The sequence below is a fragment of the Nocardioides sp. Iso805N genome (assembly GCF_000364605.1).
Taxonomy (GTDB): Bacteria; Actinomycetota; Actinomycetes; order Propionibacteriales; family Nocardioidaceae; genus Nocardioides.
Genome location: NZ_KB822580.1, coordinates 175,164 through 232,834, shown reverse-complemented (window position 1 = coordinate 232,834; position 57,671 = coordinate 175,164). Strand labels below are relative to the sequence as shown.

Genomic DNA, 57,671 nt, shown 5'->3' with positions numbered 1-57,671 from the left:
GCTCACCAGCTGCTCCACGGCCGAGGCCAGCATGCGCAGGTCCTCGCCGACCGCCTGGACCAGCGCGGCGGCGGCCTCGGAGTCGACCCTGGCGCCACGTGCCCGCCCCTCCGCGATCACGAACTTCGGCAGGTCCCACGACTTGATCGTCTCGGACTTCACCTCGGTCACCGTGGCCAGCTTGCGCAGTTTGGCCAAGGTGCCGCTACCCCTGGGGCCGCCACCGTGCACCAGCACGAGAGCGACCTCCTCGGCAGGGTGGGTGGCATAGTCGACAAGGCCCGCGACGGATTCGTCCGGCAGCTGCTCGAAGGCTCGCACGACCACGCAGCGCACGCTGGAGAACAGGCTCGGTGCGCTGAGCTCGCCGAGAGTGGCGAGCGTCAGGTCGCCGGCGAGCGCTTCGGAGAACTCCGCCTGCGCGTCGTAGGCACGCACCGCGGCGCGGACCGCCTGCACGGTGCGCTCGCCGAGGAACTCCTCCTTGCCGGTCACCAGCGTGACCCGGCCGAGGACCTGAGCCGCCTGGGGGGCAGCGGTGGAAGCAGGAGGAGGCGTCATGGTGTCGCCAGCCTGCCACACTCCACCGATGCGGTCGGGTTCGGGCGCGAGCCTCGCCGCGACGGTCGGCGCCCTCCCCGGGCGGAGCCTCACGGCTGTCTCGTCCTTGTCGGTTCCGTGACGGCGAGACCCACGAATCGTTAGGGTCTACGCCGGATACCGGCCCCCAACTGTATCCGCTCCCCCTATCCCCCACGGAGGACTGAATGCATCTGACACACCGCCACCTTGCAGCCACCACGGCCGTATTGCTCGCCGGGTCGATGATGGTCGCCGGCTCCGCCACAGCCGACAGCGCCGCCCCCGTCAGCCGGCACGCCCCGGCGAACGTGGCCCACCGGGCCGTAGACGCGCCGGGTCAGGAGCGCAGCACCCTCAACGGCCACGGGCTCTACAAGGTGCGTCTGGCCAACACCGCCGACGGTCGCATCCTGGTGACCTGGAAGTGGAAGAAGTCCGCAAGCAAGCGCCTCAAGAACTGGAAGATCGTCACCTCCACCTCGCGCACGACGAAGACCGACGTTCGGGTCTACCACGCCAAGCGGAAGAAGCGCTCCATCGTCGTGTCCCATGCGGCCTCGGTGACGCCGGCATCGGGTGATTACACCTTCATCAAGGTCTACACGGTGCCCAAGCACGGCAAGAAGCACGGCAGCGCGACGCACTGGATCCAGGCGCCGGTGACCGCCAGGCCGGCGGGTCGTGGACGGGTGACGATCGGCTCGTACAACGTCCGCAACGCCGCTCTCGACAAGTCCGGCCCGCACAGCTGGGCGAACCGTGGTCCGAAGGTGATCGCCACCATCAAGTCGTCAGGCGCAGGCATCGTGAACGTGCAGGAGGCCAGCGGCGACAGCGCCAACAGCTCGGGCGCCTATCTCTCCCAGCTCGACGACATCGCCGCCGGTACCGGCTTGTCGCTCGTGCACGGCGACCACGTGTTCTTCAAGGACGCCCGCGGCAACGGCAGCGGGAGCCAGGGCACGCGCATCCTCTATAACGCGAGGCTCTACTCGATGTCCGACCCGGGGTTCGAAGGCCTGACCGGCAACAGGTTCATCGAGTGGGCCCTGTTCACCGATCGGACGACCGGTGAACGGTTCTGGGATGTCAGCATGCACCTGTACAACGGAACCAAGCCCAGCTTCGAGGCGATCCGTGTCCAGGAGGCCAAGCAGATCATCACCCGCGTCCGACAGCTGCGCTCGACCAATGGCGCAGAGGTCTTCCTGGCCGGTGACAGCAACTCCACGATCTACACGAAGCCCAAGGGTCTGGTGCATCGCACCTTTATCGGCGCCGGCTTCTACGATGCGTTCGCAACGACGTCGATCGCCAACCAGGCCTACCCGACGACGAACGACTTCAGCTTCCCGGTCAAGCCCAGCCCGCACCGTCGGGACCTGATCCTCAGCTACGGCGGTCCGCGCGGCTCGTACTGGTACAAGAACATGTTCTACAACAGTGCCGCCCAGCTGGCCTCCGACCACTTCATGCAGGTCGCCCAGCTGCCGCTGGGCTGACACCTCACCGCGCTGCATAGCCCAGTCCATGCGCGCCGACTGTGACGGCGACCGAGCCGTCGCGGTCGGTGCGCAGGACCCGGACGCCCGCCGCAGCGAGCGGATCCAGCGTCGACGCTGCCGGGTGGCCGTAGTCGTTGTCGGCCCCGACCGATGCGATCGCCAGCCGGGGATGCAGACCCAGCAGCCAGGCCTCGTCCTGGTAGCGCGAGCCGTGGTGCGGGATCTTCAGCACGTCGACGCCCAGACCTGGCACCGCTCGGGCGATCGCCTCCTGGCCCTCCGGCTCGACGTCGCCGGTGAGGAGGATCCGGATGCCGTGGGTGCGTGCCAGGAGCACGACGCTCGCACCGTTGGCGGTCGAGCCGTCGCCAGGGCCCTCGGTGGGCGAGTCAGGCAGCGGCCACAGCACCTGCAGCGTTACCTCGCCGACCCGGACGGTCGCGCCGTACGGTGCCGGCACCGGCACCGGCACCACGCCCGCCGCCCGCGCGGCCTGCTGGAGCGCCGCGACGCCCTCGGGCGGATCCTGCAGCCGGGTGGTCCACACCTGGTCGACGCGGCGGCCGTCGAAGACGGCCGCGACTCCGTCCACGTGGTCGGCGTGGAAGTGGGTGAGCACGAACAGCGGAACCTGACGCACGCCCAGACGGTCGAGGCAGGCGTCCATCGGGCGCGGATCGGGCCCGGCGTCGACCACGATCGCCGCGTGCTCGCCTACCCGGAGGGCGGTGCCGTCACCCTGGCCGACGTTGCAGACCGCATAGACCCAGTCTCGTGGGGGCCACCCCGGCGTCGGCCAGCGCACCGCGGTGGCCACCACCAGGCTCAGGCAGCAGGTGGCGCCGACGCCGCGATGTCGCAGCAGTCGGGGCGCGTACAGGCCGACCACGACGGTGAGCGCCGTCAGCACGCCGATCGCAACGACCCCCGTGCCCCAGTCGACGGCAGCGGTCGGCAACGCCGCCGTGTGTCGGGCAACGGCCACGATCCAGGCCACGCACCAGGAGGCCAGCCAGCCGCAGCAACGCCCAGACAAGGGCCAGACCAGGCCGCCCAGGCCGCCCAGCAGCCCGAGCACGGTCGCCGGACCGACGGCCGGCTCGGCCAGCAGGTTCGCCAGCACCGCCACCACGCTGACCTGACCGGAGATGACGGCGATCAGCGGCGTGCACGCCAGCTGCGCGGCGGCCGGTACGGCGATGGCCTCAGCCAGCCACAGCGGCAGCCACCGGGCCAGCGCGTCGCGCCAGGCGGGGCCGAGCAGCAGGATGCCGGCCGTCGCCAGCACCGAGAGCGCGAAGCCGGCCGACGTCGCCAGACCGGGGTCGAGGAGCATGAGCACGACGACCGCCGCGCCGAGGCCGCGCAACGCCCTCGACCGGCCGTTGTGCCCCATCGCCAGCAGACCCACCGATCCCATCGCCGCCGCACGCAAGACGCTCGGCTCGGTCCGTGCCAGCAGCACGAAACCTGCGATGCCGATCGCCGCGACCACCGGCAGCCAGCGACCACGCACGCCGGCCCAGCGGGCCACCAGCAGCAGGAAGCCGACGACGAGCGTCAGATTGGTCCCCGATACGGCCAGTAGGTGGGTGAGGCCGGTGGTGCGGAAGTCGTCGGCGAGTGCGTCGTCGACCCGGCTCTCGTCACCGTCGACCAGCGCCGGCACGATCGCGCGCTCGGCTGGCGGCCGATGCGACACCGAGTCCCGGATGGACGCTCGCAGCCGACCGGAGGCCCGCCACCATGGTCCCGGCTCCGCGACCCGGTGCGGCGCGTCGCGGGCGAGGAAGAGCGCCGCGACGTCGGACTCGTCGGCGGCCACCAGCCTGCCGGAGGTGGCGACCGTCGTACCGAGTGGGACGTGCGACCACGACGCGTCACCGAGCAGGATCACCGGAACGTTGACGGCGAAGGTGGTGCCGCGCCCCGTAGCCCGCCGGACCTTCAGCCGCAGCAACTGCTGGGTGGCATGCGCCTCCACGACCGTGCGTGGGTCGGAGGTCACCACCCCGACGATGTCGGCCATGGCACCGCGCTCGGCGAGCTGGGCGACGGGATCGTGCCGCACCTGGTCGACACGCAGACCGGCGACGGCGAGCACTGTCAGAAGCACCGCGAGCCCTGCGACCACGCTGGGCCGAAGGGACGGCCGCCGCAGCGCGAGGACCACCCCGGCGGTCACGATCACCAGGATCAGCGCGCCGGTCAGCTCGGCCGCGTGGCCGGAGACGGCGGCCAGCAACCCGCCTACCCAGGCGCAGGCGCCGAGCACCGGCAGGCGGAGGTCACGCACGGCCGGCACACTCAGAGCGTCACGTGCGGTGTCAGCTTGGCCAGCGTGGCAGGACCGATGCCGTCGACCTCGAGCAACTCCTGCACCGAGGTGAACCCGCCATTCTGCTCCCGCCACTCCAGGATCGACTGGGCGGTGACCGGGCCGACTCCGGGCAGGGTGTCGAGCTGCTCCGCCGTCGCCGTGTTGAGGTTGACGGGCGCGTCGGAGGTCGCTGTGCCCGCAGCAGCCGGGTCAGCAGCACCGTTCACGCCGCCCGAGGTGCCGGCCCCGGAGGCACCGGCGCCGACGACGATCTGCTGACCGTCCACGAGCACCGCAGCCAGGTTGAGGCCGCCCAGTGCACGGCGGCGAGAGACTCCCCCGGCGGCCTTCAGCGCATCGGTCACGCGGGAGCCGGCCGGGACGGCGACGATCCCGGGGCGGCCGACCTTCCCCTCCACGTCCACTGTCACCAACCCACCCGGGGACGCCGCCGGAGCGGCACCCGCGGCGGAGCTCGCCGCCGGTGCGGCAGCCGGCGCGGTCGCGGTGCCTGGGCTGGGTAGCGTGACCAGAGGCGCGGCTGACGCGGAGGCAGACGCGCCGGTCGGCGTGGGCGACGCCAGCACGGAGGCGCGGCCCCGTGCCAACCACCAGCACGTCACCAGCAGGGCGACGACGAGCACGAGGGCGACGACCGCGAGCTGCGCCGCTCCGAGCCGCACCCGACCCCGCAGGGTCTCCGGCAGCTGCGGGGTGAAGGCGATCGATCGCCGCGAGGCGTGTCGGCCCGGGATGGGCATCGATACGAGCACGGGCGCTGGAGTCTGCGCTGGAGTCTGCGCCGGAGGCACGGCCGGAGGCGGCTCGACGACCTCGTCCCGGACACTGGTGCGGGCCCCCCACCACCCGGGATCTGCGTCCTCCTCGTCATCCCACTCCTCGGCAGGAACGTCGGCCTGCAGCAGCGCGAGCCGGCGGGCCAGGGTCTGCTGATGGGCGTCGGGTCGTGTGCGCATGGCTCGACGCTAGGAACGATCGGGCGGCGGCGCGCGACCCACCCAGGCGCCTGGGGAGAGAGCGGCTCCGTCACCGCGCTGTGGACGGAAAGTGCCGGTCACGCCCCCGGGAGCGCGGCGAGGCGGCCGTCAGAGCGCCGGGGTCACCACGACCGCGAGCATCCCGGGTCCGACGTGGGCCCCGAGGCCCGCCCCCACCTGACCGCAGCGCACCGGGAGGGCCAGCTGAGCGGCGAGCCGCTCGGACAGCGCGGCAGCCAGATGCTCAGCCCGATCCTCCGCGGCCAGGTGCGCCACAGCCACCTCGACGGGTCCCTCGCCGGCTGCGTCGATGGCCAGCTCCGCCATCCGCGCAAGCGCCCGCTGGGCGGTGCGGACCTTCTCCTTGACCACGATGCGGCCGTCCGCGAATGTGAGCAGCGGCTTGACCGCCAGCGCCGAGCCGAGCACCGCCGCCGCCGTACCGATCCGACCACCGCGACGCATCGGCTCCAGCGAGTCGACGTAGATCAGCGACTGGGTCGCCTCGGCCCGCGCCTTGGCGACGAGCGCCGCCTCGGTCGCCGACGCCCCGCGCCGTACGGCGGCGACGGCCGCTGCGGCCGCGAACCCGACGCTCGGCCCGACCGCTCGGGTATCGAGCGCCACCACCGGGATCGCCGTCTCACGGGCCGCAAGCTGGGCCGACTCGAAGGTGCCGCTCATGTCGCCGGAGAGGTGGATCGAGAGGATCTCGGCGTATCCCTCGGCGGCGAGCTGGGCATAGACCTCGCGCAGGGTCGCGGGCGCCGGCCGGGAGGTGGTGACCCTCTTCTTCGCGGCGAAGGCGGCTATCACCGCCTCCGGCGAGGCCTGCTCGCCCCCCTCGGCGAAACACTCGCCGTCGATGATCACCTGGAGCGGGACCACCGTGACGCCTTCCGGCATCTCGCCCGACGGATACAGGGCGGTCGAGTCGGTGACGACCGCAACCTTCGGTGCCGGGGCCATGGCGAAACCCTATCCGGTCGGCATCGTGATGACAGTGGGGCGAGGATCGGGGTACCTGGGGTGAACCATGACGATCGAGATCAACGAACGCGAGCGGAACAGCGACCCCGCCGAGCTGCCCGGGATCATCCTGGTGCTCGCCCTGGTGGCGCTGCTGACCGCGATCTGCTGGCTCACTCTCTAGCGGGCACGGGCAGGGTGGCGAGCCACGCCTCGACCTCGGCTCGGGAGCGCAGCCGCACCAGCGGCAGGCCGCCCCGCCCGGCCGTGAGGAGCTGGGCGGGCAGGTCGTCGTACTTTCGCCGGGTGCGCCAGGCCCACCGGATGATCCCCTCGGTGAAGGAGCGCCACAGTGATGCCTCCACGTTGCCGTTCCAGAGCTCAGTACGCCGCCAGCGCCGTTGCACCGTCCGCCGCACGACGCGGCTCAACCACAGCCACAGCGGAAGGTCGAGCCAGACCACCAAGGTGGCGCGCTCGAGCAGGAGCGGACGTGCGGCGGCGTACTGCCACTCGGTGACCCACGCCTCCCGTGCGGGATGCGTCCGCACATCGTCGAGGAACTCAGGCCGCGGCGTCCACGCCGGTCCGTGGAAGAGCGCGTCGATCTCGACGTGCTCGATCCCCAGCCGGGCGCTGATCCGCCCGGCCAGGGTGGTCTTGCCGGCACCGGAGGTATCGACCACGAGCACTCGTCGCACGACAACTGACCTCTCGACCGGCGAAAGGTGACCTCTCAACGCCCTCAGGGGACGATGTTGACCAGCTTCGGCGCGCGCACGATGACCTTCTTGGGAGCCGCGCCGTCCAGCAGCGCGACGATCGCCGGGTCGGCCAGCGCAGCAGCCTCCAGATCGGCCTCCGTGATCGCCGGCGGGACCTCCAGACGCGCGCGGACCTTGCCGGCGACCTGGACGACAGCCGTGACGGTGTCATCGACCAGCAGCGCGTCCTCGACGACCGGCCAGCCGGCGCGGGCAACGGTCGGCTCGTGACCGAGCCGCTCCCACATCTCCTCGGCCGTGTACGGCGCGACCAGCGACAGCAGGATCGCGATCGCCTCCACGGCCTCGCGCACCGCTGGGTCAGCCGGGCCGCAGCCGGTGTCGATCGCCTTGCGGGTGGCGTTGACCAGCTCCATGGTGCGCGCGACCACGACGTTGAACCGATAGGTCTCCATGAGGTGCTCGACCTCGTGCAGCGTCTTGTGGGTCGCCCGCCGCAGGGCGACGTCGCCCTCGGCCACCGGGGCTCCAGGAGCCGACGTCACGTCGCCCGCCAACCGCCAGGCGCGCTGGAGGAAGCGCAGCGAGCCGGCCGGCGAGACGTCGGCCCAGTCGATGTTGTCCTCGGGCGGGCCGGCGAAGACCAGCGTCAGACGCACGGCGTCCACGCCATACTCGTCGAGCTGATCGCCCAGGTTGACGCCGTTGCCGAGCGACTTCGACATCTTCTTGCCCTGGTTGATCACCACGCCCTGACTCATCAGGCGGCTGAAGGGCTCCTCGAAGTCGAGGTAGCCGTGGTCGTGCAGCACCTTGGTGAAGAAGCGGCTGTAGAGCAGGTGCAGCACGGCGTGCTCGACGCCGCCGACGTACTGATCGATGGGGCCCCACTCGCGCATCAGCTCGACGTCGAACGGAGCCGTGTCCAGCTTCGGGGAGACGTAGCGCAGGTAGTACCACGACGAGTCGACGAAGGTGTCCATCGTGTCGGAGTCGCGCTTGGCCGGCCCGCCGCACTGCGGGCACTCGACGTTGACCCACTCGGCGATGGCGGCCAGCGGCGAGCTGCCCTTGGGCTTCAGCTCCTCGCCGCGTACGTCGTCGGGCAGCCGCACGGGCAGCTCCGACTCCGGCACCGCGACCTCGCCACAGGCCTCGCAGTGGATGATCGGGATCGGCGCACCCCAGAACCGCTGGCGGGAGAGCAGCCAGTCGCGCAGCCGGTAGTTCACGGTCCGCTGGCCGGTGCCGGCGGCCTCGAGCTTCGCGATCGCAGCGGCGACCTCGGCGGCCTTGTCGTAGGGCTGGTCGCCCTCATCGTCGGACTCCGTGTACACCGGGACGATCGGCAGCCCGAAGACCTCCGCGAACTCGCGGTCGCGGTCGTCGTGCGCCGGCACCGCCATGATCGCGCCGGTGCCGTAGTCGGCCAGCACGTAATCGGCGGCCCAGACCGGGATCTGCTCGCCGGTCAGCGGGTTGGTCGCGGTGATGCCCAGGTCGATACCGGTCTTGGGCCGGTCGGTGGCGAGGCGGTCGATGTCGGAGGCCTTGCGGACCTCCTCCAGGTAGCTCGCCAGCTCGCCGGCCCGGCCGGGGGCCACCACCTCCGAGGCGAGGGCGGCGTCGGCCGCGATCACCATGAACGTCGCGCCCGAGAGCGTGTCCGGTCGAGTGGTGAAGACGGTGACGGTGCGCTGCGAGCCGTCGGCCAACTGCAGCACGAAGTCGACGTGGGCACCCTCGGAGCGACCGATCCAGTTGCGCTGCGAGTGGACGACCCGCTCAGGCCAGCTGCCCTCGAGCCGGTCGATGCCGTCGAGCAGCCGCTGGGCGTAGTCGGTGATCTTGAAGTACCACTGGGTGAGCTCCTTCTTGGTGACGACCGCACCACACCGCTCACACGTACCGTCGGCCAGCACCTGCTCGTTGGCCAGCACGGTCTGGTCGTTGGGACACCAGTTGACCGGGGAGTTCTTGCGGTAGGCCAGGCCCCACTCCCGGAACTTGAGGAACAGCCACTGCGTCCACCGGTAGTACTCCGGGTCCGAGGTGTGCAGACGGGTCGACCAGTCGAAGCTGACGCCGTACCGCTTGAAGGACTCGGCCTGGACCTCGATGTTGGCGTAGGTGAACTGCGCCGGGTGCTCGTTGCGCTTGATCGCGGCGTTCTCGGCCGGCAGACCGAAGGAGTCCCAACCGATCGGGTTGAGGACGTCGTAGCCGCGCTGCCACCAGTACCGTGCGATCACGTCGTGCAGCGCCATCACCTCGGCGTGGCCCATGTGCAGATCGCCGGAGGGGTAGGGGAACATCGTCAGCGCGTAGCGCTTCTCGGCGCCCTCGCGCAGCCCGGCCTTGAACGGGTCCAGCCGCTCCCACACCGGTCGCCACTTCTCCTGCAGCTCCGTGGCGTCGTACGCCGCGGTCTCCTGCTGCTCCTGCGTCATCGTTCTCGTTCCTCTACCGCTCGACCTCGAGCGCCCCTGACATGAAAAAACCCCTCGCAGGGAGGGGTTGCCGCGCGATCAGATGAATCAGCGCGGCTGATGAAGAAGGAGGGCGCTCGTCTGCACGCGCTCAGGTTACTCCACTCAGGCGGACAGAAGCAGACTGGGCAGCAGGTCCCGGACGGATCGGTCGATCCGGTCCAACGACTCGGCGGGCTGGTCGTGCATGGCCAGCAGCGCCTGCTGGAAGAGCCCGTCGACGATCGCGTATGCCACCGCAGGCGTCACGGCGACGCCCTTCCCCGCCAGGCTCGCGTAGCGGGCGAGGACCCGCCACACCATGTCCTGGAGCCAGCCGTCGATCAGCGCGACCGTCGCGCGCAGCGGCTCCTCGAACATGCTGGCGGTGCGCAGGTCGTACCAGAGGCGGTGCATCGGAGCGTCGGCGGTGAGCGTCTCGCGCAACTTGGCGACGAAGCCGTCGACCAGCTCCTCGCTCGATCCCGCACTCTCCACCACGTCGTCGTAGCGCAGCACGCACGTGGACTTGTGGAACCGCACGCAGTAGACGATCAGCTCGTTCTTGTCGCGGAAGTAGTAGTGCACGACGCCGTGGCTGAACGGCGAGTTGGCCGCGATGTCGCGCAGGCTGGTGCGGGCGTAGCCGAGCTCTCCCAGGGTGACCAGCGCCGACTCCGCGAGCTGGTCTCGACGCTCCTGGTGCTTGTCGACCGTGCCGCGACGACGGGGCGGGGCGAGACTCGGGACAGCGCCCGTGGACTCCTCCATGAGATCGGCGCCCATCGCGCACCCCTTTCGCAGCCAGCAACCTCGCCACTGTAGCCGCTCCCGCCGTGGCGGGAGCGGCGTTTCGGCGGGCTCCCCGAATTTTGGTCATCTGTCCGGATTTATCTTGACAACCGTCAAGTTAACGGCCAGCGTGTGACTGGCGTCACACGACGATTCGACTCGATCCACTCACCAGGAGCAGCAGATGAGCGAACTCAGCGGTCGCAGGGCCGTGGTCACCGGCGGGGCCCAAGGTCTCGGGGAGGGCATGGCCCGCGCGCTTGCCGCGGCGGGCGCGTCGGTCGTCGTCGCGGACGTGAAGGACGATCTCGGCGCCAAGGTGGCGGCCGACCTCGGCGAGGGTCACGGCTTCGTGCACCTCGATGTCACCGATGACTCCGGCTGGGCCAGCGCGCTGACCGCGGCCGTCGGAGAGCTCGGCGGCCTGGACATCCTGGTCAACAACGCCGGCGTCGAGATCACCAGCCTGATCACCGAGCTCGACCCGGCCGATGTGCGCACCATGCTCGAGGTCAACGTCCTCGGCACCTCGCTCGGTCTCAAGCACGGCCTGCGCACGATGCGCCCCGGCGGCGCCGCGGGCCAGGGCGGCACGATCATCAACGTCTCATCGGTGGCGGCCACCATCGCGTTCCCGGGGATCGCCGTCTACTCCGCCACCAAGTCGGCGGTCGATCGGCTCACCCGGGTGGCGGCGATGGAGAGCGGCAAGCTCGGCTACGGCGTCCGGGTCAACTGCGTCTACCCCGGCCTGGTGCCCACCGAGATGGGCGCCGGCCTGGCCAGCGACGTCGCCGCGCTCGGGCTGTTCGAGTCGCCCCAGGCGGCCGTCGAGGGCGTGGTCGGTCTGACGCCGGCCGGCCGGCTCGGCACCGTCGAGGACATGGCCGACGCGGTCGTCTTCCTCGCCACGGACCGCGCGCGCTTCATCACCGGCGTCGGGCTGCCGGTCGACGGCGGGATGGGGATGTGAGCATGTCGATCCAGAGCAGCGCACCGAGCAAGCGCCCCGTCGTCGTCTACGGCGCCTCCGGCTACACCGGCCGGCTGGTGTGCGAGTACCTGCGCGAGTTCGGCATCCCCTTCATCGCCGCCGGCCGCTCCGAGCAGCGGCTCAAGGACGCGCTGGCCAGCAACGTGCCCGGCGTCGAGACCGCCGACTACGAGGTCGCCGTGGTGGAGCACACCGTCGAGGCGCTGACCGAGCTGTTCACCGGCGCGCAGGTGGTGCTCAACACCGTCGGCCCGTTCTCCCAGTACGGCCCCGAGGTCGTGCAGGCCTGCCTCGCGGCCGGCACCCACTACACCGACACCACCGGCGAGCAGGACTGGCTGATCACCTGCGAGGAGCAGTACGGCGCGCACTTCGCCGCAGCCGGCCTCCTGCTGGCACCGGGTATCGCCCAGATGTACACCACCGGCGAGATCGCGGCCCAGATCTGTCTCGAGCAACCCGGCCTGGACACGCTGGACATCGCCGTGTTCTGGGGCGGTTCCCCCACGATCGCCTCGACCCGGACCATCCTGGTCAACGCGGCCACGTCGGTCGCGCACTACCTGGAGCAGAACAGCTACGTGCCCTTCGATCCGACCCAGGGCCTGGTGCCGCTGGTCGTGCCGGGGCAGCACGAGCTGGCGCAGTCACTGCCCTGGGGCGGCACCTCGCACCCGGTCTGGTTCAAGCGCGATCCGCGGGTGGCCACCTGCAAGGCCCAGGGCGGGGTCTTCAACGCCGCCCTGATGAACGGTGTCCCCCAGATCGTCGCCGGCGCGCTGGAGGCGACCAAGGACATGGACGCCGAGCAGCGTGACGAAGCGCTGACCGCGACCGCGGCCCAGGTGATGAACCAGATGCCGCCGCGGGAGAACCCGCGGCTCAACAAGTCTCTGGACTCGGTGCACGCCTCGGGTCCGCTGGGACGCGCACACTGCGTCATCCACGGGAACCAGAACTACAAGCAGACGGGTCTGCTGCAGGCCTTCGCGGCGTACTCGCTGCTGCAGCAGCCTCCGCTGCGGGTCGGCTTCGCCTCGGGGTGCCAGGCTTTCGGCCACCGCGAGCTGCTCGGCCAGCTGCGTGCCTTCGGACTCGTCGCCGAGCCGGTCGTGACCCGACAGGCCGGATGACGGGGCCCGACGATGCGACTCGCCGACTACCTGGACAAGGGTGCGGACGTGGATCCGTCCGCGCCGTGCCTGACGACCGACGGGACGACCTCGACCTACGCCGAGGTCCAGGTGCTCAGCCACCGGATCGCCGATGCGCTGCGGGCGCAGGGCATCGGCCGCGGCGACCCGGTCGCGATCCTGTCGTCGAACGACCCGACGGCGTTCACCACCGTCTTCGGGATCAGCCGGGTCGGCGCGGTCTGGTGCCCGATCAACCCGCGCAACGAGGCCGCCGAGAACCGGGAGCTGCTCGAGCTCTTCGGTGCCCGGGCGCTGGTCTTCCAGTCCGCCTACGCCGGCCTGGTCGCCACCATCCGTGACCAGCTCCCCCGGCTCACCACGCTGGTGTGCCTGGACGCGGCCGTGGACGGGGCGCTGACATGGGCGGAGTTCCTGGCTGCCACGGAGGCTTCGAGCCTCGCCCCGCCCGCACCTCGACCACCGGACGACCCCGCCGGTACGGGCCTCGCCATGCTCGTCGGCACCGGCGGTACCACCGGCCGACCCAAGGCGGTGATGCTCACGGAGGGCAACCTCGAGGCGATGACGGCGATCACGCTGATGAGCTACCCGTTCGAGGACAGGCCGGTCTACCTCGCCCTGGCGCCACTGACCCACGCCGCCGGGGTGCTGTGCTTCCCGGTGCTGGCCCGTGGTGGCGAGATCGTGGTGATGCGCACGCCCGACGTCGGCAGCTTCCTGGAGCACGTGGCGCGACACCGGGTGACCCACACCTTCCTACCGCCGACGCTGATCTACATGCTGCTCGCCCACCCGGAGCTCGACGCGACCGACCTGGGCTCGCTGCAGTGCTTCTGGTACGGCGCGGCGCCGATGTCGCCGACCCGCCTGGAGGAGGCGCTGACCCGGATCGGACCCGTGATGGCCCAGCTCTTCGGCCAGACGGAGGCGCCGATGATGATCTCCACTCTTGCTCCGCGCGATCACTTCCTTCCCGATGGGAAAGTCGCGCGCGAGCGGCTCGCCTCGGCCGGTCGGCCGTCCCCCCTGGTGCGGGTGGCGATCATGAGCGAGGACGGCGCCACCCTCCCCCGCGGTGGGCGGGGAGAGATCGTGGTGCGCGGCTCGCTGGTGATGGCCGGCTACTTCCGCAACCCGGCCGCATCGGCCGAGGCGAGCATCCACGGCTGGCATCGCACCGGCGACATCGGCTACCTCGACGAGGACGGCTTCCTCTTCATCGTCGACAGGGCCAAGGACATGGTCATCACCGGCGGCTTCAACGTCTACTCGACCGAGGTGGAGCAAGCGCTGATGCAGCATCCTTCGGTGCAGGACTGTGCCGTGATCGGGCTGCCCGACGACAAGTGGGGCGAGCGGGTGACGGCGGTGGTGCAGCTGCTGCCCGGGCGGCGGCTGGCCCCGGGCGAAGCCGAAGCGTTCGTCAAGGAGCGGCTGGGCAGCGTGAAGGCGCCCAAGCAGGTCGAGATCTGGGCCGACCTGCCTCGTTCGAAGGTCGGTAAGGTGCTCAAGACCGACATCAAGGCGACCCTCGTCGCACAGGCCCCTCACAGGCCCGAAGATTGTTTGCCGGAATGATTTGGCACCGCTTCCCCTCCGTGTGAAGATGTCCCTGCGCCGCTGACCTGCCGCGCGGCCTGAGGCGAGGACCCCCCCATCTCGTCAAGGTCGCTGCCGGGTCAGCGGCGTCTTAGTCTCTCCCCTCGCCGCGGCGTGATCTCGCTCGCATCGCTCCTGTCGAATGCCTAAGCGGAGGCTCCGTCCATTAAAGTTCGAGACATGACGACGACGAGCAGGGAAGCCGACATCGCCTCCCACACCTCCCCCGGACGTGCCCGCCTGGAGCTGCTCATCGTCGGCACGGCGGCGCTCGCCGTCGCTCTTTCGCAGTCGCTGCTGATCCCGATCCTGGGCATCCTGCCGCAGCAGATCCCCTCGCACCCCTCCAGCGCCACCGTCGAGTGGCTGCTGACCTCGACGCTGCTCGTCGGCGCCGTGGCGGTGCCGTTGTTCGGCCGGCTGGGCGACATGTTCGGCAAGCGCCTGATGCTGATGGTCGCGGTGCTCGCACTCGTCATCGGCTCGGTGCTGTGCGGCGTGACCTCGAACGTGCCCCTGCTCATCGTCGGGCGCGCGATCCAGGGCGCCTCGATGGCCGCGATCCCGCTCGGCATCAGCCTGCTCGCCTCGCTGCTCCCCCGCGACAAGGTCGGCCCGGCGATCGCGCTGATCAGTGCGATGCTCGGTGTCGGCAGCGCGCTCGCCCTGCCGATCGGCGGCCTCATCGGCGAGCACGCCGACTTCCACTGGCTGTTCTGGATCACCGCCATCGTCGGCGGACTGTCCCTGATCGGCATCCTGCTGGTCGTGCCGGAGGCGCCGAGCCGCTCTCGCGGCCGCATCGACTACGTCGGCGCCGTGCTGCTCAGCGCCGCACTCGTCGCGTTGCTGCTGCCCCTCGCCCAGACCTCCGAGTGGGGCTGGGGCTCGGCGAAGACGATCGGCCTGCTGGCGCTGGCCGTCGTACTGTTCCTCGTCTTCGGCTTCGTCCAGACCCGCACCCGCGAGCCGCTGGTCGATCTGGCCGCGCTGCGTCGCAAGCCGATCGTGCTCACGAACACCGCCTCGGTTCTCTTCGGGTTCGCGCTGTTCGCGATGATGATCGGCACCGCGCAGTACGTGCAGGCACCGAAGGAGAGCGGCTACGGCTTCGCCTCCTCGATCCTGGTCAGCGGTCTGTGCATGCTGCCGGCCGGCCTGATGATGCTGCTGCTCTCCAACGTCTCGGCCACCATGATCCACCGCATCGGCGCCCCCAAGACGCTGGCGATCGGCGCGATCATCGTCGGCCTGGGCTGGGTCTTCCGGATCGCCCTGACCGGCCACCTGTGGGAGATCGTCGTCGGCACCGCCGTCATCGGCGTCGGGGTCGCGCTCGGGTACGCCGCGATGCCCACCTTGATCAACACGCACACACCGGTGACCGAGCTGGCTGCGGCCAACGGCCTCAACTCGCTGGCTCGCTCGCTCGGCACCTCGCTGGCCAGCGCCATCGGCGGCTCCATGCTCGCCGGGCACCTCGTGGTCGCCACGATCGACGGCCACGCCGCCGCCTGGTCCACGCTCGGGTCCTACCGCGCCCTGTTCGCCGCCTGCATCGTGGCCTCGGTAGTCGCCGCAGGTCTGGCGTTGCTGGTGCCCCGTCATCCCGACGCGGACGCGATGCCGGAGCTCTGACGTCGAGAGGTCACTTTCCGCGGGTCGAGTGTCCAGCCACGCTGGACACTCAACCCGCGGAAAGTGACCTCTCGACGTAGCAGATCGCCCCCGGACCCACGTGGGTCCGGGGGCGATCTGCTTGATGATGGCCACGCTCACCCACGGGTGAGGACCCCCCCGATCAGGACGCGGCGCGGACCGCCCGCTTGTCGGCGTTGACCTTCTTCTGCAGCTTCTTGACCTTGTGCTGCGCGGCCTTCTTGGCAGCGCCGTGCTTCTTCTTCAGCGCCTTCTTCGCCTTGGCTAGAGCCATGGTGTCCTTGGCGAGGTGGGCCTTCGCAACGGCGAGCGCAGTGCTCGGGTGCGTCGGCTTGGTCACCGGCACTGAGGCCGGCGGCTTGAGACCACCGCTCAGCACGGTTCCGTTGGTGTTGAGGAGGACCGGCGTCAGGTTCGGCTTCGCGGAGAAGTTGAACATGCTGCTGATCGCACCATCACGCTTGTCCCAGGAGCCCGAGACCGCAGCGTCGTCGACGCTGGGGAGCCCCCAGTTCTGCTCGATGAACTTCACCACCGATGCCTGACCGGTCTGGCTGTGGTCGATGTAGTTGCGCTTCGAGTACGGCGAGATCACGAGCATCGGCAGACGCTGCGACGGACCGCAGCGGCCGTTCTCGATGGTGCCGTCGGTGTTGGTCTTCGGCGCGGTCGCGGCGACACCGGCGGGCGTGGTGCAGATGTTCTGGTCGTCGCTCGAGCCGTTGACGCCGTTGTTCGAGCCGTTGGTGATCTTCGGCGCGACGTGGTCGTACCAACCGTCCGAGTCGTCGTAGGCGATGACGACGGCAGTGCTCTTCCACTCCGGCGACTTCTCCAGCGCGTTGATGACGCGGGTGTAGAAGTGCTGCTCGTCGATCGGGTCCGAGTTGCCGGGGTGACCGTCCTGGTAGGCCGCCGCCTTCAGGTACGAGACGGCCGGGATGGTGTCATTGGCGATCGCGTTCTCGAAGACGCTCAAGTCGTACTCGTGGTTGGCGCCGGTGTAGCTGCCGTCGCTGTTCTGGTGCTGCGGGTCGGCAGCGCCGATGGCCACGCCGGGTGTGGCGGCCAGGTGGTGCGGGTTGGCGGTTGAGGCGTAGTACTCGAACGGGTTGTGGTGCGGCGAGTAGTCGGTCACCGACACCGACGCGTTGGTGCTGTTGGTCGCCCCTCCGATGTTGTTGTGCGTGCTCGCGCAGGCGGCGTGGCTGCCGGCGGTGGTCGGGTCCCACGCGGTGGTCGGGGTGAAGCCGCCCTGGAACCAGCCCCACGAGACGTTCTTCGCGTTGAGCACGTCGCCGATGTTCTGGCCGAGCATGCCGGCGACATTGCCGCTGTTGGTGGCGCAGTCGTCGTAGGCCGGGTCGGGGTCGCCGATGTCCGTGCCGACCGAGACCTGCTGGGCGGAGGCCGCGGCGGCGCCGTTGTACGTCGGCAGAACGACGGACTTCAACTGGTTGTCCGAGACGCTGCCGTTGTTGGCGACCGGCGTCGTCGGGTCGGCGTTGGTGGCGGGCGTCGGGTTCTCCCCGCGGCTGGTGGCGGCGAAGCTGACCGCACCGTAGGTCTGGCCGGAGATCACGTTGAGGGCGCCGTTGGTCGAGGGGCCGAAGACGTCGTCCCACGAGTTGTCGCTCATGGCGTAGTTCTGGGCGTAGTTCCACAGCGCGGTGGCCGTGTTGCCGTCGTAGTAGCCCATGCTCGTGCCCGAGGTGCAGTACGTCGGGGCGCTACAGGTGTTGTGCGACGTGGACTCGGGGAACTTGTCCATGCCCGGCGCGGCCGTGGTCGAGCTGCCCTGGACGGCCTGCTCCTCCTGGGCGTAGCCGTGACCCTGCGAGCTGGTCAGCGCCTGGCTGTAGGTGAAGCGGAACGGTGAGACGCTGTTCGGATTGTTCTTCAGCGCCGCCGCGTTGTTCGACAGCAGGTTGGTGTTGGCCGGGGTGTTCGAGAGTGCAGTGAAGGGCACTCCGTCCGTGTTGGCCGCCTTCGGGTAGGTGCCGAAGTAGTGGTCGTAGGATTCGTTCTCCCCGAACAGCACCACGAGATGCTTGATCGGAGTCGCGGTGGTGGCCGCGTCCGCGGACAGCGTGCTGGTGTCGGCGTTGCCGCCGGTGGCGGCATAGACCAGCGAACCGCCGATCAGCCCCGCGCCCGCAAGGACGACGCCCGTTGCCGCAATGGCAGCACGGGAGCGCCGGATGGTGGGCTTCCTCATTACCTGTTTTCCTTTCTCGTTTCCTTCTTCGGTCAGGGCGCCTGCCGTGTCCGTCAGGCGAACATCCCCCGACCAAGCCAGTCGTCGCCGCCCTGAACGCCAGGGAGCGCGAAGAAGTAGCCGCCGCCGACGGGCGACACGTAGTCGACGAGCGGCTCGTCGATCAGCCGCTTCTGGACTGTGATGAATTGCCGCTCGAGGTCCTGGTTGAACGCCACGAACAGGTGGCCCATGTCGAGGTTGCCGTTCGGGTCGACGCCGTTGTCGTAGTTGTACGAGCGGCGGAATGGTCGCTGGTTATCGGTATGCGGCACCCGCGGGTTGGCGAGCCGGATGTGGGCGTCGTAGGCGATCGTGTCGCCGTACTGGTCGTACACGGGGGTGTCGAACTCGGCGTCACCGCTCAGCGGCGCACCGGTGTCCTTGGCCCGCCCGAACATCCGCTCCTGCTCCAGGATCGAGACGCGGTCCCAGAACTCGACGAGCATCCGGATGATGCGCACAGCCTGGTAGCTTCCGCCCTCGACCCATGCGGGTTCTACGCCGCCGCCCTTGGTCCAGACGAGCTGATCCATCAGGCCGTCGTCGTCCAACGACGGGTTGGCCGTCCCATCCTTGAAGCCGAGCAGGTTGCGTGGCGTGCCCGACGGCCGAGGCGGAGACTGGAAGCCGTCTTGGCGCCAGCGGATCTGCATCCCGCCACGAGTCACCCGGGCGATCTGGCGCAGCGCGTGGAGAACGGTGTCGGTGTTGTCGGCGCACAGCTGCAGCATCAGGTCGCCGTGGCAGAGCGTCTGGTTCAGTGCGTCGTTCGGGAACGGCTCCATCCGGCTCAGCCTCGCCGGCTTCCGCTGAGCGAGCCCGAACCGCTGGTCGAACAGGCTCGCGCCGACCCCGAGGGTGAGGGTCAGACCATCCGCGGCGACGCTCGGGCCGACGATCCCATTGTCGGGTGCGGTCTCGGCGAGACCGGCCTCGGTGGTCACCCCGCCGGCGGTCAGCGAGCGGGCCTGCGCGGTGATCACCTTGAACAGGTCCTGGAGATCGCGACGGTTCGCCGCCGTGACGTCGAGGGACACATAGGCGGCGTGGCGCTGCTTCTCGGTCAGGATGCCCTGCTGGTGCGCGCCCTCGAAGGGGTATGACCCACGCGAAGCGCCAGCGGACGAGCCGGGCGCGTCGCTCGCGGAGGCGCTCGGAGACGTGGTCGGGGCGGCCTCGGCCCCACCGACGAGGGCGAGCGCGCCGACGCCCGCGGCGCCCGCTGCAGTTCCGATCGCACGGCCGAGCAGACCGCGTCGGCTCATCCCGTGCGGGTAGGGGCACTCCTGATCGGTCACTGGCGGGGTGCCCCTCTCGGCTCGGTGATGGTCGCGACGCGCGAGAGCAGCTCGGTGGTCTGCGAGATGGTGGCGTTGAGGAGCTCGCGCTGCCGGACGCTCAGTCCGGTGAGCGGTGTCCAGTCGCCGTGGTGGTCGTAGGACCGCACGAGGCGCTGCGAGCGCTTGATCCAGCGGTCGGTCCGCGCAAGCTCGGTGTCCCGCGTGCGGAGGAGGGACCGGATGGGCTTCATCGCCGCGAGCGTGCCGGTGAGGTTGGCATCCAGCGTCGCGAGCGAGGTGCCGCTGCCGGCGTCGTCGGTGCCGTTGAGCACGAACTGGACGGCGTTCTCCATGATCTCGTGGGACCGCAGGCCGATGTCGATCGTGTTCAATCGCTCGCCCTTGAAGTCGGCGCGCAATCTCTCGACCGCGTGCACGAGCGCTTGGGCCGCGGGGGCGACTGCCGACGGCTTCGCGCCGCCCCACATCTGGGCCTCGATCTTGTGGAACCCGCCCAGGCCGGGGTCCGTTGCCGGGTCGCTGCCGGTCATGGGCATGGCATTGATCGCGTCGTTGTCGTCGCCGAACGCGTCGTAGGCAGCGCCTATCGTCTCGTAGGTCATGTGGCCGGCGATCCAGTCCCTCTTCGCCGCTGCCACGTCACCGCTTCTCAGGTCAGCGTCGAGCGCCCGGACCTGATGCAGCAGCGTCGGGAATCGACTGGTGACCCAGGCGTGGTACGCCTTGATCGGGCCGAACAGATCGGCATCGGTCACCGGTGTCATCGCCGCGGTCGTCGTGCCCGGCTCCGTGCCGGTGACCGTCACGGCAGGCCCCGGCAGACCGTCGGCATCGGCGGGCAGACAGTAGAACCGGTAGTGGCCGGGCCCGATCACCGCGCTGAACCTGCGCGTGACGTCGACGCCGATGCCCTCGGCGTCGAAGTAGACCTTGCCGGTGCCGACGTTCTGCAGGTACACCTCGACGCCAAGCGAGGAGTTGTCCCAGAGAGCGAACGTCTGCGGACCGGCCTTGCCGCCCTTCCAGCCGACACCGCAGACGTCGGCGCCGACCTCGACGGGGATGCCCGGCACCGAGGCGTCGGCGTGCGCGGGCTCGGCGGCCGTTTCGGCCGGATCCGAGGACGGCCCGTGCGGACGGCCGAGCGCAATCAGCCCTGCGGCGACGACCAGTACGGCGACGGCAGCGCCGGTCCGTCGCCTGGAGGGGCGACGCCCATCCCGCTTCGGACGCTCTCCGGGGTCCCCGGTCACTGTCACGTTCCACTCTTCCCGGCCGCTCGCGGCGAGCGATCGGGGAGAGTCTTGGGGCGTTCCGAGAATCGACCGCCTGCTTTACCCGGCCAGCGGGTGAACGAATGGCAGCCGGTGGGCGACAGCACTTCCGCAGGCGAGCACTCGGCATGTATGAATCATGTTTTGGTCATGGTTTGATCAGGATCTTTGCGTGCTCGCCGGCATCGGCCAGATCAGCGAAGGCGTCGGCAACGCCCTCGAGGCCGACCGTTCCGGTGACGAGCGGGGTCGGGTCGAGCCTGCCGGACGCGATCCATTGCAGGACCTCGTGGAACTCCGCAGGGTCGTAGCCGAAGACGAACCGGAGGTCGATCTCCTTGCCGATCGCCACCGAGGGCCGGATGGCGTCGGGCTCCATGCACACGCCCACCACGACCACCCGCGAGCGCAGCGGTGCCTTGGCCACCAGGTCGTCGATCATCCCTGGCACGCCGACGCACTCGAAGACGACCGGACCCTTGGGCACCTGACCGGCCTTCTCCGCCAGCCGCATCAGTCGCGCCCATGGCAGGCCCGGCACGCTACGGGCCGCGCGCATGCTGCCCAGCGCCAGGTCGAAGAGCGCCTGAGCGCTACGGAGGTGGCCACGGCGCTCGCCGTACGCGTCGAAGGGGTCGGTCTCGCGCGGATCCACGACGATGTCGGCCCCACACCGCTTGGCCAGCTCCCGCCGGCCCGCGGACAGGTCGGAGGCGACGACGGTCCTCACGCCGGCGGCCTTGAGCAGCAGGATCACCGCCAGCCCGATCGGCCCGCAGCCGACGACGACGGCGACCTCGCGCGAGCCGATCTGGCTGCGGCGCACGGCGTGGTGCGCGACCGCGAGCGGCTCGACCAGCGCGGCGTGGTCGTCGCTGACCTTCTCCGGCACCGGGAAGGCGAACGCCTCGGAGACCAGCACCTGCTCGGCGTAGCCGCCGGGTGCCTTCGGCGAGAGCCCGGTCAGCTGGACGCCGTCGCCCGTGCCGAGCATCGGCAGGGCCACCACCCGCGAGCCGAGCTTCCAGGAACCTCGGGTCTTGGGCCCGTACGCCGCGATCGTCCCGACGAACTCGTGTCCCAGCACGACGGTGTCGCGCGAGCGGATGAAGTCGGCGTACCCCATCTGTGCCAGCGCGTCGGCGGTCACGTCGCCATGCGTGCGCGCGTGTAGGTCCGAGCCGCAGATGCCACAGCGCAGGACGTCGAGCAGGATCTGACCGGGCCCGGGCTCGAGGTCGGGAACCTCCGCGACCTCGAGACGACCCTGGTGGGTGGTGACGGCTCTCACGCCGCCGAGTCTGGCACGACTCCGGGCGCGCCGGGCAGATACCCGTCACAACCTGTCCCACCATCGCTCGCGCACGGCCTAGATTGGCGGGATGCGCGTCCACCACCTCAACTGCGGGACCATGCGGCCACCGCTGACGCCGGGCCTGGTGGCCCACGTCCTGCTCGTCGAGACCGACAGCGCCGGCCTGGTGCTGGTCGATACCGGGTTCGGACTCGCCGATGGCACCGATCCGGCGGGGCGGCTCGGGCCCGCCCGCCACCTGATCCGGCCGATCCTGGCCGAGCGCGAGACGGCGCTGCGGCAGGTCGAGGCGCTCGGCTTCGCCGCCGAGGACGTGCGCCACATCGTGCTGACCCACTGCGACAGCGACCACATCGGCGGGCTGAGCGACTTCCCGCAGGCCCGGGTCCACCTCACCACCGCCGAGGCACGCGCGGCACTTCAGCCGAAGACCCGCCTGGAGAAGACCCGGTACGGCGATGCCCAGCTCGCGCACGGACCGCACCTCGTCGAGCACTCCCCTCTCGCCGGCGAAGCCTGGCGTGGCTTCTCGGCGGCCCGCGAGCTGACCGAGATCAGCTCCGGGATCGTGCTCATCGGCCTGCCCGGCCACACCCGCGGGCATGCCGCGGTCGCCGTCGATGCCGGCGAGCACTGGGTACTGCACGCGGGTGATGCGTTCTATGACGCGCGCCAGCTGTCCCGAGCCGGCCGCACCCCGTTGTCGCTGCAGCTCTCGGAGCGCTCCTTCGCCCACGACTGGCAGCTGGTGCGACGCAACCACCAGCGGCTGGCCGAGCTCTGGGCCGCAGCGGAGCCGGACCTGCTGCTGGTCAACGCACACGACCCGGCGCTGCTGCGACGTGCTCAGGGTCTCTGACGGGTGCCCCGAGCCCAGGTGCGCCGAGGCATGAGCGCGTCCGTGCTCTGGTTCCGGCGCGACCTGCGACTCGGCGACCACCCCGCCCTCGATGCCGCCGCGTCGGCCGCTGCCGGCGACGGCGTGGTGCCACTGTTCGTGCTCGACGAGACCCTGCTGCGCGCCTCCGGGGCGGCGCGCACCGCCTGGGTGCTGCGCTCGCTGCACGCTCTCGATCGCGACCTGCGCGAGCACGGCACCCGGCTGGTGATCCGGCACGGCCGGCCCGAGGAGGTCGTGCCCGCGGTCGTCGCCGAGACGGGTGCCGGGAGCGTGCACGTCAGCGCCGACTTCGCGCCGTACGGCAGCGCCCGCGACGAGCGCGTGCGACAGGCGCTCGGTGCGCTGCGTGGCGCCGGAGAGCCGGTGCCACTGGTCGCCACCGGATCGCCGTACGCCGTCGCGCCCGGCCGGATCCGGACGAAGTCCGACAAGCCGTTCCAGGTCTACGGCCCCTTCTACCGTGCCTGGGTGGCGCACGGCTGGCGGGCGCCGGCGAGGACCGATGCGAGCACGGTCGACTGGGCGATCTCGACGCACTCCCGCGGCGTGCCGAGCGAGCCGCTTCCCACCGAGCCGTCGGTCGGCGACACGGTGCTGCCCGAGGCAGGCGAGGCCGCCGCCCTCGCGGCCTGGGCGGCGTTCCGGGAGCGGCTGCCGGACTACCCCGAGGCGCGGGAGCGAGCCGACGTCGACGGCAGCTCGCGACTCTCGCCCTACCTGAAGATCGGCAGCATCCACCCGCGCACCCTGCTCGCCGACCTCGGTCCGGACGACGACACCTTCCGGCGCGAGCTGGCGTGGCGGGAGTTCTACGCCGCGGTGCTCGCCGCCTGGCCGGCGAGCGCGCGCGACTACTTCCGCCCCGAGCTGCGTGGACTGCCCTACGTGGGCGGTCGCCTGCTGGAGGAGCGGCTCTCAGCCTGGCAACGCGGCCGGACCGGCTACCCGTTGGTCGATGCCGGGATGCGGCAGCTGCTCGCGGAGGGCTGGATGCACAACCGGGTCCGGATGCTGGTGGCGTCCTTCCTGGTCAAGGACCTGCACGTCGAGTGGCAGCACGGGGCCCGGCACTTCCTGCGGCACCTGATCGACGGCGACCTGGCCAGCAACCAGCACAACTGGCAGTGGGTGGCGGGCTGCGGCACCGACGCGGCGCCGTACTTCCGGATCTTCAACCCGGTCACCCAGTCGCGCACGTTCGACCCCGACGGGGTCTACATCAGGCGCTGGGTCACGGAGCTGCGCTCACTCGACGCTCGTCAGGTGCACGAGCCGTGGCGGCTGACCGACGGACCGCCCGACGGCTACCCCGCACCGATCGTCGATCATGCCGAGCAGCGGGCGGACACGCTTGCGGCGTACGAGGAGCTGCGCCGGCAGGCACGCTGAGGCCTGCCGACGCAGGATCGTGGCGGCGGCTACCGTCGCGGCGGACGCGGGAAGAACATCGCCGTCCGGGCGGTGTAGGCGTCCCAGCCCGGCCGGCCCTCCATCCGCCGCTCGGTCGGCCGCGCGCCGGTGACCAGGGTCAGGAACAGCGTCATCACCACCGGTGCGGGCAGGGTGGCGAGGCCGGCGATCGGGCCGGCCGCGAGCGCGCCGGCGAGCCAGAGTCCCCACCAGACGCAGGCGTCGCCGAAGTAGTTCGGGTGGCGGGTCCAGGCCCACAGCCCTCGGTCGAGCACGGGTCCCCGCGCCGGATCGGCGCGGTACGCCGCCAGCTGGGCGTCTCCAACCGCCTCGAACACCACGCCGATCACCCACACCACCACTCCGAGCACCACCGCCCACGGCCAGCGCGTGTGGGTGGCGACACCGACGACGACGGGCGCGGAGATCAGCGCCACGGCCGCACCCTGCAGCAGGAACACCCGCCGCACGACGGTGCCGAACGGCACCTCCCGGAACGGGCCGCCGAGCATCTCCTCGTAGCGTGGGTCGTCGTGGCCGGCGGCCCGAACCCGGCTCCAGAGGTGGCGGGTCAGCCGCAACCCCCAGAGCGCGACCAGGGCGACCAGGAGCCAGCGCCGCACCGCGCCATCGGCACCGAGCACCGTCGCGACCACGCCCGTCGCCGCCGCCACCGCCACGAAGGCGGCACCCCAGGCAGCATCGACCACGGCGTACCGCCGCAACCGGTGCGACCACACCGCCGCGGCGGTCATCACCGCGCCGGCCGCGACCAGGGTGGTCAGCACGAGCGCCCACGCCGTACTCATCGGGTCACCAGCCGCATCGGGTCACCAGGTCCGTCGTGGCGGCAGCGTGTGCGCGCCGCCGGGACGGACCGCGAGGATCTGGTCCACACCCATCCTGCCGTCGCGGAACGCCGCCGCGCCGCCGACCAGGTAGAGCCGCCACACCCGCACCATCTCGACACCGACGAGTGCGGTGATCTTGTCGACGTTGGTCTCGAACCGCTCCAGCCAGCCTGCGACGGTACGGACGTAGTGCTCGCGCAGCGCGTGCACGTCCCGCACCTCGAGCCCGGCCTCCTCCAGGTAGTCGACGGTCTCCCCCACCGGCCGCATGTGCATGTCGGGTGCGATGAACGACTCGATGAACGGCCCGCCGCCCGGGTGCCTGCCGCGGCGCGACATCTGCTGCACCAGGACACGGCCACCGGGGCGGACGGAGCGGGCGAGGACGGCAGCGTACGTCGGATAGTTGCGCTCACCGACGTGCTCGCCCATCTCGACCGATGCCACCGCGTCGTAGCGTCCGACGGCATCGCGGTAGTCGCAGAGCCGGACCTCGACCAGGTCCTCGAGCCCCTCGGCGCGCACCCGCTGCTGCACGAAGCGCTGCTGCTCGGCGGCGATGGTCAGACCGACGACGCGGGCGCCGAAGTTTCGTGCCGCATGGATCGCCAGCGAGCCCCAGCCGCAGCCGACGTCGAGCAACGTGCTGCCCGGCTCGAGTCCGAGCTTGGTGCAGATCAGCGCGAGCTTGTCGTGCTGGGCCTGCTCCAGCGTGGTCGCCGGATCGGTGAAGTAGCCGCAGGAGTAGGCCATCGACGGGTCCAGGAACAGCCCGTAGAACTCGGTCGAGAGGTCGTAGTGGTGGTGGATCGATTCGCGATCGCGGGCTTGGGAGTGCAGCCGGCCGCGGACCTTGGCCTGGGTGACCGGAGCCGCGGGCGGGACGCCGACCAGGCGCAGCTCCCGGGCCAGCGCGGCGAGCCGCGCCAGTGCCGTCGCCGACGCCTTCAGCGACGGCCGGCCCACGGCCACGCCCGCGGCCAGCAGCGTCGAGAGGGTCTCGTCGAGGTCGCCGGGCAGGTCGACCTCGCCCGTCACGTAGGCCTGGGCCGCACCGAGCTCGCCCGGGTGCCACAGCATCCGCCGCAGTGCGTCCGGGGAGCTGATCACCACCAGCGGCGCGTTCGTCGGTCCGGCGACGGAGCCGTCCCATGCCTGCAGCCGCACCGGCAGCTCGCCGATCAGCGGCTCGACCACCGCCGCCAGTCGCGGCGCGAGCGGCGCAGCCGCCGTCGTACCGCTCAGGAGGGTGCTGGTCATGACGTGCCCTCCCGCTCGAAGCGCAGTTGCAGGTCGTCGAGGTAGCCGGAGGCGAAGCCTGCACGGGAGTACTCCAGGTAGAAGTGCCACATCCGGGCGAAGACGTCGTCGAAGCCGAGCGCCTCCACCTCGGCTGACGCGTTCCGGAAGCGCTCGTCCCACTGACGCAGCGTCTCGGCGTAGTGCGCGCCGAGCGAGGTTCGGTGGGTCATCCGCAGGCCCTGGCGCCAGGCGTTCTCCGTCAGCGCCTCCTCCGAGGGCAGGAAGCCCCCGGGGAAGATGTACTTGTTGATCCAGGTGTAGGAGTCGCGGGTCGCGAGCATCTGCCGGTGCGGCATGGTGATCGCCTGCAGCGCGACAGCACCGTACGGCGCCAGCAGCCGCTCCAGGGTGCCGAAGTAGTCGCCCCAGTGCCGCCAGCCGACGGCCTCCACCATCTCCACCGAGACGATCGCGTCGTACTCGCCCTCGAGGTCGCGGTAGTCGCACAGCTCGACCTCGACGCGGTCGGACAGACCGGCCTCGGCGATCCGCTTCCGGGCGAGGTCGCGCTGCTCCACCGAGAGCGTCACGGTGTGCACGGTCGCGTCACGCTCAGCGGCCATGATCGCGAGCTGTCCCCACCCGGTGCCGATCTCCAGCACCCGGGTGCCGGCGCCCACCCGCGCGAGGTCGAGCAGCGCCATGATCTTGCGGCGCTGCGCGCGGACGAGGTCGTCACCGACCACCGGACGACCCATCGGATCGGCGCGGAACCACGCCGAGGAGTAGGTCATCGTCGGGTCGAGGAAGAGCGCGAAGAAGTCGTTCGACAGGTCGTAGTGGTGCGCGATGTTGCGCCGGGTGTGCCGTCGTCCGCCGCGGTCGCGCGTCGGGGTCCGCGGCATCGCGATGCTGCGCACCGCCTGCAGCCAACGCGGCGTGAGGTTGTCGACGTCGGCGGCCAGTACGCCGAGGAAGCCCGCCAGGTTCTCTGCATCCCACGCGCCGGTCAGGTAGGCCTCACCGAACCCGACCAGCTTGTCCCTGCCCAGCCGGGCGAAGAACTCCTCGGGACGGCGGATCACCATCTCGGGGCCGCCGCGGCCCACCGTGCGACCCTCGAGCCGGACGGTGACGTCGAGACGCTCGACGGCATGCAGGAACACTCCCCGGGCGATCTTCGCGGCCACGGCCACCGCTGGGCCGCTCGGCACTCGGTCGAGGTGTGCCCAGCTCGTTCGGGAGGATTCCACGGGCCGTTCTGTGGTGGTCATCGCACGCCTTCCTGGTGGTGGACGGGTCGGTTGTGGATCGGGAGACCGCGGGTCCACAGCCGAATGCCGTGGAGCCGGATCAGCAGCGCGTCACGGATTCCGGCGAAACCGGCGATGCGCGCCGCGGCGCTACCGGGGTCGACGCGTCGACCCTGGAGCGATGCGTTGAAGGCGGCGCCGTCGGCCGTCCGAAGCCGGACCGCGATGTCGAGCTGCTCGGTCGGCGCGGGCGCGCGGACGTCGTACTCACCGTCGACGCCGTGGAAGGGCGAGACATACATCTGCTTGGCCAGCGGCGCGGGACGCTCGGGATCGAGCAGGTACGCGTGCCGGTCGCCGTAGGTGTTGTGCACCTCGACGACGGTGGCCAGCGGGCTGCCGTCCTCGCGCTCGCACCAGAACACGCTGATCGGGTTGAAGCAGAAGCCGAACGCGCGGGGGTGGGCGGCCAGCAGCACCCGACCCCGACCCAGCTCGACGCCGTGGCCGGCCAGGAAGGCGGCGAGGTTCTCCCGCACGGTCGACGTCGGGTCGCCGAGATGGTCGCGGGCGGCGATGCTGCCGCGCCAGAAGGCCCGCCAGCGTTCACGCCGGGTGCTGGTCGCAGGCAGCCGATCGAGATCGACCACCCACATGGTGGAGTGGTTGACGAACTCCCGGCGCCACGGCGTACGTCGCAGGTGGCGCACGGTGGTGGCGTAGACCAGCGGCTCGGCCGGGGCCTGCTCCGGTACCTGCTCGGCGGCGGGCGCTGTCACCAGCCGCATCGGTGCGGCGAAGCCGAGCCGGTGGGCCGCGGCCAGCCCCGCGCGCGCCCCGTCCTCGTGAAACCCCCAGCCGTGATAGGCGCCCGCGAAGGCGATGCGCGGCGTCTCGATCTCGGGCAGCCGGCCCTGCGCGGCCACCGACTCGGGCGTGTAGAGCGGGTGCTCGTAGGACATCCGATCGATCACCGTGTCCGGGTCGATCAGGTCCTCGCCACCGAGGGTGACCAGGTAGTGGCGGTCCGTATCGAGCCGCTGCAGCCGGGTCAGGTCGTAGGTGACCACGACCGGTCCCTCCTCGTCGCGCACGCGGCGGAAGTTCCACGACGACCATGCCCGTCGGGCCTGCGGCAGCAGGGTGGTGTCGGTGTGCAGGATCGCGGTGTTGGTGGAGTAGGTCATCGCGCCCAGCACCTCCTGCTGCAGCGGCGTCGGGTCAGCCAGCATGGCGAGCGCCTGGCCGGGGTGGGTGGCGATGACGACCGCGTCGTACTCCTGCGCCGTGCCGTCCTCGGTGCGCACGCTGACGCCGCCGCTGCGCTCCAGCACCTCGACGACGGGCGAGCCGAGCCGGACCGCATCGATCCGCTCGGCGATCCTGCGAACATACTCCCGCGAGCCGCCCGTCACCGTCCGCCAGGTCGGGCTGCCGGTGATCGAGAGCATCCCGTGGTGCTCCAGGAAGCGGAAGAGGTAGCGCGCCGGGTAGACGGTCGCCACCTGGGGGTCGCAGGACCACACCGCCGCCACCAGCGGCTCCATGAAGTCGCGGACGAACCGCTCCGAGAAGCCGCCCGCGGTCAGGAAGGACGCCAGCGTCTGGTCGGCGCGACCCGGCGCGCCGTCGTCGGCGGCCAGCAGCGCCCGCGCGCGCCGGTGGAAGCGCGGGATCTCGGCGAGCATCCGCAGATGGCCCGTGTCGGTGAGTCTCGCCGCGGTCGGGAAGACGCCGCGCAGGCCCCGTGCCCCGGCCCACTCAAGGCCGCGACGCGGGTCGCTGATCGACATCGACATCTCCGAGGCCTGCGTGTCCACGCCGAGCTCCTCGAACATCCGGGTGAGCACGGGGTAGGTGCGCAGGTTGTGCACGATGAAGCCGGTGTCGATGGCCAGCGTCCGCCCACCCTCACGCACCTCATGGGTGTCGGCATGGCCGCCCAGACGGTCCGCGGCCTCGTAGAGGGTGACCTCAGCCGCATCGCGGCACTCGTAGGCGGCGACGAGCCCGGCCACGCCCGAGCCGATGACGGCGACGCGCGCCCGCGTGTGCTGCATCCATTCCTCCGCGCTCCTGGGGACCCGATCGATTCGGGCTCTCATCTGTCCTTCGGAGCCACGGCGGATCCGGATGGGTGCGATCCGAAGTGACTTCCGGCTCCGAACACCCCCCATGAGCACCGAGTCGGCAGGGTCCCTGTACCCGCCTCCGCGACCGCCAGCCGCGCAACCGCCTCGGCGCCGTCCGCAGCGCCGACGTCCGCGCCGGCTTCTGCGCCGACTTCGGGGCACTCCCGGGCTGGTCCTGCTGCTCGCCGTGGGGCCGGTCACCGGCGGGCTGGGTCTGGGCGCCGCTCACCTGGTCGCCGCCTTCACCACCCCTGCTGCCTCGCCGGTGCTCGCGGTCGGCTCCACCGTGATCGATCGCACCCCGACGTCACTCAAGGAGTGGGCCATCGCCCATTTCGGCACCCACGACAAGACCATCCTGGTCGGCTCGGTGCTGGTGGTGGTGCTGCTCCTCTCCACCGCTGTCGGCCCGCTGGCCAGACGACGCCTCGGGTACGGCGCGACGGCCCTCGCCGCGCTGGCCTGCGTCGCGGCCGCGTGCGCTCTGCATCGTCCGGAGGCCACGGCTGCCGGCGCCGTACCGAGTCTGGTGGCGGGCATTGTCGCGGTGGCGGCGTTGGTGCTGGTGATGGGTTTCGGGGCTCGCCCCGCTCGCACCTCGACCACCGGACCGAGTGGCGGCCCAGGCCACAGCGCGCTGGCGTCGCGGCGGACCGTGGTGGTGCTGGGGATCCTCGCCGCGACCGCGGCGGCGCTCGGCGAGGCCGGCCGAGTGGTGATCGGGCGCAAGGCGCGGGAGGAGGACGTCGCGCTGCCGCCGCCCGCCGATCCCGCCCCGCCGTTCCCGGCCGGCATCGACGACACCGTGCCGGGTATCACCCCGTTCCGGACGCCGTCCGACCGCTTCTACCGGGTCGACACCCGCCTCGACGTGCCGGTCGTCGACAGCGGCGGCTGGTCGCTGCAGATCGACGGCGACGTGGCACGGCCGGTCGAGATCACCTACCGCGAGCTGCTGGCGATGCCGATGATCGAGCGCGACATCACCCTGACCTGTGTCTCCAACAGCGTGGGCGGCCCGTACGTCGGCGGCGCCCGTTGGCTCGGCGTCCGGCTCACCGACCTGCTCGACCGGGCCGGCGTGAGCCGCACCGCCGATCAGATCCTGAGCACCGACGTCGACGGCATGACGATCAGCACGCCCGTGACCCTGGCCACCGATGGCCGAGACGCGATGGTCGCGGTCGGGATGAACGGCGCTCCACTCCCCCGCGCGCACGGCTTCCCCGCGCGGCTGGTGATCCCGGGGCTCTACGGGTTCATCAGCGCCACCAAGTGGGTGACCCGGCTGACCCTGACCACCTACGCCGAGCACAGCGCGTACTGGACCGATCGTGGCTGGGCGACCGACGCGCCGATCAAGATCGCCAGCCGGATCGACATGCCGCGCGCACTCGCGACGCTCAAGCCCGGCGGCCAGGTCATGGGCGGTGTGGCCTGGGCCCAGGACAACGGTGGCGTCGCCAGGGTCGAGGTCAGTGTGGACGGCGGCCCTTGGACCGCCGCCCACCTGGGGCCGACGGCGGGAAACGACTACTGGCGGCAGTGGTACGCCCCCTGGCGGGCCACTCCGGGTACGCACAGCCTCGCCTGCCGCGTCATCGACGGCGCCGGCCAGACCCAGACGCCGGCGCGGGCCGAGCCGTTCCCGTCCGGCGCCAGCGGCGTACAGACGATCACGGTCAGTGTGGCGTGAGTCGCACCCATCCGTCGGCGTACCTGCTCCGAACCACTGTCAGACGAAGACATCCCCGCAGACCACGACCATCTGGAGGCATCACCATGTCGATCACCACCCTGCGTCGCACGGGAACCATCGCTGCCGCGACCGCACTGCTCGGCCTCGGGCTGGCCGCCTGCGGCGGCAACGACAACACCGCCGCGACCGACAGCGCCGCCACCTCGATGACGACTCCGATGACCAGCCCGATGACGCCGATGAGCAGCGCCATGGCCGGCGGGTCGATGACCGCGGGCGGGATGAGCAATGCGGCCGCGCAGACCTTCGGTCCGGGCTGCTCCTCCATCCCGACCAGCGGCGCCGGCTCCTTCGACGGCATGGTCAAGGACCCGGTCGCCACGGCGGCCAGCAACAACCCCCTGCTGAGCACCCTGGTCACCGCCGTCGGCAAGGCCGGCCTGGTCGACACCCTCAACGGCGCCGACGGCCTGACCGTCTTCGCCCCGACCAACGACGCCTTCGCCAAGCTGCCGAAGGCCACCCTCGACAAGGTCCTGGCGAACAAGAAGATGCTCACCGAGATCCTCACCCACCACGTCGTGGCAGGCAAGCTCGACCCGACCAAGGTGGTCGGCAAGCAGCAGACGCTGGCCAAGGACACGGTCACCGTCAGCGGCGACACGAGCGGAATGACCGTCGATGGTGCGAAGGTGCTGTGTGGCAACATCCCCACCGCCAACGCGACCGTCTACGTCATCGACACGGTGCTCATGCCCCAGGGCATGTGAGACCGGGCCGACGAGGATCGAGGACAGATGAGCGACCTCAGGCCCGTGCCTGGCGGCGCCCCCGACGAGGGAGCGCCGTCCGGCCCCGACCTGGCAGGGCTGCTGCGCCAATCGGCGCGCGGCGACGAGAGCGCCTTCGCCGAGGTGTACGACGCAGTCTCGGCCAAGGTGTACGGCCTGGCCGTCCGCGTCGTCCGCAATCCCGCACAGGCCGAGGAGGTGGCGCAGGAGTCGCTCCTCGAGGTGTGGCGCACGGCCTCGCGCTACGACCCTGATCGCGGCAGCCCGATGGCCTGGATCCTCACCATCGTCCACCGGCGCGCCGTCGACCGTGTGCGGTCGGCGGAGTCGGCCACGAGACGCGACGCCGCGTACCACGACCGCAACCGCTCGGTCAGCCACGACGAGACCGCGGAGGCGGCCACAGCCTCGCTGGAGGCCCACCGGGTCAGGTCCGCACTGTCGACGTTGACCGAGGTCCAACGCGAGGCGGTCGAGCTGGCCTACCTCCAGGGCTACACCCATACCGAGATAGCCCGGGCGCTCGACCTGCCGGTCGGCACCGCCAAGACCAGGATCAGGGACGGCCTGATCCGACTACGAGACACGATGGGAGTGGGGAGCGGACGATGAGCACTGACATCCACGCGCTGTCGGGCGCCTACGCCATCGATGCGCTCGACGACGAGGAGCGCGCCGACTTCGAGCAGCACCTCGCCGACTGCCCGACCTGCCAGGCAGAGGTGGACGGCCTGCGGGAGGCCGCCGCCACGATCGCCGAGATCCACGCGACTCAGCCGCCCGCCGCGATGCGCCAGCGGGTGCTGGACGACATCCGCACCGTCCGTCCGCTGCCGCCGCTCGTGCAGCGCAGCACCGGCCGGCGTGCCGGCTCCGTACGCCGCCGCTGGGTGGGCCTGGTGGCCGCAGCCGCAGCCGTGATCGCCCTGGGCGGCATCGTGTGGCACCCCTGGGACCGCCCCTCCAGCGGACCGCAGCTCAGCGCCGTCACGCAGGTGGAGAGGGCCCCCGACGTCCAGAGGTTCACCACCAAGGGTCCGGACGGGTCGGAGATGACCGTCTACCGCTCCGTCTCGCTGAACCGGGCCGCAGTGGTCGCCCACGACCTCGCGGACGCGCCCGAGGGCAAGGTCTACCAGCTCTGGCTGCAGGACCCGGCAGGCGTGATGCGCCCGGCCGGATTCCTCGCCGCCGGCACCAGCACCTCCGCACCGCTGACCGGTGCGGTCAGCACCGCCGAGGGTGCGGGCATGACGGTCGAGCCGGCCGGCGGATCGCCGGCGCCGACCTCCGACCCGGTCGCCCTGGTGGCCTTCACCTCCTGACCGAGGGTGACGGGTCTCTCGGCGAAGCATGCTGGACCGCTTCGCCGGGAGACCCGAGACTGAGTGCCATGGCCTACGACGAGCGCCCGGGCGAGCGCTGAGGTGGCGGTCGCCTGGGCGCTGGTCGCGCTGGTCCTCCTCGTCGCATTGGCTGCCGCCGGCGTACTCCTCCGACGTCAGCACGCCGACCTCGTGGCCGGCCGCGAGCGGATCGCGTCACTCGAGTCAGCGGTGCTGCGGCTCGAGTCGGTAGCGGTGGACAGCAGTGCGGACCGCTTCGACGGACGCGCCTTCCGGGTGGCCAAGACGGCCGCCCGTGCCGTCGTCGGGACGGCTGAGCGCCTGCGCGAGGGCGGCGTCGGCGCCTTGGTGAGCGCCTCGCTGGACGAGCTCGGCCGGTTCGTCGCCGAGGACCTGATCGAGATCGAGCGGATCGCCACCCCCGACGGCACCGTGACACTGCTGTTCTCCGACATCGTCGACTCCACCGCCCGCAACGAGCAGCTCGGCGACCGGGACTGGCTCAAGGTGCTGCGCTCCCACGACGAGGTCGTCCGACGTGAGGTGGAGGCCCGGCGCGGTCACGTGGTGAAGTCGCAGGGCGACGGCTACATGGTCGTCTTCCCCGATCCGCTGGCCGGTGTGCGCGCGGCCCTGGCCATCCAGCAGGGATTGCACGCTCGGCGCAGGCTGCGGCTCGCCGACATCCGCATCCGGATCGGCCTGCATACAGGCCGGGTGCTCTCCCACGAGGGCGACTACTTCGGTCGCAACGTCGCGATGGCTGCCCGAGTCGCTGCCTACGGCGACGCCGGCGACGTACTCGTCAGCGACTCCGTGCACGACACCATCGACGGCGTCCCCGGCCTCACCACCGAGCTCCTCGCCACGACGACACTCAAGGGCCTGGCCGGCGAGCACCGGCTGTGGTCGGTCGCCCCCGCTCCCTGACCCGGGGGCGCCCCCGGGCGACGCTTCGTGGCGCGGCGTCCCGTGGCCCGCGCAGAGGGCGCTGCCCGGACGCGCTTCGTGGAGCAGCTGCAGCCGCGCAGCACGAAGGCCGGCCTCCAAGACAGAGACCGGCCCTCGCGTAGAGAGATCCTCAGATCACTTCAGGTCGAACCGGTCGTTGTCCATGACCTTGACCCACGCAGCGACGAAGTCGGCGGCCAGCTTCGGCGTCGCGTCGTCAGCGGCGTAGACCTCGGCGAGCGCCCGCAGCTGCGAGTTCGCGCCGAAGACGAGGTCGTTGGCGGTAGCCGTCCACGTCACCTCGCCGGTCACTGCGTCGTGGATCTCGTAGACGTTCTCCTCGCCCGCCGCGGCCTTGATGTCGGTGCCGGCCGAGAGCAGGTTGACGAAGAAGTCGTTGCTCAGCACGCCCGGGCGGTCGGTGAGCACGCCGTGCTTGCTGCCACCGGCGTTGGCGCCGAGGGCACGCAGGCCGCCCACCAGGACGGTCAGCTCCGGAGCGGTCAGATCCAGGAAGTAGGCACGCTCGAGTAGCAGCGTCTCGACCGGGAGCTTCTCGCCGGGGCGGATGTAGTTGCGGAAGCCATCGCCCCGCGGCTCGAGCACCTTGAACGAGTCGGCGTCGGTCTGCTCGGCGCTGGCGTCGGTGCGGCCCGGGTGGAACGGCACGGTGATGTCGAGGCCACCGTCCTTGGCGGCCTTCTCGATGCCGGCCGAGCCGGCGAGCACGATCAGGTCGGCCAGCGAGATCTTCTTGCCGCTCTGGGCCTCGTTGAACTCGGCCTGGATCTGCTCGAGTCGCTCGATGACCTCACCGGTGCCGGCGTTGACCGCCCAGCTCCGCTGCGGCTCCAGCCGCAGCCGTGCACCGTTGGCGCCGCCGCGCTTGTCGGTCGACCGGAAGCTGGCCGCCGAGGCCCAGGCGGTCGTGACCAGCTGCTGCACGGTCAGACCGGAGTCCAGGACCTTCGCCTTGAGCGAGGCGATGTCCGCGTCGTCGACGAGCTCGTGGTCGACGGCAGGCACCGGGTCCTGCCACAGCTGCGCCTCCGGCACCCAGGGGCCGCGGTAGCGGGTGATCGGGCCCATGTCGCGGTGGAGCAGCTTGTACCAGGCCTTGGCGAACGCCTCGGCGAACTCCTCGGGGTTCTCCAGGAAGCGGCGCGAGATCTTCTCGTACGCCGGGTCGAACCGCAGGGCCAGGTCGGAGGTCAACATCCGCGGCTCGCGCTTGCCGTCGCCCTGCGCCTCGGGGACGAGGCCGGCGCCGCCGTTGTTGACCGGGCGCCACTGGTGCGCACCCGCGGGCGACTTGAAGAGCTCCCAGTCGTAGCCGAACAGGATGTGGAAGAACTCGTTGTCCCACCGGGTCGGGTGGTAGGTCCAGGTGACCTCGAGCCCGGAGGTGATGGCGTCGATGCCCTTGCCGGTGCCGTACGACGACTTCCAGCCGAGGCCCTGCTGCTCGATCGGCGCGCCCTCCGGCTCCGGACCGACGAGGGCGGCGTCGCCCGCACCGTGGGTCTTGCCGAAGGTGTGGCCACCGGCGATGAGGGCGACGGTCTCCTCGTCGTTCATCGCCATCCGGGCGAAGGTCTCACGGATGTCGCGAGCCGAGGCGAGCGGGTCGGGGTTGCCGTTGGGCCCCTCGGGGTTGACGTAGATCAGACCCATCTGGACCGCGCCGAGCGGGCTGGCGAGCTCGCGGTCACCGCTGTAGCGCTCGTCGCCGAGCCAGGTGTCCTCGGGACCCCAGATGATCTCCTCCGGCTCCCAGGTGTCGGGACGACCGAAGGCGAAGCCGAAGGTGGTGAAGCCCATGTCCTCGAGCGCGACGTTGCCGGCCAGGACGAGCAGGTCGGACCAGGAGATCTTCTGGCCGTACTTCTTCTTCACCGGCCACAGCAGGCGGCGGGCCTTGTCGAGGTTGCCGTTGTCGGGCCAGGAGTTGAGCGGAGCGAACCGCTGCTGGCCCTCGCCCGCACCGCCGCGGCCGTCGTAGATGCGGTAGGTGCCGGCGGCGTGCCAGCTCAGCCGGATCATCAGGCCGCCGTAGTGGCCGAAGTCGGCGGGCCACCAGTCCTGCGAGTCGCGCAGTACGGCGGCGACGTCGGACTTGAGCGCGTCGAAGTCGAGCTTCTTCAGCTCCTCGTCGTAGTCGAAGTCGGCACCGAGTGGGTTGCCCGCGGTCGAGTGCGCGTGCAGCACGCTGAGGTCCAGCTGGTTGGGCCACCAGTCCTTGTTGGTGTGCGGACGGCCACCGGTCTTCGGGGTGGGCGAGTCGAGAGCCGGATTCTCGCTCTCGCTGCCGTGGCTGGTCACGCCGTCGTGCGCGACGGGGCAGCCGCCCTCAGCCTTGCGGTCGATGCCCTGTGGGCTTTCCTGGGTCATGTTCATCCCTTTCCGGAGACGGGTTATCAGGCGCGAGCCATGGAGCAGGTGGGGCAGGTCCCCCAATAGATGACCTCGGCCTCGTCGATGACGAAGCCGTGGTCATCGGCCGCGGTCAGGCACGGCGTGTGCCCGACCGCGCAGTCGACGTCTGCGATGACACCGCAGCCGCGACAGACGACGTGGTGGTGGTTGTCGCCGACCCGCGACTCGTAGCGCGCCACGGTCCCCCGCGGCTGGATGCGGCGAAGGAGGCCGGCGGCGGTCAGCGTGTTCAGCGAGTCGTAGACCGCCTGGTGTGAGACCTCGGGCAGGTCACCGCGGACCGCGTTGAGGAGCGAGTCCGTGTCGGCGTGGGGGTGGCGATGCACCGCTTCCAGCACGGCCAGTCGCGGGCGGGTCACCCGCAGCTCGGCCTCGCGCAGCATCTGCTCGTAGCGGCCGATGGAGGACATGCTCGGAGTCTTCTCCGTAATCTTGAAAGAGTCAAGAAAACTCCGGCGGCGCGTCGCCGACATTTCGTTGAATCGCAGGGAACCGACCGAGCGGCCCGAGGCGTCGTACTGTCAGACAGCGTCGACACGGGGGCCAGCCAGGGATGCAGCACGAGCCGGAGTACGCCACGTTCGTCACCGAGCGGTGGTCGACGCTGGTCCGCTCTGCCGTCTTCCTCGGCGCTACGCCGCACGAGGCCGAGGACCTGGTGCAGGCCACCCTCCTGCTGTGCTACCGCAAGTGGGACCTGGTGCGGTCGGCCGAGAACCGGGACGGCTACGTCTATCGGATGCTGCTCAACGTCCTGCGCTCCGACCGACGATCAGCGTGGCACCGCATCCGCAGTCCCCGCGAGGCGATCGACAAGCCGGTGCCCGACGCCACCGAGGCCACCGAGATCGCCGATGCCGTCCATCGAGCCCTCGCGACCCTGTCCAAGGAGCAGCGGGAGGTCGTCGTGCTGCGCTATTTCGTCCAGCTCAGCGAGGCCCAGACCGCGGCGGCCCTGGGGATCCCGGCCGGGACCGTGAAGAGCCGACTGGCCCGCTCCCTGGCGCAGCTGAGCGCCAACGACCATCTCGCCGACGTCACCGGAGGCAGGCCATGACCGACCTCGAAGACCTGTGGGCCAGCTATCCCACTTCGACGCCCCCCATCGATGCCCTGCTCGCGCAGGGGCGCCGGGAGGCCCGACTGCGCCGCGCGCGCCGCGAGGCACAGCTGCGCCGGCGCCGGCGCGCCGTACGCCCCCTGCTCGTCGCCGGCGTGGTCGTCGCGGTCGCCTCCGCGTACGTCGGAACGCACGACGGGCTGCGCGGCAGCGGGGCCGGCGGCTCCGGCCACGGCGCGACGAGCGCGCAGGACGGTGCGGCTGGGGACGCAGGGCTGCGCGCCAGTGCGTTCCAGGCCGACCTCCACCCCGCCACGTCCTGCACCACACTGCTCGCCGACTACCGCCGCCGGGCGGCCGAACAGGTGACCGCGTACGGCTGGGCCGGTCAGTTCTCGGAGGGTCCGATCCTGCACGGCCTCGCGGCCACGACGACCGCCCCGCTCGCGACCCGCAGCGCAGAGGCCGCCCTGGGGAGCTCGGCGACCGGGACCAATGTCCAGGAGGCGGGCGTCGATGAGCCCGACGACGTCAAGACCGACGGCTCGCTGCTGGTCCGCATCAACGATGCCCGACTGACCGTCTACGACGTCAGCGGCCCCGAGGTCGGCACCGTCGCGCACCTGACGCTGCCCCATCTGAGCGGCGGCGAGATCCTCCTCAGCGGCACGACCGTCGTCGCCATCGGCAACGACACCACCCGCGAGGCGAGGGGCGGCACCCGTGTGGAGGCCGTGTCGCTCTCCGACCCGACCCACCCGATCGTGACCTCGGACGTCCGCTACTCCGGCGCGTCGGTCTCGGCACGACAGCACGGCAACGTGGTCCGGCTGGTGCTCGCCGACGGCGTTCCCGACCTGCCGTTCGTGAGTCCTCACGGCACTCTCACCGCCAAGCGGGCGCTCGCCCGCAACCGCGCGATCGTCGCACACACCACCCTCGATGACTGGCTCCCCCGGTACGACGACGGCTCGGGCAGCCGCCCCCTCCTCGACTGCGGTGACGTGGCGCTGCCTCCGTCCGGCCTCACCCTCGGCACCGAGAGCGTCGTCGGCTTCGACGCGAGCACGCCCATGAACCTCGACGCGATCGGCATCGCCGGGGTGGTGGACACGGCCTACGAGTCAGCCGACCGCCTCTACCTCGCATCGGGCGGGGCGGACGGCCTCAGGTGCGATTGCCTGCGCCCAGCCGGAAACGGCCCAGCAACACGTGAGCCGGGGGACGACACCACCACGATCTTCCAGTTCGACCTCGCTGGGACCGCCGCCACGCACGTGGCGACCGGCAAGCTGAAGGGCTCGATCGCGGGCAGGTGGTCGATGGACGAGGCTGATGGCATCCTCCGCGTCGCCCTGACGCACGGCGCCGGCAAGAAGAGGGCGAGCGCTGTTGTCACGCTGCACCCGGTCGGCCGAGAGCTCGTCGAGCTCGCCCGGGTCGACGGCCTCGGCCTCGGTGAGACGCTGACCGCAGCACGCTGGTTCGACGACCTGGCGATCGTGTCAACGGCACGGCGGACCGATCCGGTCTACACCGTCGATCTCGCCGACCCGAGTCGTCCGCGCCTGGCCGGAGCGCTGCACATCCCGGGCTATTCGACCTACTTCCACCCGATCGGCGGCGGCCTGCTGCTCGGCGTCGGGCAGACGGTGGCGTTCGCCGGCGGCGCCGAGGACGAGCGCTCCCAGGTCGGACTCTTCGACATCAGCGACGCCTCCGACGTACGTCAGATCCGCACGGCCAGGCTGCCACGCTGGACCTGGCCGACCGCCGGCGACGATCCGCGAGCCTTCACATGGTCGCCGGACCTGCACACCGCGTTCACCACCTTCTCCACCGCCCGCGGCGGCGCGCTCCTCGGTGTGTACCACGTCAGCGGCGACACGATGGCCAGCCGCACGATCCGCCTCGCCACGGCCGATCCCGCCTCGGTCCGCACGATCGAGCTACCCGACCGGCGCGTCCTGCTGATCGTCGGGAGCCACGTGTCGTTCCTCGACGTTTGAGGACCGTCCCCACGATCTTCACCGCGTTCCACGGGTCGGCGCCGGGTTCAGGCCTGCCAGCGGATGACCCAGTACTGCACGCCGTACGGCGTGTCGTCGTAATCGACGGCGGCGGTTCGCGCGCCGCCGAGCAGCTCGGCCAGCTCGGGCAGGGCGGCCACGTCGGCCCACAGCTCGGTGGCGAGCGCGTCGTCCACCTCGAGCAGCGCGGCGGGTGACGGCTCGCGCAGCGCAGCGCCCAGCGCGGTGTCGAACGCCTCGGCACGACCGTCCAGGAATCCCGGCGCCTTCTCGGTGCGACACGCGCTCCCGTTGGCGACCACCAGCACATCGCGCCCGGCGCTCGCCGAAGCAGTGCTCCGCTGCCGATCCGCGAGCACGCTGCGCGCCACGCGTCGTCCCTGCTCGGTGGCGATGATCTCGACGTCGTCGCCCAGCCAGGAGGCGGCCTCGAGGACCGCCACGCGCAGGTCGGCAACCGGATCGCGGAGCGAGGCGTGCTCCGGCAGCAGGGCGAGGCAGCCGGGGATCAGCACGATCTTCACTGGATCCCCCGGATCGCGTAGGCAGGTCGGCGTCGACTTGCGATGGTCCAGGCCATGTCGACGGTCTGCCGGGTCTCCTCCACCTGGTGCACGCGGTAGATCCGGGCGCCGGCGAATGCGCAGATCGATGTCGCGGCCAGCGTCCCGAGCAGTCGCTCCCCGACCGGCCGGTCCAGCGTCTCGCCGACGAAGTCCTTGTTGGACAGCGAGACCAGCACCGGCCAGCCGGTCTCCACCATCTCGCCGAGCCGGCGGGTGATCTCCAGGGAGTGGAAGGTGTTCTTGCCGAAGTCGTGCGCGGGGTCGATGACGATCGACTCTCGGGCGACCCCGGCGTCCATCGCTCGTTGGGCGTAGCCGAGCGTGTCGTCGAGTACGGCGCGCATCACGTCGTCGTACTCGATCCGGTAGGGGCGCGTGCGCGGGGTGACTCCGCCGGTGTGCGTGCACACGATCGCGGCGCCGTACTGCGCCGCCACGTCGACCAGCTCCGGGTCGGCGCCGCCCCAGGCGTCGTTGAGGACGTCGGCGCCGGCCTCGCAGACCGCGGCGCCGACCTCGGCGCGCCAGGTGTCGACGGAGATGACGAGGTCGGGGTACTCGGCGCGGACGCGGGCGACGAAGTCGACCACGCGCGACTTCTCCTCCTCGGCGCCGATCTCGACACCGGGCGCCGCCTTGATCCCGCCGATGTCGACGATCTCCGCACCCTGCTCGGCGACCAGCCGAACGCGATCGAACGCCGCGTCCTCGGCCCAGGTCGCGCCCCTGTCGAAGAACGAGTCGGGCGTGCGGTTGACGATCGCCATCATCAGCGTCTGGTCGTCGCTGAAGGCGTGCCGCCTCAGGCGCAGGGTCATCCGGCCTCCCGTGCTGGTGGTCGCTCGCGGGTGGCGACCTCGCGGGTGACCCGCGCGATGCCGACCTCGCTGGGCAGGAACTGCTCGACGGCGATCTCGTGGACACTGCCGTGCCCCGCTCCGCCCTGCCGGCGCGAGACCGCCGCGAGGAGCTGGGTCGACATCAGGCCGAGGTCGAAGAGGTCCTGGTGCCGGTGTCCGCGCCGGCCCAGGTCGACCTGCGCGATCGCGTCGACACCGCGGTCGGTCACGGTGTCGATCAGCGCCGCGATCTCGACGGCGTACCCGACGGGCACGGCCAGCGTCTCGAAAAGGCTCCTGCGCACCGCCCACTCCCCCGCGAGCGGCTGCACGAGCCCCGCGAGCTGCGGGTAGTGCATCGCGATGAGGGGCCTGGCGACCAGTTCGGTGACCCGACCGCCGTCGAGGCCGTGCTCGCCGGGGCGCCGGTAGAACCCCTTGACCAGCTCGATCTCCGGTCGGGTCAGCAGCGGACCCAGCAGGCCGGGGACGAAGTGGGTGTCCCACTCGATGAGGTCGGCGTCCATGAAGACGATCAGGTCGCCCCGCGTGACGAACAGCGACTTCCACATCGCCTCGCCCTTGCCCGGGTAGGTGCCGAGCTCGGGCCGGATCTCGCCGGCCGCGAACACGTCGGCTCCCGCCTCGGCGGCGATCCGGGCGGTGGCGTCGGTCGAGTCGGAGTCGATCACCACGATCTCGTCGACGAGCGCGGCCGTCTCCATCAGCGCCTCGCGGGCCCGGGAGACGACGTGACCGACGGTGGCAGCCTCGTTCCGCGCGGGTACGACGAGGCTGACACGGTGCTCGGCCTTGGCAGCCACGAGCGACTCGAGGGTCCACTCGCTCGCGGAGTGGGTGTTCCGCTCGAACCAGGTCAGCACAGCGCGACCTTACTCAGCGCAGGGTGAGAGTAGGTGACATGGCCGCCGAGTCAGGCCTCCGTCCCCATCGAGTCAGGCCTCCGTCCCCGCCGAGTCAGGCCCCCGTCCCCGCCGAGCCTCAGAACGGGTACCGCTCGATCTCACCCTGGATCGTGACCCACTGGACGTCGCAGAAGGTGTCGAGGTTGACCGAGCCGCCGAAGTGGCCGCCCACGCCCGATGCCTTCGCCCCACCGAACGGCGCGACCGCCTCGTCATCGACCGTCTGGTCGTTGATGTGCACCGCACCCGACTTGATGCCCTCGGCGAGCTCGAAGGCCCGGAACGGGTTGGCGGTCAGGATCGCGACCGAGAGGCCGTACTCGCTGGCGTTGATGATCTCCACCGCCTCCTCCAGCGTCTCGTAGCCCACCACCGGCGCGACAGGGCCGAAGATCTCCTGCGAGAAGGCCGGACTGTCCAGGGGTACGTCGGCCAGCACGGTGGGCTTGTAGAACAGCCCCTCGTGCGTGCCTCCTGCCAGCAGCCTCGCGCCGGCGGCGACGGTCTCCTCCACGATCGAGTGCACGTGCTTGAGCTGGTTCTCGTCGATGATCGGGCCGAGCGCGTTCGCCGGGTCGCTGGGATCACCGACCGGGATGTGCCGCGCCTTCTCCGCGAGCTTCGCGGCGTACTCCTCGACCTTGTCGTTGGGCACGAGGTGCCGTCCGGTGGTCATGCAGATCTGTCCCTGGTGCAGGAAGGAGCCCCAGGCACCCGCCGAGGCGGCCGCGTCGATGTCCGCGTCGGGCATGACGAGCAGCGCGTTGTTGCCGCCGAGCTCGAGGTGCACCTTCTTCAGCAGCGGGCCAGCCGCCTCGCCGATCTTGCGGCCGGCGGCAGTGGACCCGGTGAACGACAGGCACGGTACGTCGGGGTGCGCGACCAGCGCCGCACCCACGTCGGCCCCGGCCGGCAGCACGTGCAGCAGGCCTTCCGGCAGCCCGGCCTCGGCAAGAATCTCGGCCAGCGCGAGACCGCCGGAGATCGACGTGCGCGGGTCGGGCTTGAGGATGACCGCGTTGCCCAGCGCGAGGGCCGGTGCGACCGAGCGCATCGAGAGGATCGCCGGGAAGTTGAACGGGCTGATCACCCCGACCACGCCGACCGGCACGTAGCGGCCGATCGAGACACGGGGCTTCATGCTGCGCAGCATCTGACCGTAGGGCTGCGCCGCCAGGGCGGCAGCAGCACTGAGCTCGGAGGTCACCAACATGGCCTCGAAGCCCGCCTTGCCCTGGCCCGATCCTGCCTCGGGCACGAGCCAGCGGATCAGTCGCTCAGGCGCGGCCTCGAGCAGTGCGGCCGCCTTCGTCATCACCGCCGCACGCTCGGTGTAGGGCAGGGCCGCCCAAGCGGGCTGCGCCGCCTTCGCCGCGGCGACCGCCGCGTCCAGGTCGGCGACATCCGCACGGCCGACGGTGGCGATCACCTCGCCGGTCGCCGGAGCGGTGACCTCCGACATACCTCCGCTGCCGGCGACGAACGCGCCGCTGAAGATCTTGCTGTCCCAGGCGTTGCCCATGGATCCATCCCTTCTCGAAGCCTCACCCAGCAGTCAAGCCCGCTCCGCAGCCGATCACCAGGGCCGCTTCCACCCACCGGAAGAGGGCGGCGCGAAGCCAGGCTGCGACCCCGCCACACCCCGCCCACGAACAACAAATGCGTTAAACAATCTCAATGTTCGCTTGCGGCCAGACCTAGTGACACCCGTCACAGTCATGCTCTAGATTCACCACCCACCGGCCGCAAGACGTGCGGCCGAGCCGGAGAGGGTGAAGGACATGGGCTTCAAGAGCTGGCGGCCTCCGACACACTTGGTGCACGCGATGTTCGCCCTGGCCGGGCTGAGCGGCATGGCCATCTCCTATGACTATGCGCAGCACCTGGACGGGCAGGCGTGTGGACACGCGAACCCGCTGGAGCAGTACCTCGACATCGACCTGGACGCGGCCCTCGCCGAGTTCTTGTCCGCATAATCGGCCTGAAATCGGACCGGACGCCCCGGGCCTGCTACTGTTGGGGATGTTGAAGGAGCGGCCAAGCGGCGGCTTCCCCGCGGTGAGTTTCACCCGGGCTCATCTTGTTGGTTCTTGGTATCACCGGCTTAGCTGGACATCAGGTGCAATGCGGATGTCTTCAGCTCCACCGCACGCCTCTGCATGAGGCGTCGTTATCACCAAGGAACAAGCATGGCACAGGGCACCGTGAAGTGGTTCAACTCCGAGAAGGGCTTCGGCTTCATCTCGCACGACGGCGGCGACGACGTGTTCGTCCACTTCTCCGCGATCCAGACCCAGGGCTACAAGAGCCTTGACGAGGGTCAGAACGTCGAGTTCGACATCACGCAGGGCCAGCGCGGCCTGCAGGCGGAGAACGTCCGCGCGATCTGATCTTCGCGCGACACCTTCGAAGCGCCCCGGTCCTCACACGAGGACCGGGGCGCTTTGCGTTCGTCGAGTGATGGCTCCGTCCCGGTCGAGTGATGGCTCCGTCACGCCAGCACAACACGCCCGTACGTCCCCGCGCGGTCGAGTCAGCCCGCGACTCCGAACGGGGTGATGAGCATCGGCCCGAGCGTGTCACCGCCGAGCTCCTTGACGCAGGGGTTGTTTCCTTCAGGGAATACGATCCGCCGGGCCCGTGAGTCACCGGGGAGCGTGATCCGAGCGGCGTACGCCGGAACGGCGCACATCACGACGCCGCCCCAGACCAGGCTGAAGTCCTCGTGCTGGCCAGGCGCCAGGTTCCACTCCTGCACCCGCTGGGTCGACGGCACCGGATCGGGCTCATCGCGATGGGCGGTGTCGGCGGGACCGCCGCAGGCGGGGTCCAGCTGCCCCGCCACGCAAACGACCTGCGTGGTGTTCCCGTAGAGCGCCACCCGCGCCCACCCGTGCAGAGCGCAGCTCCTCCTGGACCGATTGGTGACGCGCAGGTCGGTGGCCATGACCGGGTCGCCGCCGGAGTCGCTCACCCGTCGCAGCCCGACGGTCTCCAGCCGCGTACCGCTGGCGGTACAGGCCCTGGCCGCGGGTACAGGGGGCACCGAGGCCGTTGCGGGAGTCGCAGGCCCGGTGGCAGCCACCAGGGCCGTAGCCGACGATCGCGGCGTCGGAGGGTCCGATCGTGGCGGCGACACCGGCTGGGAGGGATCCGCGCTGACCGGAGTCGGTGCCGCCACGGGCGTCGGGTTGAGTCCCGACGACGTCGGCAGGCCGAGCCCTGCGTCGCTCCCGCCGGCGTCACACGCGACGCTGCCGGCAACGACGACCACTGTCACCAACAGCGTCAACGACGCACGAACACCCGGCAGCACGCAGGAACGCTAGTGGGCCGTACGCCGGCCGGCGTACGACTTGGGTGAACAGCGGCTGAATTCGGTCCGCCGACCAGACGTGACCCGTCGAGCGACATCGCATCGCCCGGAATGTCAGAAACGTGCCTCTCGACGGGTGCCAATCCAGCCGTCGCGTGGCACCGTGGAGACGAACAAGGAGGTGCCTCATGTCAGTCGCCGCATGGGTGCTGTGGTTCGGCGCCCAGACAGTCGTCCTGCTCGTCGTCCTGGGCATTGCCATGCTCGGCGTGACCGGCCGGCTCACTCGCTCCAAGGCAGCCAGACCGTCGACCGGCCAGCTCGCCCGGCACGGCCATCATCTTCACCTGGCGTTCTGGCATCACCCGGCTCACTGAGCCTGGAGATGACCGAAGCGGAGCGGTCCGAGTGGACCGCTCCGCTTGCGACTCGGTGGAGCTGAGGGGACTCGAACCCCTGACCCTCTGCATGCCATGCAGATGCGCTACCAGCTGCGCCACAGCCCCGTGTTCTCTTGTGCGGACGATCGCCCCTAGGGGCATCACCATCCGGTGGAGCTGAGGGGACTCGAACCCCTGACCCTCTGCATGCCATGCAGATGCGCTACCAGCTGCGCCACAGCCCCGGACTCGCTAGGAATGACTCCCGGCGACGAAGAAGAACGTTAGCGGAGAGGCTCTCGTTCAGGAAATCGGGGTCACCCGGTTGTACGCCGCCAACCGCCACGGAGCGCTCTGGAACCACGTCCCCGGCTCGTCGATCAGCTCGATCCAGCCGCAGTTGTCCAGCGGACCGAGTGCACGGACCTGCTCCAAGGGCCAGCCGAGGAAGCGCAGCAGGCCGCTGCGCATCGCAGCGCCGTGCGAGACCAGCACGGCCGTCCGCCCGTCCGGCAGCGCCACAGCGGCGTCGGTGAGCGCCGCAGCCACCCGCTCCCCTGTCGCGGCGTCGCTCTCGCCGCCGTGGTCACCGTAGTCCCACGGTCCGACGCCGAACCGCTCCACGGCCTCGGCGTGCGTGAGACCCTGGAATGCTCCCACGTGCACCTCGCGCAGGCGCGCGTCCGGGACGACATCGGCTCCGGACGCCTCCGCGACGTACTGGGCCGTGATCGCGGCCCTGGTGAGGTCGGAGGACCACACCATCGAGGACTCGTACGCCGCCAGCGCCGTCGCTGCGGCCTTGGCCTGCAGCACGCCTGTCTCGGTGAGCTCGGTGTCGGCCTGCCCCTGAAAGCGGTGCTCGGCGTTCCACGCGGTCAGCCCGTGCCGCAGCAGGACCAGTCGTCTCCCCACCGTGCGCCTAGCGCTCGTGCGAGACCACGTCGGCCGGGAGCTGGATCGTGGGGCAGTCGCGCCAGAGCCGCTCGAGGGCGTAGAACTGGCGCTCCTCCTCGTGCTGGACGTGCACGACGACGTCGCCGTAGTCGAGCAGCACCCAGCGGCCCTCACGTGCGCCCTCGCGGCGGATCGGCTTGGCGCCGTGCTCGCGCAACTTGTCCTCGACCTCGTCGACGATCGCCTGCACCTGGCGCTCGTTGTTGGCCGAGGCCAGCACGAAGGCGTCGGTGATGGCGAGCTGCTCGCTGACGTCGAAGGCGATGATCTGGGAGGCGAGCTTGTCCGAGGCGGCGCGCGCGGCGACGACGACGAGCTCGAGTGCGTAGTCGGTGGCAGTCATAGGCCCTTCCGATCGGGCTGAGAAGATTTGGCTGGGTAGAGGTCGTGCTTGGCGATGTACTGCACCACGCCGTCGGGAACGAGGTACCACACCGGCTCCCCACGACGGTGCCGCTCACGGCAGTCGGTCGAGGAGATCGCCAGGGCCGGGATCTCGATCATGGTGACCCGGTCGGCCGGGATGTTGGCCAGGGTCTCCTCGTCCATGGTGTACCCAGGACGGGTACAACCCACGAATTGAGCCAGCGCGAAGAGCTCCTCGACATTGCGCCAGGTGAAGATCTCCGCGAGCGCGTCGGCACCGGTGATGAAGAACAGCTCCGCGTCAGGCATCGAGTCGCGCAGGTCGCGCAGCGTGTCGATGGTGTACGTCGGGCCCGAGCGGTCGATGTCGACCCGGCTGACGGTGAACCGCGGGTTGGCTGCCGTGGCGATCACCGTCATCAGGTAGCGGTGCTCGGCCGGGCTGACCTCGCGGTCGGACTTCTGCCAGGGATCGCCGGTCGGCACGAAGACGACCTCGTCCAGGTCGAACCACGCCTGGACCTCGGAGGCAGCCACCAGGTGGCCGTGGTGGATCGGGTCGAACGTGCCGCCCATGACCCCGACGCGCCGCGGGCCGGTCGCCTGCCTGTCGTCAGTGCGCGGCAGGGCGGTCACGGGGCGACCTCCCGGCTCAGGAGTGCTCGCGACCAGCGCCGAAGATCAGCAGCGCGCCCATCGCGCCGAACAGGATCACCAGGGCGATGAGCCCGACGATCCAGTGGTTGACCTTCTCGTGGTGCTCTCCGGCCTCGGCGGCCAGGCGCAGGACAGTGCTCGACATGAGGGACACCCTATCCGAGCCTGGTCCGGGCTCGCTCAGCGGACCTGGCCGTCGCCGGTCACGACGTACTTGGTGGAGGTCATCTCCTGCAGGCCCATCGGGCCGCGGGCGTGCAGCTTCTGGGTGGAGATGCCGATCTCGGCGCCGAAGCCGAACTCCCCGCCGTCGGTGAAGCGGGTGGACGCATTGACCATCACCGCGGCCGCGTCGACGGCAGCGGTGAAACGCCGGGCGGCGGCGAGATCCTCGGTGACGATCGCCTCGGTGTGCTGGCTCGACCACCGGCGGATGTGCGCGACGGCGTGCTCGAGCGAGGGTACGACGGCCGCGGCGATGTCGAGCGAGAGGTACTCGCGCTCCCAGTCCTCGTCGGTCGCGCCTTCGACGCCGTCGAAGCCGCAGAAGGCGTCGTCGCCGTGGATCGTCACGCCGCTCGCCTGCAGCGCCGCCACCACCCGCGGCAGGAACACCTCCGCGATGTCGGCATGGACCAGCAGCGACTCGGCGCTGTTGCACACGCTGGTGCGGTGGGTCTTGGAGTTGAGCACGATGGCGAGCGCCTTCTCCAGGTCGGCCGCCTTGTCGACGTAGACGTGCACATTGCCGACGCCGGTCTCGATGACCGGCACGATCGACTCCTCGACCACGGTGCGGATCAGGCCCGCTCCTCCGCGCGGAATCAGTACGTCGACCAGGCCTCGAGCGCGCATCAGTGCCTTGACCGAGTCTCGGCTCTCGCCCGGCACCAGTTGGACCGCGTCGGCGGGCAGCCCACTGGCAACCACGGCGTCGCGCAGCACCGCCACGATGGCAGCGTTGGACGCCTTCGCGCTGGAGGAGCCGCGCAGCAGCACGGCATTGCCCGACTTCAGGCAGATGCCCGCCGCATCCGCGGTGACGTTCGGCCGGGCCTCGTAGATCATCCCGACCACACCGAAGGGCACCCGGACCTGACGCAGCTCCAGGCCGTTGGCCAGGGTCGAGCCGCGCACCACCTCGCCGACCGGGTCGGGCAGACCGGCCACGTCGCGCAGGCCCTGCGCCATCCCCTCGAGCCGCTCCAGTGTCAGCCGGAGCCGGTCGATGATGTTGGCCGGCGTACCGCTCTCCTCAGCGTTGACGATGTCCTCGGCGTTGGCCGCGAGCACCTCCTCGCCGCGGACCAGCAGCGCGTCAGCCATCGCACGCAGGGTGGCATCCTTCGAGGCCCGGGTGGCCAGTGCCAGCTCATAGCTGGCCTCGCGCGCTCGCAGCGCGACCTCGCGGATGTCCTGCTCGACGCTCATGCAGAAGAGGGTACGGCGTGCCAGTCCTCGGACTCCGCGATCGCCAGCAGGTGATCGTGTGCCCGGGCGGCCACCGGGTTGGCCGCACGACGGCCGGCCAGCTCGACCAGCGCCAGCAGGTCGGCGGCTCGCGCCAGGTCGAGCGTCGCGGCGGCCTCTCCGCCACGCACCGCGCCATAGCCCGCGAGCACACCATCGATCCAGGCGGGAGCGCGATCGAAGCGCACCAGGTTCCCCAGATCGCCGTACGGCGAGCCCGCGTGCGCGAACTCCCAGTCGAGGACGGCTGCGACCTCGAGCGAGTCGGGATCGAGCAGGATGTTCTTCGGGTTCAGGTCGCCGTGCGCCAGGCTCGTCCTGCCGACGCCGTCGAGCAGGTCCTGCGCGCGCCGCGCCACCGCGCGCAACCGGTCGAGCGGTGTCGTCTCCCAACCGAGCGCGTCGGCGTGAGCGTCGACCCAGGCGAGGAGATCGGCGGCCGGCTCGAACGGCTCGACCCTCAGGTCGGCGTCGACGAACAGCCCCGCGCGCTGCTGCGGCATCCCGGCAAGCGTGCCTGCGATCCGACCGAGTCGTTCTCCGAGCGATCCGAGTCGCTCGGGCTCGAGTTCGGGCAGGGCCAGGTCGGCGCGGACGGCGGCGACGTACTCGGTGATGAGCAGGGCGGGGACGCCGTCGCGGGCGGGCCGCACCTCCAGCACGGCGGGCACCGGGACCAGACCGCGCACCAACTCGAGCAGGGCGGCGTTGACGTCTGCGGCGAAGCGAGCGTGGCGCGGACCCGCGAAGATCCGCACCACGCTGCGCTCACCGGGAGCCTCCGCCAGGAAGGTCTCCCCGGACCAGCCGCCGTCGAGCGGGGTGAGCCCGCTCAGCTCCACGACCGGGCCGGTTCGTACTCGAGGCCGAGGATCAGTTCCACGGCTTCGGCGGCCAGCCGTAGTCCTCCCGGCCGGTCTCGGTGTGCGTGGCGTTGGTGTTCCACATCTGGTTGAAGTGGCCGACGTAGGCCTTGTAGAAGGCTGCGCCGGTCAGCTGGAGCGTCACCTCGTCGTTGGAGAACGAGATGCCCGACCAGTTCTCCGAGCCGGCGAAGACGATGTCCTGGTTGACGCCGCCGTACTTGCCGCTGATCAGCATCCACTTCAGGTGCGAGTAGAGCCGCGGGCCCCAGACCTGCTTGGAGCCGTCGGTCGCCAGCTTCTCGCCGTAGTTCCACGCCGCGTCGCGCAGCGGAACGCCGGCGGAGCGGAGGATGCTCACCGTCTGGCCGCCAGGCTCGGTGAGGATCGCCTCGACGTTGCAGCCGGCCCGCTTGAGCGAAGCGACCTTCTTCGCGATCGGAACCGAGCGATTGCCGAACCAGGCGTACATGATGATCCGGATGACGGTGTGGCCCTTGCTGTCACCGTGCGCGGCGCTGGTCTTGCAGCTGACCTTGTTGAGCCGCTTCAGCACCGGGTCGCCCGCGCTCTTCTTCTTCTTCTTCTTCCGCGCGCTGATCGTGGTGACCTTGTCCTTGGTCGCGATCGGCTGGGAGAGAGCGGCGGTGTTGAGCCGGTGCCAGGTCACGTCGAGTTGGCGCGACTTGTAGACGATCGTCCGCTTCTTGACCGGCTTGTCCTTCTTGTACTGGTTGAACACCTTCACCCAGGTGTCGAACAGCCTGGTGTTACCCATGATCGAGTAGACGTCGTTCCATTGGCCGGCGGCGGCACCGCTGGTCAGGTTGCCCGAGCTCTCGATCATCAGGTCCTTGGCGCCGCCGGTCGCGCTGAACGAGTAGATCTTGGCGTGCTCGTTGCCGCCGCCCTTGCCACGGCACGAGCCCTTGCAGATGTGGAAGAAGCTGGACTTCTTGGTGTTCTTGCCGAGCTTCTTCTGCAGCCAGATCTCGTTCGGGGTGACCACGTTGTGGTTCACCACCACCTGCACGTTGACGTGCTTCTTCTTGTGCGCCTTGTAGAGCGCCTTGGTGATGTCCTCACGGTCGAAGGAGTACGTCGAGAACCGGATCGTGCTGTTCGGGTTCGCGTGCTGGACGGCCTTGAGGATGCGCGTGTTGACGACGTACTTCTGCTTCTGCGATCCGAGCGGGTTGTTGAACGCCGGGCCCAGGTCGGGCATCCACGGCCCCTTCGGCGTCGCGGTCGGCGTCACGGTCGGCGTTGCACTCGGCGAGGCCGTCGTCGCCCCATCGGCCTGCATCGGTGTCGCCACGGTCACTGCCAGCAGTGTCGCCATTGCTGCGGTGGCTCCCGCCACCGTCCATCGTCGAGCCAGCACCGGCCCTCCCCCTCTATATCCGAGAATTCGGAGCGACTGTACCTGTGACTGCTGTGATTTGCGGGTTCTCCACCGATGATCTGGAAGATTCACAGGTTCGGGTCAGATGCGGATACGCAGAGCGGGCCGCCGGAGGATCCGACGGCCCGCTCTGGCTCTGTTGATGAGCTTCGTCATCCCGGCCGCCTCCGGCGGCGGGACCTCAGCCCTTGCGCTGGTTGATCTCCTGCGTGAGCGCGGGCAGGACCGCGTGCAGGTCGCCGACGACGCCGAAGTCGACGAGCTCGAAGATCGGCGCCTCCTCGTCCTTGTTGACCGCGACGATGGTCTTCGAGGTCTGCATGCCTGCGCGGTGCTGGATCGCACCGGAGATGCCGTTGGCGACGTAGAGCTGCGGCGAGACCACCTTGCCCGTCTGGCCGACCTGGAAGGTGTGCGGCTTCCAGCCGGAGTCGACGGCGGCGCGCGAGGCACCCACGGCGGCCCCCAGCGCGTCGGCCAGGTTCTCGACCGGCTCGAAGTTGCCGCCCGTGCCACGACCACCGGAGACCACGATCGCGGCCTCGGTGAGCTCGGGGCGGCCGGTCGCCTGACGCGGCTGGGTAGCCACGATCTGGGCGGTCTTGGCACCATCGGAGATCGTCACCGCAACCTGCTCGACGGCGCCGGCACCGGCCGACTCCTCGGGCGCGGCCGAGTTGGGCTTGACCGTGATGATCGGGGTGCCCTTGGTGACCTTGGCCTGAACCGTGTAGTTGCCCGCGAAGACCGACTGCGTCGTGGTGACTCCCCCACCGGCCTCGGCGACGTCCACGGCGTCGGTGATCAGACCCGACTCGAGCTTGATCGCCAGACGACCGGCGATCTCCTTGTTCTCGGCCGAGGACGGCAGCAGGATCGCGGCCAGGTCCTTACCCTGGGCGAGCTGCTGCAGCGCCTCGGCCTTCGGGGCCACCAGGTAGCCCTTGATCTCGGCGTCGTCGATCGCGTAGACCTTCTCGGCGCCGTACTTCTTCACCGCCTCGGCCACGGTCGCGGCCTGATCGGCCGGGCCGATGAAGACGGCCGCCGGCGTGCCCAGACGCTTGGCGATGGTGAGCAGCTCGAACGTCGGCTTCTTCACCGCACCATTGACGTAGTCGACGAGGACCAGAACCTCAGACATGTCCCATTCTCCTTATCTCGCCGCTGCTTAGATGAACTTCTTCGAGGCGAGGAAGTCGGCCAGCGCCTTGGCGCCCGAGCCGTCCTCGTCCTTGACGATCTCGCCGGCGGTGCGCGGCGGGCGGGCGGCGGTCTCCTCGACGGCCGTCCAGGCGGACGAGAGACCGAGCTGGCCCGCGTCGATGCCCAGGTCGCCCAGGCTCCAGGTCTCCAGCGGCTTCTTCTTCGCCGCCATGATGCCCTTGAACGAGGGGTAGCGAGCCTCCCCCGACTGGTCGGTGACCGAGAGCACGAGCGGCATGGTGCCCCCGATGACCTCGGTCGCGGTGTCGGTGTCGCGCTTGATCCGAACCTGGTTGCCCTGGCTCTCCACTACCGCGGCCAGCGTGACCTGCGGCAGCCCGAGGCGCTCGGCAAGCATGGCCGGGACCACGCTCATGCCAGCGTCGGTCGAGGCAAGGCCACAGACCACGAGGTCCGGAGCCGTGCCCCCGTTGGCCTTCTTGATCGCCTCGGCGAGCACCAGCGAGGTGCCGATCGCGTCCGAGCCGGCAATGGCGTCGTCGACGACGTGGACGGCCTTGTCGGCGCCCATCTGCAGCGCCTTGCGGACCGCATCGACGGCCTTCTCGGGGCCGACCGTCAGCGCGGTCACCTCGATCTCCTCGTCGGCGCGCTTCTCCTTGATCTGCAACGCCTGCTCGACGGCGTACTCGTCGAGCTCGGACAGCAGGCCGTCGACGTCGACGCGGTCGACGGTGTTGTCACCCTCGAAGCGGCGGTCGCCCGTCGCGTCGGGAACATACTTCACACAGACAACAATGTTCATGGTGTGCGGCCGGAGCGGCCCCTCCTGTGGTGGTCGTAGGACGACGCCGATGTTACCGGCGGGTACTCACCTGTCCACGGCGTCCCGCCATGCAGAATGTCACACCGCCTCAGTGAACTGCTGTGCGGGATGTCACACCTCGTCGCAGGCTGGCCTCGACGTCAGCGGTTGGGGCGCAGGATCCGGTCCAGGATCCGGCCCACGACCAGCCACGCCAACGCCCCGATACCCCAGTTGAACAGGGCGTTCTTGGTCGCAGCGTTCTCCCCGGTGAACTGCTTGATGCCGTTGTCACGGTCGAAGAGTCCGAGATCGACCACATCTGCCACGTTGAGCACGAACTTCACCAGCGCGTTGTCCTGGTTCGCCTGCACGGCGATCAGCAGCGCGCCGAGAGCGAGGAAGAGCGCCGCGAGGACCGCGATCGCCCACACGACCTGGCCCAGGACCATCCGGACGCGGGTCACGACGCCGGGGTTGCTGCGGGTCGACTCGGCCATCCTCAGCGCCCCTCGAAGGTCGCCTTGCCGGGCCCGTTCTCGACGAACGAGCGCATGCCGGTCCGGGCGTCCTCGGTGGCGAAGACCGCCGCGAACTGCTGCCGCTCGATCTCCAGGCCGGTCGCCAGATCCGTGGCGAGGCCGCGGTCGACCGCCTCCTTGGCGGCGCGCAGGGCGTACGGCGCACCCTTGGTGAACTGCTGCGCCCAAGCCAGCGCCTCGGCGTAGGGGTCCTCGACGACGCGGTCGGCCAATCCGATCGCCAACGCCTCCTCGGCGTCGACGAACCGCCCGGTGAGGATGATGTCCTTCGCCCTGCTCGGCCCGACCAGCCGGGCCAGCCGCTGGGTGCCGCCGGCACCAGGGATGATGCCGAGCAGCACCTCCGGCTGACCGAAGACGGCCCTCGGCGAGGCGAACCTCAGGTCGGCTGCCAGGGTCAGCTCGCAGCCGCCTCCGAGGGCGTAGCCGGTCACCGCGGCCACGGTCGGCTTGGGGATCTGCGCGATCGCGGTGATCGCCGCCTGCACCCCCGCCGACCGCTCGATCATCTCGGGATAGGACAGCGCGGCCATCTCCTTGACGTCGTTTCCGGCCGCAAGCAGCCGCTCCCCGCCGTACACGACGACGGCGCGGATCTCGGGACTCGCGGTCGCCTCCGCAGCGGCGGCTTGGAGCTCGGCCTGCACCTGGAAGCTGATCGCGTTCATCTTGGGCCGGTCCAGCCGCAGCGTTGCGACCCCGTCGGCCACCTCGAGGCGGACGAACTCCCCGGCGTACTCACCAGTACCAGTCATGTGAAGGACCCTAACGGGTGGATCGGCAAGAATACCGCGAGTGGAACCCGGTATCTGGAGCAAGCTCGGCGAGACCGCGACCGTGTGGCCAGGGCGCAACTGGCCCCTCGGCGCGGAGTGGAACGAGCAGTGGACGAACTTCGCGGTCTATGCACCGAACGCGACAGCGGTGTGGGTCTGTCTGTTCTCCGATGACGACGAGTCGGAGACTCGCTTCCAGCTGACCGAGCAGTCCCTGGGCATCTGGCACGGCCGCCTGCCCGACATCCGGCCCGGCCAGCGCTACGGCTATCGCGCCGACGGGCCGTGGGACCCGGCGCAGGGCCACCGGTTCAACATCGACAAGCTCCTGCTCGACCCGTACGCCCTGGCCACGGCCGGCACCATCCGCAACGAGCAGGCCCTGTTCGGCTACGACTGGGAAGACCCGTCGGAGCTCGACCCCACCGACTCCGCACCCGTGACCGGACGCTCGGTGGTGATCGATCCCGCCTTCGACTGGGAGGGCGAGACCCCGATGCGGATCCGGTGGCGCGACACGGTGCTCTACGAGCTGCACGTCAAGGGCTTCACCCAGCTGCACGACCGGGTGCCCGAGGAGCTGCGCGGCACCTACGCCGGGCTCGCCACCCCGGCTGTGATCGACTACCTCAAGGACCTCGGCATCACCGCGGTGGAGCTCCTGCCGGTGCACCAGTTCTTCTCCGAGCCGGCGCTGCTCGATCGCGGACTGGTGAACTACTGGGGCTACAACACCGTCTCCTACTTCGCGCCGGACGCCGGCTACAGCGCCTCCGGCGACCGCGGCGGCCAGGTCACCGAGTTCAAGCAGATGGTCAAGGCACTGCACCGCGCCGGGATCGAGGTCATCCTCGACGTGGTCTACAACCACACCGCCGAGGCCGGACCGCTCGGGCCGACGCTCTCCTTCCGCGGGCTGGACGATCGCGGGTTCTACAAGCGGGTGATCCCGCCGGTGCCTGCCGGTGGCGGCGACTTCGCCCCCGGCTTCGACGACACCTACTGGGACGTCACCGGCTGCGGCAACACCGTCAACACGTGGGACGACCTGGCCCTGCGGCTGATCCTGGACTCGCTGCGCTACTGGGTCACCGAGATGCACGTCGACGGCTTCCGCTTCGACCTCATGCCGGCCCTGTGTCGCACCGGCTACGAGATCGACTTCCACAACGCCCTGCTGATCGCGATCGGACAGGATCCGGTCCTTCGCCACGTCAAGTTGATCGCCGAGCCGTGGGACGCCTCGATGGACGGCTACCTGGTCGGGCGGATGCCGCCGCCGTGGGTGGAGTGGAACGACCAGTTCCGCGACACCATCCGGGACTACTGGCGCGGCCGGTCCGGTGGCGTCCGCAACGTCGCCACCCGGCTCGCCGGGTCCTCGGACCTCTACGCCGACGACGGCCGTTCGGCCTACAACTCGGTCAACTTCGTCACCGCGCACGACGGCTTCACGTTGCGCGACCTGGTCTCCTACGAGCACAAGCACAACGAGGCCAACGGCGAGGACAACCGCGACGGCAGCGACAACAACCGCTCGTGCAACCACGGCGTCGAGGGCGAGACCGACGACCCCGACATCAACGCACTGCGTCGTCGCCAGGCCGCGAACCTGATGGTCACGCTGTGCCTTGCCAACGGCGTACCGATGATCGTGGCGGGCGACGAGCGCGGCCGCACCCAGCGGGGCAACAACAACGCCTACTGCCAGGACAACGAGATCTCGTGGATCGACTGGCGCCCTGACCCCGTGCCCGAGGACGGCTACGCCGGGGCATGGCTGGACGTCTACGAGACCACCAAGACCGCGCTGCGCCTGCGGCGGCAGCATCCGGTCCTGCGGCAACGGCACTGGTTCGAGGGCAAGCCGACGATCGCCGGCGGCCCCAAGGACATCGTCTGGCTGCACCCGAGCGGCCGCGAGATGGCCGACGCGGACTGGGCCGACACCGAGCTCGCGATCGTCGGGGCGTTCATGTCCGGGTCGCCGTTGCGCTCCCCCGGCCCGCACGGTGAGCAGCAGATCGACAACTCGTTCCTGATGTGGAGCAACGCCGGCGACGACGCGGCTCAGGTCACGCTGCCGGTCAACGCGTGGGTGCACGCCGGCGAGGTGGTGCTCTCCACCGACCCGAACATCACCGCCGGCACCACCGTGACCGCAGGCGAGCGGCTCGACCTCGGGCCGAAGACCTACCTGGTGCTCCGCTCGGACTGATCAGGCGACCGCCACCACGCCCAGCTCCGCGACAGAGGCGAGGTGGGCGTTGCGCGGCACCACCCGGACCGTGTAGCCGAACGCGCCGGCCCGGTCCAGCACGACGGTGCCGGCGAAGCAGTAGCGCCCACCGTCGTAGGTCTCGGCCAGGTCGAGCGGCGTCACCGACGAGGCGACGATGCAGTCGTTGTCGTCGGTGCGCCCGTGCACCAGCTGCACCTCGACGTCGTCGGGCGTGAGCGCCCCCAACGCCACATACGCCCGTACGTCGAGGCTCGCCCCGACCTCCGGATGCCGCGGCGCGGTGCCCTCGACGTGCTCCACCCGCACGCTGCCCCAGGCAGCGCGCACGCGCCGCTTCCACGCCGCCAGCTCGCGTGCCCCACCGAAGGCGTCGT

Annotated in this window: 52 protein-coding genes and 2 tRNA genes (2 of these 54 cut by a window edge); 18 read left to right on the top strand and 36 right to left on the bottom strand. The window is 70.4% G+C overall.

Features of this window, described 5'->3' with window-relative positions; genetic code table 11:
• A protein-coding gene (holA, locus tag H036_RS0114945) for a DNA polymerase III subunit delta (protein WP_036488652.1) crosses the window boundary here: on the bottom strand, positions 1-561 show its 5' portion. 408 nt of this gene lie to the left of the window's left edge; 561 of the gene's 969 nt are visible here — the first part of the coding sequence; it begins with the start codon at positions 559-561; its stop codon lies off the left edge, out of view.
• A gap of 206 nt (positions 562-767) precedes the next feature.
• On the opposite strand from holA, the gene H036_RS0114940 reads away from it, so the two are divergent.
• Positions 768-2,084: a hypothetical protein gene (locus H036_RS0114940; protein WP_026146076.1), complete on the top strand. Its 1,317-nt coding sequence runs from the start codon at positions 768-770 to the stop codon at positions 2,082-2,084.
• A gap of 4 nt (positions 2,085-2,088) precedes the next feature.
• On the opposite strand, the gene H036_RS23025 is transcribed toward H036_RS0114940, so the two are convergent.
• The 6 genes from H036_RS23025 to H036_RS0114905 all read right to left on the bottom strand — a co-directional run bounded on the left by H036_RS23025 (position 2,089) and on the right by H036_RS0114905 (position 10,353).
• The gene (locus H036_RS23025) at positions 2,089-4,383 is read right to left on the bottom strand and encodes a ComEC/Rec2 family competence protein (protein ID WP_232421877.1); all 2,295 of its coding nucleotides are present in this window, start codon (positions 4,381-4,383) and stop codon (positions 2,089-2,091) included.
• An 11-nt stretch (positions 4,384-4,394) separates the two neighbouring features.
• On the bottom strand, positions 4,395-5,384 hold the full coding sequence (locus H036_RS23020) for a helix-hairpin-helix domain-containing protein (protein WP_017935604.1): 990 nt from the start codon (positions 5,382-5,384) through the stop codon (positions 4,395-4,397).
• Positions 5,385-5,513: 129 nt separating this feature from the next.
• Positions 5,514-6,374: a DegV family protein gene (locus H036_RS0114925; RefSeq protein WP_017935603.1), complete on the bottom strand. Its 861-nt coding sequence runs from the start codon at positions 6,372-6,374 to the stop codon at positions 5,514-5,516.
• A 173-nt stretch (positions 6,375-6,547) separates the two neighbouring features.
• On the bottom strand, positions 6,548-7,075 hold the full coding sequence (locus H036_RS0114915) for an ATPase AAA (protein ID WP_026146075.1): 528 nt from the start codon (positions 7,073-7,075) through the stop codon (positions 6,548-6,550).
• Between the two features lie 44 nt (positions 7,076-7,119).
• Complete coding sequence (gene leuS / locus H036_RS0114910; RefSeq protein WP_017935600.1) at positions 7,120-9,549, bottom strand: leucine--tRNA ligase; 2,430 nt, start codon at positions 9,547-9,549, stop codon at positions 7,120-7,122.
• Between the two features lie 144 nt (positions 9,550-9,693).
• Positions 9,694-10,353, bottom strand: a complete 660-nt coding sequence (locus tag H036_RS0114905) for a TetR/AcrR family transcriptional regulator (RefSeq protein WP_017935599.1) — start codon at positions 10,351-10,353, stop codon at positions 9,694-9,696.
• A gap of 190 nt (positions 10,354-10,543) precedes the next feature.
• Between H036_RS0114905 and H036_RS0114900 the strand changes: the two genes are divergently transcribed.
• From H036_RS0114900 to H036_RS0114885, 4 genes are all read left to right on the top strand, one after another.
• On the top strand, positions 10,544-11,332 hold the full coding sequence (locus tag H036_RS0114900; RefSeq protein WP_017935598.1) for an SDR family NAD(P)-dependent oxidoreductase: 789 nt from the start codon (positions 10,544-10,546) through the stop codon (positions 11,330-11,332).
• Between the two features lie 2 nt (positions 11,333-11,334).
• Positions 11,335-12,486, top strand: a complete 1,152-nt coding sequence (locus H036_RS0114895; protein WP_017935597.1) for a DUF5938 domain-containing protein — start codon at positions 11,335-11,337, stop codon at positions 12,484-12,486.
• A 12-nt stretch (positions 12,487-12,498) separates the two neighbouring features.
• Positions 12,499-14,088, top strand: a complete 1,590-nt coding sequence (locus H036_RS0114890; RefSeq protein ID WP_017935596.1) for an acyl-CoA synthetase — start codon at positions 12,499-12,501, stop codon at positions 14,086-14,088.
• 201 nt (positions 14,089-14,289) lie between these two features.
• On the top strand, positions 14,290-15,747 hold the full coding sequence (locus H036_RS0114885; RefSeq protein WP_017935595.1) for an MFS transporter: 1,458 nt from the start codon (positions 14,290-14,292) through the stop codon (positions 15,745-15,747).
• Positions 15,748-15,910: 163 nt separating this feature from the next.
• Here H036_RS0114885 and H036_RS23015 read toward each other — a convergent pair whose 3' ends face one another.
• From H036_RS23015 to H036_RS0114865, 4 genes are all read right to left on the bottom strand, one after another.
• Positions 15,911-17,986, bottom strand: coding sequence for a phospholipase C (locus tag H036_RS23015; protein ID WP_017935594.1), 2,076 nt, complete (start codon positions 17,984-17,986; stop codon positions 15,911-15,913).
• 53 nt (positions 17,987-18,039) lie between these two features.
• Entirely contained in the window at positions 18,040-19,293 is a 1,254-nt protein-coding gene (efeB, locus tag H036_RS0114875) for an iron uptake transporter deferrochelatase/peroxidase subunit (RefSeq protein ID WP_017935593.1), read from the bottom strand.
• Positions 19,294-19,322: 29 nt separating this feature from the next.
• Positions 19,323-20,588 carry an EfeM/EfeO family lipoprotein gene (locus H036_RS23010; protein ID WP_157417412.1) on the bottom strand — a complete coding sequence of 422 codons (1,266 nt, stop codon included), beginning with the start codon at positions 20,586-20,588 and terminating at the stop codon, positions 19,323-19,325.
• A 163-nt stretch (positions 20,589-20,751) separates the two neighbouring features.
• Positions 20,752-21,894 (bottom strand): zinc-binding dehydrogenase, encoded by a 1,143-nt coding sequence (locus H036_RS0114865; protein ID WP_017935591.1) that lies wholly within the window; start codon positions 21,892-21,894, stop codon positions 20,752-20,754.
• Positions 21,895-21,985: 91 nt separating this feature from the next.
• On the opposite strand from H036_RS0114865, the gene H036_RS0114860 reads away from it, so the two are divergent.
• Both H036_RS0114860 and H036_RS0114855 read left to right on the top strand, forming a co-directional pair.
• Positions 21,986-22,777, top strand: coding sequence for an MBL fold metallo-hydrolase (locus H036_RS0114860; RefSeq protein WP_017935590.1), 792 nt, complete (start codon positions 21,986-21,988; stop codon positions 22,775-22,777).
• Between the two features lie 30 nt (positions 22,778-22,807).
• Positions 22,808-24,208 carry a cryptochrome/photolyase family protein gene (locus tag H036_RS0114855; protein WP_017935589.1) on the top strand — a complete coding sequence of 467 codons (1,401 nt, stop codon included), beginning with the start codon at positions 22,808-22,810 and terminating at the stop codon, positions 24,206-24,208.
• 29 nt (positions 24,209-24,237) lie between these two features.
• Here H036_RS0114855 and H036_RS0114850 read toward each other — a convergent pair whose 3' ends face one another.
• From H036_RS0114850 to H036_RS0114835, 4 genes are read right to left on the bottom strand one after another with little or no spacing between them, the layout of a single operon-like run.
• Positions 24,238-25,038 (bottom strand): DUF1295 domain-containing protein, encoded by an 801-nt coding sequence (locus H036_RS0114850; RefSeq protein ID WP_017935588.1) that lies wholly within the window; start codon positions 25,036-25,038, stop codon positions 24,238-24,240.
• A 21-nt stretch (positions 25,039-25,059) separates the two neighbouring features.
• Complete coding sequence (locus H036_RS0114845; protein WP_017935587.1) at positions 25,060-26,340, bottom strand: SAM-dependent methyltransferase; 1,281 nt, start codon at positions 26,338-26,340, stop codon at positions 25,060-25,062.
• Positions 26,337-27,596: an SAM-dependent methyltransferase gene (locus tag H036_RS0114840; RefSeq protein WP_026146074.1), complete on the bottom strand. Its 1,260-nt coding sequence runs from the start codon at positions 27,594-27,596 to the stop codon at positions 26,337-26,339. The genes H036_RS0114845 and H036_RS0114840 overlap by 4 nt, the downstream gene beginning before the upstream one ends.
• A complete protein-coding gene (locus H036_RS0114835) occupies positions 27,593-29,635 on the bottom strand; it encodes an FAD-dependent oxidoreductase (RefSeq protein ID WP_017935585.1) in 2,043 nt (680 codons plus the stop codon). The genes H036_RS0114840 and H036_RS0114835 overlap by 4 nt, the downstream gene beginning before the upstream one ends.
• A 259-nt stretch (positions 29,636-29,894) precedes the next feature.
• On the opposite strand from H036_RS0114835, the gene H036_RS0114830 reads away from it, so the two are divergent.
• From H036_RS0114830 to H036_RS0114810, 5 genes are all read left to right on the top strand, one after another.
• Entirely contained in the window at positions 29,895-31,403 is a 1,509-nt protein-coding gene (locus H036_RS0114830) for a molybdopterin-dependent oxidoreductase (protein ID WP_017935584.1), read from the top strand.
• An 86-nt stretch (positions 31,404-31,489) separates the two neighbouring features.
• Positions 31,490-32,176 carry a fasciclin domain-containing protein gene (locus H036_RS0114825; protein ID WP_017935583.1) on the top strand — a complete coding sequence of 229 codons (687 nt, stop codon included), beginning with the start codon at positions 31,490-31,492 and terminating at the stop codon, positions 32,174-32,176.
• Positions 32,177-32,203: 27 nt separating this feature from the next.
• Entirely contained in the window at positions 32,204-32,809 is a 606-nt protein-coding gene (gene sigK, locus H036_RS0114820) for an ECF RNA polymerase sigma factor SigK (protein ID WP_017935582.1), read from the top strand.
• Positions 32,806-33,522, top strand: coding sequence for an anti-sigma factor (locus tag H036_RS0114815; protein WP_017935581.1), 717 nt, complete (start codon positions 32,806-32,808; stop codon positions 33,520-33,522). The genes sigK and H036_RS0114815 overlap by 4 nt, the downstream gene beginning before the upstream one ends.
• Before the next feature lie 102 nt (positions 33,523-33,624).
• Positions 33,625-34,473, top strand: coding sequence for an adenylate/guanylate cyclase domain-containing protein (locus tag H036_RS0114810; protein ID WP_017935580.1), 849 nt, complete (start codon positions 33,625-33,627; stop codon positions 34,471-34,473).
• Between the two features lie 156 nt (positions 34,474-34,629).
• On the opposite strand, the gene katG is transcribed toward H036_RS0114810, so the two are convergent.
• Both katG and H036_RS0114800 read right to left on the bottom strand, forming a co-directional pair.
• Complete coding sequence (gene katG, locus H036_RS0114805; protein WP_017935579.1) at positions 34,630-36,891, bottom strand: catalase/peroxidase HPI; 2,262 nt, start codon at positions 36,889-36,891, stop codon at positions 34,630-34,632.
• A 20-nt stretch (positions 36,892-36,911) separates the two neighbouring features.
• A complete protein-coding gene (locus H036_RS0114800) occupies positions 36,912-37,340 on the bottom strand; it encodes a Fur family transcriptional regulator (RefSeq protein ID WP_017935578.1) in 429 nt (142 codons plus the stop codon).
• A 143-nt stretch (positions 37,341-37,483) separates the two neighbouring features.
• On the opposite strand from H036_RS0114800, the gene H036_RS0114795 reads away from it, so the two are divergent.
• Complete coding sequence (locus H036_RS0114795; RefSeq protein WP_017935577.1) at positions 37,484-37,987, top strand: SigE family RNA polymerase sigma factor; 504 nt, start codon at positions 37,484-37,486, stop codon at positions 37,985-37,987.
• Positions 37,984-39,999: a beta-propeller domain-containing protein gene (locus H036_RS0114790; RefSeq protein ID WP_017935576.1), complete on the top strand. Its 2,016-nt coding sequence runs from the start codon at positions 37,984-37,986 to the stop codon at positions 39,997-39,999. Before H036_RS0114795 ends, H036_RS0114790 begins: the two co-directional genes overlap by 4 nt.
• Positions 40,000-40,046: 47 nt before the next feature.
• Here H036_RS0114790 and H036_RS0114785 read toward each other — a convergent pair whose 3' ends face one another.
• From H036_RS0114785 to H036_RS0114770, 4 genes are all read right to left on the bottom strand, one after another.
• Positions 40,047-40,544 (bottom strand): hypothetical protein, encoded by a 498-nt coding sequence (locus H036_RS0114785; protein WP_017935575.1) that lies wholly within the window; start codon positions 40,542-40,544, stop codon positions 40,047-40,049.
• On the bottom strand, positions 40,541-41,404 hold the full coding sequence (gene folP / locus H036_RS0114780) for a dihydropteroate synthase (RefSeq protein WP_017935574.1): 864 nt from the start codon (positions 41,402-41,404) through the stop codon (positions 40,541-40,543). Before folP ends, H036_RS0114785 begins: the two co-directional genes overlap by 4 nt.
• Complete coding sequence (locus H036_RS0114775; RefSeq protein WP_017935573.1) at positions 41,401-42,309, bottom strand: glucosyl-3-phosphoglycerate synthase; 909 nt, start codon at positions 42,307-42,309, stop codon at positions 41,401-41,403. Before H036_RS0114775 ends, folP begins: the two co-directional genes overlap by 4 nt.
• 118 nt (positions 42,310-42,427) lie before the next feature.
• Entirely contained in the window at positions 42,428-43,873 is a 1,446-nt protein-coding gene (locus H036_RS0114770; protein WP_017935572.1) for an aldehyde dehydrogenase family protein, read from the bottom strand.
• Positions 43,874-44,132: 259 nt separating this feature from the next.
• Here H036_RS0114770 and H036_RS0114765 point away from each other — a divergent pair, with 259 nt between their 5' ends.
• Both H036_RS0114765 and H036_RS0114760 read left to right on the top strand, forming a co-directional pair.
• The gene (locus H036_RS0114765; protein WP_017935571.1) at positions 44,133-44,327 is read left to right on the top strand and encodes a hypothetical protein; all 195 of its coding nucleotides are present in this window, start codon (positions 44,133-44,135) and stop codon (positions 44,325-44,327) included.
• Between the two features lie 213 nt (positions 44,328-44,540).
• On the top strand, positions 44,541-44,741 hold the full coding sequence (locus tag H036_RS0114760; protein ID WP_017935570.1) for a cold-shock protein: 201 nt from the start codon (positions 44,541-44,543) through the stop codon (positions 44,739-44,741).
• Positions 44,742-44,884: 143 nt separating this feature from the next.
• On the opposite strand, the gene H036_RS0114755 is transcribed toward H036_RS0114760, so the two are convergent.
• Positions 44,885-45,325: a hypothetical protein gene (locus tag H036_RS0114755; protein WP_017935569.1), complete on the bottom strand. Its 441-nt coding sequence runs from the start codon at positions 45,323-45,325 to the stop codon at positions 44,885-44,887.
• A gap of 530 nt (positions 45,326-45,855) precedes the next feature.
• Here H036_RS0114755 and H036_RS0114745 point away from each other — a divergent pair.
• On the top strand, positions 45,856-46,044 hold the full coding sequence (locus H036_RS0114745; protein WP_017935567.1) for a hypothetical protein: 189 nt from the start codon (positions 45,856-45,858) through the stop codon (positions 46,042-46,044).
• Between the two features lie 56 nt (positions 46,045-46,100).
• Here H036_RS0114745 and H036_RS0114740 read toward each other — a convergent pair.
• The 13 genes from H036_RS0114740 to H036_RS0114680 all read right to left on the bottom strand — a co-directional run bounded on the left by H036_RS0114740 (position 46,101) and on the right by H036_RS0114680 (position 55,034).
• Positions 46,101-46,173 (bottom strand) — tRNA-Ala (locus H036_RS0114740).
• Positions 46,174-46,219: 46 nt separating this feature from the next.
• Positions 46,220-46,292: transfer RNA gene (locus tag H036_RS0114735), tRNA-Ala, on the bottom strand.
• 58 nt (positions 46,293-46,350) lie between these two features.
• A complete protein-coding gene (locus H036_RS23005; protein WP_017935566.1) occupies positions 46,351-46,962 on the bottom strand; it encodes a histidine phosphatase family protein in 612 nt (203 codons plus the stop codon).
• Between the two features lie 7 nt (positions 46,963-46,969).
• Positions 46,970-47,347, bottom strand: coding sequence for a ribosome silencing factor (rsfS, locus tag H036_RS0114725; protein ID WP_017935565.1), 378 nt, complete (start codon positions 47,345-47,347; stop codon positions 46,970-46,972).
• A complete protein-coding gene (gene nadD / locus H036_RS0114720; protein ID WP_017935564.1) occupies positions 47,344-48,006 on the bottom strand; it encodes a nicotinate-nucleotide adenylyltransferase in 663 nt (220 codons plus the stop codon). Before nadD ends, rsfS begins: the two co-directional genes overlap by 4 nt.
• Before the next feature lie 16 nt (positions 48,007-48,022).
• A complete protein-coding gene (locus tag H036_RS25410) occupies positions 48,023-48,172 on the bottom strand; it encodes a hypothetical protein (protein WP_017935563.1) in 150 nt (49 codons plus the stop codon).
• 35 nt (positions 48,173-48,207) lie between these two features.
• A complete protein-coding gene (locus H036_RS0114710) occupies positions 48,208-49,458 on the bottom strand; it encodes a glutamate-5-semialdehyde dehydrogenase (protein ID WP_017935562.1) in 1,251 nt (416 codons plus the stop codon).
• Positions 49,455-50,339, bottom strand: a complete 885-nt coding sequence (locus H036_RS0114705; protein WP_017935561.1) for a phosphotransferase family protein — start codon at positions 50,337-50,339, stop codon at positions 49,455-49,457. The genes H036_RS0114710 and H036_RS0114705 overlap by 4 nt, the downstream gene beginning before the upstream one ends.
• A gap of 31 nt (positions 50,340-50,370) precedes the next feature.
• A complete protein-coding gene (locus H036_RS0114700; protein WP_157417410.1) occupies positions 50,371-51,723 on the bottom strand; it encodes a phospholipase D-like domain-containing protein in 1,353 nt (450 codons plus the stop codon).
• 223 nt (positions 51,724-51,946) lie between these two features.
• The gene (locus H036_RS0114695) at positions 51,947-52,909 is read right to left on the bottom strand and encodes an electron transfer flavoprotein subunit alpha/FixB family protein (RefSeq protein ID WP_017935559.1); all 963 of its coding nucleotides are present in this window, start codon (positions 52,907-52,909) and stop codon (positions 51,947-51,949) included.
• A gap of 27 nt (positions 52,910-52,936) precedes the next feature.
• Positions 52,937-53,719, bottom strand: a complete 783-nt coding sequence (locus H036_RS0114690) for an electron transfer flavoprotein subunit beta/FixA family protein (RefSeq protein ID WP_017935558.1) — start codon at positions 53,717-53,719, stop codon at positions 52,937-52,939.
• Between the two features lie 179 nt (positions 53,720-53,898).
• A complete protein-coding gene (locus tag H036_RS0114685; RefSeq protein ID WP_017935557.1) occupies positions 53,899-54,237 on the bottom strand; it encodes a hypothetical protein in 339 nt (112 codons plus the stop codon).
• A 2-nt stretch (positions 54,238-54,239) separates the two neighbouring features.
• On the bottom strand, positions 54,240-55,034 hold the full coding sequence (locus tag H036_RS0114680) for an enoyl-CoA hydratase/isomerase family protein (RefSeq protein ID WP_017935556.1): 795 nt from the start codon (positions 55,032-55,034) through the stop codon (positions 54,240-54,242).
• Between the two features lie 40 nt (positions 55,035-55,074).
• Here H036_RS0114680 and glgX point away from each other — a divergent pair, with 40 nt between their 5' ends.
• On the top strand, positions 55,075-57,273 hold the full coding sequence (gene glgX, locus H036_RS0114675) for a glycogen debranching protein GlgX (RefSeq protein ID WP_017935555.1): 2,199 nt from the start codon (positions 55,075-55,077) through the stop codon (positions 57,271-57,273).
• Here glgX and glgP read toward each other — a convergent pair whose 3' ends face one another.
• On the bottom strand, positions 57,274-57,671 hold the end of the coding sequence (gene glgP, locus H036_RS0114670; protein WP_017935554.1) for an alpha-glucan family phosphorylase. It continues 2,215 nt past the right edge of the window; only the last 398 of its 2,613 coding nucleotides appear in the window; its start codon lies beyond the right edge, outside the window; it ends in the stop codon at positions 57,274-57,276.

Coding starts and splice junctions, on each gene's coding strand:
- H036_RS0114840 (WP_026146074.1), bottom strand. CDS start 27,596: ATGACCACCACAGAACGGCCCGTGGAATCCTCCCGAACGAGCTGGGCA.
- rsfS (WP_017935565.1), bottom strand. CDS start 47,347: ATGACTGCCACCGACTACGCACTCGAGCTCGTCGTCGTCGCCGCGCGC.
- H036_RS0114940 (WP_026146076.1), top strand. CDS start 768: ATGCATCTGACACACCGCCACCTTGCAGCCACCACGGCCGTATTGCTC.
- H036_RS25410 (WP_017935563.1), bottom strand. CDS start 48,172: ATGTCGAGCACTGTCCTGCGCCTGGCCGCCGAGGCCGGAGAGCACCAC.
- H036_RS0114825 (WP_017935583.1), top strand. CDS start 31,490: ATGTCGATCACCACCCTGCGTCGCACGGGAACCATCGCTGCCGCGACC.
- H036_RS0114900 (WP_017935598.1), top strand. CDS start 10,544: ATGAGCGAACTCAGCGGTCGCAGGGCCGTGGTCACCGGCGGGGCCCAA.
- efeB (WP_017935593.1), bottom strand. CDS start 19,293: ATGAGCCGACGCGGTCTGCTCGGCCGTGCGATCGGAACTGCAGCGGGC.
- H036_RS0114790 (WP_017935576.1), top strand. CDS start 37,984: ATGACCGACCTCGAAGACCTGTGGGCCAGCTATCCCACTTCGACGCCC.
- sigK (WP_017935582.1), top strand. CDS start 32,204: ATGAGCGACCTCAGGCCCGTGCCTGGCGGCGCCCCCGACGAGGGAGCG.
- H036_RS0114800 (WP_017935578.1), bottom strand. CDS start 37,340: ATGTCCTCCATCGGCCGCTACGAGCAGATGCTGCGCGAGGCCGAGCTG.
- H036_RS0114860 (WP_017935590.1), top strand. CDS start 21,986: ATGCGCGTCCACCACCTCAACTGCGGGACCATGCGGCCACCGCTGACG.
- H036_RS0114925 (WP_017935603.1), bottom strand. CDS start 6,374: ATGGCCCCGGCACCGAAGGTTGCGGTCGTCACCGACTCGACCGCCCTG.
- H036_RS0114905 (WP_017935599.1), bottom strand. CDS start 10,353: ATGGGCGCCGATCTCATGGAGGAGTCCACGGGCGCTGTCCCGAGTCTC.
- H036_RS23020 (WP_017935604.1), bottom strand. CDS start 5,384: ATGCGCACACGACCCGACGCCCATCAGCAGACCCTGGCCCGCCGGCTC.
- H036_RS23015 (WP_017935594.1), bottom strand. CDS start 17,986: ATGAGGAAGCCCACCATCCGGCGCTCCCGTGCTGCCATTGCGGCAACG.
- H036_RS0114680 (WP_017935556.1), bottom strand. CDS start 55,034: ATGACTGGTACTGGTGAGTACGCCGGGGAGTTCGTCCGCCTCGAGGTG.
- H036_RS0114760 (WP_017935570.1), top strand. CDS start 44,541: ATGGCACAGGGCACCGTGAAGTGGTTCAACTCCGAGAAGGGCTTCGGC.
- H036_RS0114770 (WP_017935572.1), bottom strand. CDS start 43,873: ATGGGCAACGCCTGGGACAGCAAGATCTTCAGCGGCGCGTTCGTCGCC.
- katG (WP_017935579.1), bottom strand. CDS start 36,891: ATGAACATGACCCAGGAAAGCCCACAGGGCATCGACCGCAAGGCTGAG.
- H036_RS0114815 (WP_017935581.1), top strand. CDS start 32,806: ATGAGCACTGACATCCACGCGCTGTCGGGCGCCTACGCCATCGATGCG.
- H036_RS0114835 (WP_017935585.1), bottom strand. CDS start 29,635: ATGCAGCACACGCGGGCGCGCGTCGCCGTCATCGGCTCGGGCGTGGCC.
- H036_RS0114885 (WP_017935595.1), top strand. CDS start 14,290: ATGACGACGACGAGCAGGGAAGCCGACATCGCCTCCCACACCTCCCCC.
- H036_RS0114895 (WP_017935597.1), top strand. CDS start 11,335: ATGTCGATCCAGAGCAGCGCACCGAGCAAGCGCCCCGTCGTCGTCTAC.
- H036_RS0114850 (WP_017935588.1), bottom strand. CDS start 25,038: ATGAGTACGGCGTGGGCGCTCGTGCTGACCACCCTGGTCGCGGCCGGC.
- H036_RS0114745 (WP_017935567.1), top strand. CDS start 45,856: ATGTCAGTCGCCGCATGGGTGCTGTGGTTCGGCGCCCAGACAGTCGTC.
- H036_RS0114845 (WP_017935587.1), bottom strand. CDS start 26,340: ATGACCAGCACCCTCCTGAGCGGTACGACGGCGGCTGCGCCGCTCGCG.
- H036_RS0114710 (WP_017935562.1), bottom strand. CDS start 49,458: ATGAGCGTCGAGCAGGACATCCGCGAGGTCGCGCTGCGAGCGCGCGAG.
- leuS (WP_017935600.1), bottom strand. CDS start 9,549: ATGACGCAGGAGCAGCAGGAGACCGCGGCGTACGACGCCACGGAGCTG.
- H036_RS0114685 (WP_017935557.1), bottom strand. CDS start 54,237: ATGGCCGAGTCGACCCGCAGCAACCCCGGCGTCGTGACCCGCGTCCGG.
- H036_RS0114765 (WP_017935571.1), top strand. CDS start 44,133: ATGGGCTTCAAGAGCTGGCGGCCTCCGACACACTTGGTGCACGCGATG.
- H036_RS0114795 (WP_017935577.1), top strand. CDS start 37,484: ATGCAGCACGAGCCGGAGTACGCCACGTTCGTCACCGAGCGGTGGTCG.
- folP (WP_017935574.1), bottom strand. CDS start 41,404: ATGACCCTGCGCCTGAGGCGGCACGCCTTCAGCGACGACCAGACGCTG.
- H036_RS0114855 (WP_017935589.1), top strand. CDS start 22,808: ATGAGCGCGTCCGTGCTCTGGTTCCGGCGCGACCTGCGACTCGGCGAC.
- H036_RS0114695 (WP_017935559.1), bottom strand. CDS start 52,909: ATGTCTGAGGTTCTGGTCCTCGTCGACTACGTCAATGGTGCGGTGAAG.
- H036_RS0114890 (WP_017935596.1), top strand. CDS start 12,499: ATGCGACTCGCCGACTACCTGGACAAGGGTGCGGACGTGGATCCGTCC.